47 protein-coding genes (1 of these 47 only partly in view) are annotated in these 50,190 nt (G+C 66.6%); 19 read left to right on the top strand and 28 right to left on the bottom strand.

The genetic code is table 11. The features are described 5' to 3' along the window. From flgL to N5J73_RS04860, 12 genes are all read right to left on the bottom strand, one after another. Window positions 1-1,183 (bottom strand): flagellar hook-associated protein FlgL (flgL, locus tag N5J73_RS04915; RefSeq protein WP_279940682.1); only part of this gene is annotated, 1,183 nt, incomplete at its 3' end. Continuing rightward, the gene (gene flgK / locus N5J73_RS04910) at window positions 1,180-3,060 is read right to left on the bottom strand and encodes a flagellar hook-associated protein FlgK (protein ID WP_049446334.1); all 1,881 of its coding nucleotides are present in this window, start codon (window positions 3,058-3,060) and stop codon (window positions 1,180-1,182) included. The genes flgK and flgL, both read right to left, overlap by 4 nt. 8 nt (window positions 3,061-3,068) lie before the next feature. Further along, entirely contained in the window at window positions 3,069-4,268 is a 1,200-nt protein-coding gene (flgJ, locus tag N5J73_RS04905) for a flagellar assembly peptidoglycan hydrolase FlgJ (RefSeq protein WP_049446336.1), read from the bottom strand. Window position 4,269: 1 nt separating this feature from the next. Next, a complete protein-coding gene (locus tag N5J73_RS04900; protein WP_049446340.1) occupies window positions 4,270-5,406 on the bottom strand; it encodes a flagellar basal body P-ring protein FlgI in 1,137 nt (378 codons plus the stop codon). 2 nt (window positions 5,407-5,408) lie between these two features. Next, complete coding sequence (gene flgH, locus N5J73_RS04895; RefSeq protein ID WP_049446342.1) at window positions 5,409-6,101, bottom strand: flagellar basal body L-ring protein FlgH; 693 nt, start codon at window positions 6,099-6,101, stop codon at window positions 5,409-5,411. 22 nt (window positions 6,102-6,123) lie between these two features. Further along, a complete protein-coding gene (gene flgG, locus N5J73_RS04890; protein ID WP_005409571.1) occupies window positions 6,124-6,909 on the bottom strand; it encodes a flagellar basal-body rod protein FlgG in 786 nt (261 codons plus the stop codon). Between the two features lie 102 nt (window positions 6,910-7,011). Next, a complete protein-coding gene (locus N5J73_RS04885) occupies window positions 7,012-7,761 on the bottom strand; it encodes a flagellar basal body rod protein FlgF (protein WP_049446343.1) in 750 nt (249 codons plus the stop codon). A gap of 32 nt (window positions 7,762-7,793) precedes the next feature. Beyond that, complete coding sequence (gene flgE / locus N5J73_RS04880) at window positions 7,794-9,017, bottom strand: flagellar hook protein FlgE (RefSeq protein WP_049446345.1); 1,224 nt, start codon at window positions 9,015-9,017, stop codon at window positions 7,794-7,796. Between the two features lie 32 nt (window positions 9,018-9,049). After that, a complete protein-coding gene (locus N5J73_RS04875) occupies window positions 9,050-9,733 on the bottom strand; it encodes a flagellar hook capping FlgD N-terminal domain-containing protein (RefSeq protein ID WP_049446347.1) in 684 nt (227 codons plus the stop codon). Between the two features lie 23 nt (window positions 9,734-9,756). Next, a complete protein-coding gene (gene flgC, locus N5J73_RS04870; RefSeq protein WP_005409575.1) occupies window positions 9,757-10,164 on the bottom strand; it encodes a flagellar basal body rod protein FlgC in 408 nt (135 codons plus the stop codon). Window positions 10,165-10,167: 3 nt separating this feature from the next. Then, window positions 10,168-10,563, bottom strand: a complete 396-nt coding sequence (gene flgB / locus N5J73_RS04865; protein WP_006366156.1) for a flagellar basal body rod protein FlgB — start codon at window positions 10,561-10,563, stop codon at window positions 10,168-10,170. Between the two features lie 147 nt (window positions 10,564-10,710). After that, window positions 10,711-11,655 (bottom strand): chemotaxis protein, encoded by a 945-nt coding sequence (locus N5J73_RS04860; RefSeq protein WP_010485887.1) that lies wholly within the window; start codon window positions 11,653-11,655, stop codon window positions 10,711-10,713. Between the two features lie 219 nt (window positions 11,656-11,874). Between N5J73_RS04860 and flgA the strand changes: the two genes are divergently transcribed. The 4 genes from flgA (at window position 11,875) to N5J73_RS04840 (ending at window position 14,558) form a co-directional block, all read left to right on the top strand. Next, the gene (flgA, locus tag N5J73_RS04855; protein ID WP_049446349.1) at window positions 11,875-12,531 is read left to right on the top strand and encodes a flagellar basal body P-ring formation chaperone FlgA; all 657 of its coding nucleotides are present in this window, start codon (window positions 11,875-11,877) and stop codon (window positions 12,529-12,531) included. A 75-nt stretch (window positions 12,532-12,606) separates the two neighbouring features. After that, window positions 12,607-12,912, top strand: coding sequence for a flagellar biosynthesis anti-sigma factor FlgM (gene flgM / locus N5J73_RS04850; RefSeq protein WP_049446352.1), 306 nt, complete (start codon window positions 12,607-12,609; stop codon window positions 12,910-12,912). Then, window positions 12,909-13,247, top strand: coding sequence for a flagella protein (locus tag N5J73_RS04845; RefSeq protein WP_010485882.1), 339 nt, complete (start codon window positions 12,909-12,911; stop codon window positions 13,245-13,247). Before flgM ends, N5J73_RS04845 begins: the two co-directional genes overlap by 4 nt. 90 nt (window positions 13,248-13,337) lie before the next feature. After that, complete coding sequence (locus N5J73_RS04840; protein WP_049446354.1) at window positions 13,338-14,558, top strand: ATP-binding protein; 1,221 nt, start codon at window positions 13,338-13,340, stop codon at window positions 14,556-14,558. 93 nt (window positions 14,559-14,651) lie between these two features. Here N5J73_RS04840 and N5J73_RS04835 read toward each other — a convergent pair whose 3' ends face one another. Beyond that, window positions 14,652-16,424, bottom strand: a complete 1,773-nt coding sequence (locus N5J73_RS04835) for an EAL domain-containing protein (protein WP_049446355.1) — start codon at window positions 16,422-16,424, stop codon at window positions 14,652-14,654. Window positions 16,425-16,428: 4 nt separating this feature from the next. Further along, a complete protein-coding gene (locus N5J73_RS04830) occupies window positions 16,429-18,531 on the bottom strand; it encodes a PAS domain-containing sensor histidine kinase (protein ID WP_164078439.1) in 2,103 nt (700 codons plus the stop codon). A gap of 131 nt (window positions 18,532-18,662) precedes the next feature. Here N5J73_RS04830 and N5J73_RS04825 point away from each other — a divergent pair, with 131 nt between their 5' ends. After that, window positions 18,663-21,422: an EAL domain-containing protein gene (locus tag N5J73_RS04825; protein ID WP_049446358.1), complete on the top strand. Its 2,760-nt coding sequence runs from the start codon at window positions 18,663-18,665 to the stop codon at window positions 21,420-21,422. Window positions 21,423-21,563: 141 nt separating this feature from the next. Here the strand turns inward: N5J73_RS04825 and N5J73_RS04820 are convergent, their stop codons facing one another. The 7 genes from N5J73_RS04820 to N5J73_RS04790 form a co-directional block, all read right to left on the bottom strand. Further along, window positions 21,564-22,070, bottom strand: coding sequence for a hypothetical protein (locus N5J73_RS04820; RefSeq protein ID WP_049446360.1), 507 nt, complete (start codon window positions 22,068-22,070; stop codon window positions 21,564-21,566). Between the two features lie 67 nt (window positions 22,071-22,137). Next, window positions 22,138-22,353 carry a hypothetical protein gene (locus N5J73_RS04815; protein ID WP_049446361.1) on the bottom strand — a complete coding sequence of 72 codons (216 nt, stop codon included), beginning with the start codon at window positions 22,351-22,353 and terminating at the stop codon, window positions 22,138-22,140. Window positions 22,354-22,451: 98 nt separating this feature from the next. Then, window positions 22,452-23,642, bottom strand: a complete 1,191-nt coding sequence (locus N5J73_RS04810) for a methyl-accepting chemotaxis protein (protein ID WP_049446363.1) — start codon at window positions 23,640-23,642, stop codon at window positions 22,452-22,454. 164 nt (window positions 23,643-23,806) lie between these two features. Continuing rightward, a complete protein-coding gene (gene hflD, locus N5J73_RS04805) occupies window positions 23,807-24,421 on the bottom strand; it encodes a high frequency lysogenization protein HflD (RefSeq protein ID WP_049446364.1) in 615 nt (204 codons plus the stop codon). Beyond that, window positions 24,418-25,560: a tRNA 2-thiouridine(34) synthase MnmA gene (gene mnmA, locus N5J73_RS04800; RefSeq protein ID WP_049446365.1), complete on the bottom strand. Its 1,143-nt coding sequence runs from the start codon at window positions 25,558-25,560 to the stop codon at window positions 24,418-24,420. Before mnmA ends, hflD begins: the two co-directional genes overlap by 4 nt. Beyond that, the gene (locus tag N5J73_RS04795; RefSeq protein ID WP_049446367.1) at window positions 25,557-26,018 is read right to left on the bottom strand and encodes an NUDIX hydrolase; all 462 of its coding nucleotides are present in this window, start codon (window positions 26,016-26,018) and stop codon (window positions 25,557-25,559) included. The genes mnmA and N5J73_RS04795 overlap by 4 nt, the downstream gene beginning before the upstream one ends. Window position 26,019: 1 nt before the next feature. Next, window positions 26,020-26,490: a hypothetical protein gene (locus N5J73_RS04790; protein WP_049446369.1), complete on the bottom strand. Its 471-nt coding sequence runs from the start codon at window positions 26,488-26,490 to the stop codon at window positions 26,020-26,022. Between the two features lie 112 nt (window positions 26,491-26,602). On the opposite strand from N5J73_RS04790, the gene clpS reads away from it, so the two are divergent. Continuing rightward, window positions 26,603-26,929 (top strand): ATP-dependent Clp protease adapter ClpS, encoded by a 327-nt coding sequence (clpS, locus tag N5J73_RS04785; RefSeq protein ID WP_006444529.1) that lies wholly within the window; start codon window positions 26,603-26,605, stop codon window positions 26,927-26,929. Between the two features lie 161 nt (window positions 26,930-27,090). Here clpS and N5J73_RS04780 read toward each other — a convergent pair whose 3' ends face one another. Further along, window positions 27,091-27,903 carry an APH(6) family putative aminoglycoside O-phosphotransferase gene (locus tag N5J73_RS04780; RefSeq protein WP_049446763.1) on the bottom strand — a complete coding sequence of 271 codons (813 nt, stop codon included), beginning with the start codon at window positions 27,901-27,903 and terminating at the stop codon, window positions 27,091-27,093. Window positions 27,904-28,041: 138 nt separating this feature from the next. Here N5J73_RS04780 and clpA point away from each other — a divergent pair, with 138 nt between their 5' ends. Next, a complete protein-coding gene (gene clpA, locus N5J73_RS04775; protein ID WP_010485852.1) occupies window positions 28,042-30,327 on the top strand; it encodes an ATP-dependent Clp protease ATP-binding subunit ClpA in 2,286 nt (761 codons plus the stop codon). Between the two features lie 75 nt (window positions 30,328-30,402). Here clpA and N5J73_RS04770 read toward each other — a convergent pair whose 3' ends face one another. The 3 genes from N5J73_RS04770 to aat all read right to left on the bottom strand — a co-directional run bounded on the left by N5J73_RS04770 (window position 30,403) and on the right by aat (window position 32,220). Then, window positions 30,403-30,795: a hypothetical protein gene (locus N5J73_RS04770; protein WP_049446765.1), complete on the bottom strand. Its 393-nt coding sequence runs from the start codon at window positions 30,793-30,795 to the stop codon at window positions 30,403-30,405. Between the two features lie 334 nt (window positions 30,796-31,129). After that, window positions 31,130-31,348 carry a translation initiation factor IF-1 gene (infA, locus tag N5J73_RS04765; protein ID WP_005409596.1) on the bottom strand — a complete coding sequence of 73 codons (219 nt, stop codon included), beginning with the start codon at window positions 31,346-31,348 and terminating at the stop codon, window positions 31,130-31,132. Between the two features lie 86 nt (window positions 31,349-31,434). Further along, window positions 31,435-32,220, bottom strand: a complete 786-nt coding sequence (gene aat, locus N5J73_RS04760; RefSeq protein WP_340623591.1) for a leucyl/phenylalanyl-tRNA--protein transferase — start codon at window positions 32,218-32,220, stop codon at window positions 31,435-31,437. Between the two features lie 28 nt (window positions 32,221-32,248). Here aat and N5J73_RS04755 point away from each other — a divergent pair, with 28 nt between their 5' ends. Further along, window positions 32,249-33,517, top strand: a complete 1,269-nt coding sequence (locus tag N5J73_RS04755) for a hypothetical protein (protein ID WP_049446766.1) — start codon at window positions 32,249-32,251, stop codon at window positions 33,515-33,517. Between the two features lie 123 nt (window positions 33,518-33,640). Here N5J73_RS04755 and N5J73_RS04750 read toward each other — a convergent pair whose 3' ends face one another. Both N5J73_RS04750 and trxB read right to left on the bottom strand, forming a co-directional pair. Then, window positions 33,641-34,765 (bottom strand): GNAT family N-acetyltransferase, encoded by a 1,125-nt coding sequence (locus tag N5J73_RS04750; RefSeq protein WP_049446768.1) that lies wholly within the window; start codon window positions 34,763-34,765, stop codon window positions 33,641-33,643. A 102-nt stretch (window positions 34,766-34,867) separates the two neighbouring features. Then, a complete protein-coding gene (trxB, locus tag N5J73_RS04745; protein WP_057501125.1) occupies window positions 34,868-35,839 on the bottom strand; it encodes a thioredoxin-disulfide reductase in 972 nt (323 codons plus the stop codon). Between the two features lie 233 nt (window positions 35,840-36,072). Here trxB and N5J73_RS04740 point away from each other — a divergent pair, with 233 nt between their 5' ends. The 5 genes from N5J73_RS04740 to N5J73_RS04720 all read left to right on the top strand — a co-directional run bounded on the left by N5J73_RS04740 (window position 36,073) and on the right by N5J73_RS04720 (window position 43,271). Beyond that, entirely contained in the window at window positions 36,073-38,433 is a 2,361-nt protein-coding gene (locus tag N5J73_RS04740; RefSeq protein WP_049449527.1) for a DNA translocase FtsK, read from the top strand. A gap of 39 nt (window positions 38,434-38,472) precedes the next feature. Beyond that, complete coding sequence (locus tag N5J73_RS04735; protein ID WP_049449525.1) at window positions 38,473-40,416, top strand: DUF3857 domain-containing protein; 1,944 nt, start codon at window positions 38,473-38,475, stop codon at window positions 40,414-40,416. 111 nt (window positions 40,417-40,527) lie between these two features. Next, on the top strand, window positions 40,528-41,166 hold the full coding sequence (gene lolA / locus N5J73_RS04730) for an outer membrane lipoprotein chaperone LolA (protein WP_164078440.1): 639 nt from the start codon (window positions 40,528-40,530) through the stop codon (window positions 41,164-41,166). Between the two features lie 293 nt (window positions 41,167-41,459). Then, window positions 41,460-42,737: a replication-associated recombination protein A gene (locus N5J73_RS04725; RefSeq protein ID WP_014037159.1), complete on the top strand. Its 1,278-nt coding sequence runs from the start codon at window positions 41,460-41,462 to the stop codon at window positions 42,735-42,737. Between the two features lie 144 nt (window positions 42,738-42,881). Further along, on the top strand, window positions 42,882-43,271 hold the full coding sequence (locus N5J73_RS04720) for a DUF805 domain-containing protein (protein ID WP_010485830.1): 390 nt from the start codon (window positions 42,882-42,884) through the stop codon (window positions 43,269-43,271). 73 nt (window positions 43,272-43,344) lie between these two features. Here the strand turns inward: N5J73_RS04720 and N5J73_RS04715 are convergent, their stop codons facing one another. Further along, the gene (locus N5J73_RS04715; RefSeq protein WP_049449521.1) at window positions 43,345-43,719 is read right to left on the bottom strand and encodes a hypothetical protein; all 375 of its coding nucleotides are present in this window, start codon (window positions 43,717-43,719) and stop codon (window positions 43,345-43,347) included. A gap of 280 nt (window positions 43,720-43,999) precedes the next feature. Here N5J73_RS04715 and N5J73_RS04710 point away from each other — a divergent pair, with 280 nt between their 5' ends. The 6 genes from N5J73_RS04710 to N5J73_RS04685 form a co-directional block, all read left to right on the top strand. Then, entirely contained in the window at window positions 44,000-45,028 is a 1,029-nt protein-coding gene (locus N5J73_RS04710; RefSeq protein ID WP_049449519.1) for an alpha/beta hydrolase-fold protein, read from the top strand. Window positions 45,029-45,149: 121 nt separating this feature from the next. Continuing rightward, a complete protein-coding gene (locus N5J73_RS04705) occupies window positions 45,150-46,526 on the top strand; it encodes a YncE family protein (RefSeq protein ID WP_049449516.1) in 1,377 nt (458 codons plus the stop codon). A gap of 51 nt (window positions 46,527-46,577) precedes the next feature. After that, window positions 46,578-47,624 carry an ABC transporter substrate-binding protein gene (locus N5J73_RS04700; protein WP_049449514.1) on the top strand — a complete coding sequence of 349 codons (1,047 nt, stop codon included), beginning with the start codon at window positions 46,578-46,580 and terminating at the stop codon, window positions 47,622-47,624. Further along, the gene (locus N5J73_RS04695; RefSeq protein WP_049449512.1) at window positions 47,621-48,664 is read left to right on the top strand and encodes an iron ABC transporter permease; all 1,044 of its coding nucleotides are present in this window, start codon (window positions 47,621-47,623) and stop codon (window positions 48,662-48,664) included. Before N5J73_RS04700 ends, N5J73_RS04695 begins: the two co-directional genes overlap by 4 nt. Further along, window positions 48,661-49,422 (top strand): heme ABC transporter ATP-binding protein, encoded by a 762-nt coding sequence (locus N5J73_RS04690; RefSeq protein WP_049449510.1) that lies wholly within the window; start codon window positions 48,661-48,663, stop codon window positions 49,420-49,422. The genes N5J73_RS04695 and N5J73_RS04690 overlap by 4 nt, the downstream gene beginning before the upstream one ends. 64 nt (window positions 49,423-49,486) lie before the next feature. Then, window positions 49,487-50,190: the 5' portion of a hypothetical protein gene (locus N5J73_RS04685; RefSeq protein ID WP_049449508.1), read on the top strand. The gene runs 46 nt beyond the window's last position; 704 of the gene's 750 nt are visible here — the first part of the coding sequence; its start codon is at window positions 49,487-49,489; the stop codon falls past the right edge of the window.

Raw genomic sequence — 50,190 nt, 5'->3', positions numbered from 1 at the left:
ACGACATCGACTGCATCTGCGAGAAGATCGTCTGCGCCGCCTGCAGCGCAGTGCTCTGCAGCTGGTACTGGCTCAGTGCATCGGCGTAGTCCAGGTCGCGCATCTGCGACAGCGTGGTCTTCAGGGTCACGCTGTTGGCTTCACGCATGTCGGCGGCATTGTCCAGTGCCTTCAGCTGCGCACCGCCGGCCGCACGCGAATCGATCATCCGCTCCGATGCACGGGCCACATCGCGCAGGGCGCTCTGCAGTTCGTTCTGCTGCGCGCTCATCTTGGCGGTGGTGCCGGTGTCGGCATCAAGCGCGGCAATCAGCTTGTCCATGGTGTCGAAGATGTCGCGGCTGGTTGTCGGCTTCACACTGAAGCTGTCACCGGCAGCGGGTGCGCCGGTGATCTGCAGGCGTACACCGTTGACTTCGACGTTGTCACCGGCCTTGAACGTGCCGGTGCCGGTCACGTTGCCAGCACCGTCCAGTACCTGGTACTGGTCGGCGGCGGTGAAGCGGATGCTGAAGGACTGGCCGTTCCAGCTGTCGCTGCCATCGCGGGTGATGTTGGTCAGCACGCCGTTGCCGGTATTGCCGGCCGCGGCAACACCATCGACGAAGCCGTCGCCGGTAGGAATGCGCATGAAGATTTCGCTGCCGGGCAGGGCATCCCGTACATAGGTATCGGGGCCGACTTCAATCTGGCGCTGGGTCTGGTCGCCACGGTAGACCACCTTGCCATTGATCTTGGCGAACGGCGGATCACCATCGTTGGTGCCGCCGAACACGTAGCGGCCGGTGCCGTCCTCGGCGTTGGCCAGCGACAGCAGGCCCTCGCGGATCTGGTTCAGCTCGGTGATCAGCGTTTTCTTGTCGGCGGCGCCCAGTGCCGGATTGCTGGCCTGGATGGTCAGGTCGTTGACGCGCGCCATCAGATCGTTGACCTGGGCCAGGGTGTTTTCCTGTACGCCCAGTCGGTTCTGCACGTTGCCGGCATTGAGCTTCATCCGGTCCAGGGCTGCCAGGCTGCGATCAAGGCCCACGGCAGCACCGGCGCCGACCGGATCGTCCTTCGCGCTGACGATCTTGCTGCCGGTGGCGATCTGCTGCTCCAGGTGGCTGAGCTTGGCCTGCTTGGCCATCATCAGCGACACCGACTGGTTGTACATCATGCTGGTGGAGATGCGGCTGCTCATCGGCGGACGGCTCCCAGGATGGTCTGGAACATGCTGTCGGCGGTGGAGATCAGCTGCGAGGCCGCCTGGTAGGCCTGCTGCAGGCGCAGCATGTCGGCGGCTTCCTCGTCCAGGTTGACGCCGGACACTTCATCGCGCGCTTCCTGCGCCTTGTCATTGATCACCAGCTGGGCGTCCAGCGAGTACTCGGCCGAACGTGCTGCGGCGCCGACCTGGGTGGTGAGGCCGCCCAGCGCGCCGTTCAGCGTCACGGTGCCAGCGTTGAACGCCTTGGCGCTCTCGACCTTGGCCAGCTTGGCGGCATTGCTGTTGTCCGAGGAGCCGGCCGGGGTTGGGGTGATGTTGAAGGTGTCGCCGACCTTCGGAGCGCCGTCCAGCACGAAGCTCCAACCGTTGGCACTGATGGTCTGGCCGGGGGTGTAGGTCTGCGGCGGGCCGCCATCGATGGTATAGGTGGTGGCCGAGGTGAACACGATCGCGGCCGGATTGCGCAGGTTGGCGTTGGTCGAATCGCTGACGGTGACCCCGCTGAGCTTGCCGGTGCCGGTGTTGGAGGTCGCGGCCGCGCCCTTCACTGCAGCGGCAGCGGCGATGCGCGAGGGATCGGTGATCGCCACTTCCATGCTGCCGGCCACACCTGCGGTGGGCTGGAGCAGGAACCGATCGTTGGCGGCCGGAGTGCCGCCGACCACCATTTTGACGCCGTTGATCACCAGGGGGTCGGCAGCGGTGCCAGTGCCGGTCAGTGGAACACTGGCGCCGGTGTCGGCGCGGCTGGCCTTCCAGTTGGTGCCGTCGAACTGCAGCACCACGTTCTGTGCATCCAGCTTGCCGAGGTCGCCATAGGTGGCGCTCAGGCTCGCGGTGCCGGTGTTGGCGTTGTTGGCGGTGACGCGCGGGTTGCCGATGTTGAAGAAGTCGCCACCCAGCTGGCCATACATGTCCACGCCCTGGTGATGGGCCTGGTTGAACGTTTCGGCCAGGCCCACGGCGAGCTTGCCCAGTTCCGCCTGGGCCGGGGTCAGCACGGTGTCGCGGAACTCCAGCAGGCCACCGATCTGGCCACCGACCGCCTTTGCATCAAGCCGGATGGTGTTGCCCTGGGTCTCCAGCGCCAGCTGCAGGCGCTCGGGCTGGTACGGGTCGGCCACGGTGGTGACCTTGGTCGCCGTGGTACCCACCACCAGCGCGTTGCCGCCGGCGGTGTAGACATTCATGATGCCGCCGTCCTGGATCACCGCCGTGCCACCGGTGTAGCCGATCAGCTGGGTGATCAGCTGGTCGCGACGATCAAGCAGGTCAGGCGCTGCCGTGGCGAGGTTGGTGCCGATGGCGCCGTTGATCTGCGCGATCTCCTGCGCCAGGCGGTTGACCTCGGTGGCACCGGCCATCAGGCCGTTGTTGACCTCGCTGTTGAGGTTGTTCAGGTGCGTGTTGAGCTGCACGAAGCGATTGGCCAGCGCCTTGCCGCCGTCGAGCATGTTCTGGCGGTCGGCGGTGCCGGACGCATTGGAGGACAGGCCACTGACCGAGTCGAAGAAGTTCGACCACACACCGGCCACGTTGGTGGCGGCGTCGGAGAACAGCGCGTTGACCCGGTCGGCCATGCCGGAGAGCTGCTTCAGGCGCGCCAGCTCACCGCTGCTGTCGAGCAGGCGCGAGATGGCCAGCTGATCGGCGGTGCGGCGGATGTCGGTGATGCGGGTACCGTTGCCGACCGTGCCGTAGCCGTAGTTCTGCGGATCAGCGGTGGCGAAGTTGACCTTCTGCCGGCTGTAGCCCGGGGTATTGAGGTTGGCCACGTTGTGGCTGGTGGTCGCCAACGCACGCTGGAAGGCGAGCAGGGCACCGGTACCGGTGGAAAGTACGCTGGACATGGAGTTCCTCAACGACGAGTGATACCCAGCGCCGCGGTTGCGGTGCTGGCGAAGGTCTGGCCAAGGCGCGTGCCGGCCTCGGCGACGGCGCTGACCGCGCGCTCGATGGTCGGTCCACCGGCGATCGCGGCGATCTTGGCCGCGTAGCGCGGATCGGTGGCATAGCCGGCGCGCTGCAGGCCGCGGGCAAAGCCCTGCACGTCGGTGCCGGCCTGCAGGGCCTGCTGGTAACGCGGGCTGGTCTTCAGCAGGCGCACGTAGTCGGCGAAGCTCTCGGCCGGCGAACTGTAGGCGCGGAAGCTGGCAGTCTCGTTGCGGCGTACGCCGTCGACATATTCATGGGTGCCGGCCACGGCGCGCTGGCCGTTCCAGCCGTTGGCCTTGATGCCGAACAGGTTGTGCGAAGTGCTGCCATCGGCGTGCTTGATGTGGCGCTTGCCCCAGCCGGTTTCCAGCGCCGCCTGTGCCACCAGGGCGCGCGCATCCACGCCCAGTTCCTTGGCTGCACTCTGCGCGTGCTGCCAGATACTGGCGACGAAGCCTTCCGGGGTGTGCTCGCCCAGTTGGGCAACGGCGGTGCGGGTGGCCATCGCATCGGTTGGGCTGATCGCGGTGCCGCGATTGCTGGCGGTGGCCGACCACTGGTCGCTGCGGGCGGCCCAGTCTTCACCCTGCAGGCTGCCGATGTACGGATCTTCGGTGCCCAGCGAGCGGTGCATGCTGCTGCTCTCACGGCCGGCGATCAGGTCCAGGGCCTGCTCCATCGGCGCGACTGCCGCCTGTGCCCCCTGCTGCGCACCGGCGGCCATCTGCTGCAGCAGACGCACGGCCTGGCTGCCATCTTCCAGTGGCAGCGACGGTGCCGGCCTGGCCGGCGCATTGAGCTGGTAGGCACGGCTGGCCTTGGCAGGGTCCACGCGGGTATCCAGCGCCGGACCCTCGGCGGCCTGGCCGGACAGCTGCCGGCTGATCATGCCCGACAGGCCCAGCCCCTTGCCGCGGGTCATCGCCTCGGCAATCTTCTGGTCGTACATCTCGCGGAACATCTTGTTTTCGCCGGGGAACAGCGAGTCGCCGAAGCTGGCGTCACGCATGCTCTTGACCAGCATCTGCGCGAACTGGCCTTCCAGCTGGCGCGCGACCTTGTCGATCCTGGCCGGATCGTTCTGTTGCGCCGGGTGCAGATCGAATGCGGGATTGATACGCATGTCAGATCACCTCGAGCTCGGCACTCAATGCGCCGGCCTGCTTCAGGGCTTCCAGGATCGCGATGAGATCGCCCGGTGCCGCGCCTACCGCGTTCACCGCGTGCACGATCTCGTCCAGGGTGGTGCCGCCGCTGAACTTGAACATGCGGCTGCCGTCGTTGGTGGCGGTGATGGTCGACTGCGGGCTGGCCACGGTACGCCCGCCGGACAGCGCGTTGGGCTGGCTGACATTGGTGTTTTCCTGGATGGTCACGGTCAGTGAACCGTGCGAGATCGCGGCCGGTCCCACGCGTACCTGCTGGCCGATGACCACGGTGCCGGTGCGCGAATTGACCACTACCTTGGCCGGGGCGCTGCCCGGGGTCAGTTCCAGGTTTTCGATGCGCGCCAGCAGGCCGATGCGTGCACCCGGGTCGGTCGGCGCGGTCACGGCCACAGTCACGCCGTCGACCGCACGCGCTGCGCCTTCGCCGAATGCGTTGTTGAGCGCAGCGACCATGCGCGAGACCGTGGTGAAGTCGTTGTTGTGCAGGTTCAGGGTGATGTCGCCGCCGTTGGCCAGCGGGTCGGGCAGGGCACGTTCAACGGTGGCACCGTTGGGAATACGACCGACGCTGGGCACGTTCACCGAGACGCGGGAACCATCCTTGCCCTGCGCACCGAAGCCACCGACGATCAGGTTGCCCTGGGCGATGGCGTAGATCTGGCCGTCGGCACCGCGCAGCGGTGCCATCAGCAACGAACCGCCACGCAGCGAGACCGCGTTGCCGATCGAGGACACAGTGATGTCGATCGGCTGGCCCGGCTTGGCGAACGGCGGCAGCTCGGCGTGGATCGCTACGGCCGCTACGTTCTTCAGCTGCGGGTTGACGTTCGGCGGCACGTTGACGCCCAGCTCGCCGAGCAGGTTTTTCAGGCTCTGCACAGTGAAGGGTGCCTGGCTGGTGCGGTCGCCGCTGCCATCCAGGCCGACCACCAGGCCATAACCCACCAGCGCATTGCCGCGCACGCCGCCGACCTGGGCCAGGTCCTTGATGCGCTCGGCGCTGGCCGGGGCTGCCACGACCAGCAGCATCAGCGCCACGAACGACGCCACGCGGCGCTGCCAGGAAGAAGAGAGGAAGCGTTTCATGGCCATACTCAGAACGGCGTCAGGCCGGAGTTGAAGAAGCGGCTCAGCCAGCCCATCGCGTTGGATTGCGCGACCGGGCCGCGACCGCCGTAGACGATGCGGGCCTCGGCCACGCGGCTGGATGGAATGGTGTTGTCCTGGCTGATGTCGCCGGGGCGGACGATGCCCTGCACCTGCACCAGTTCATCGCCCTGGTTCAGCCGCAGGTTCTTCTGCCCCTGCACCACCAGGTTGCCGTTGGGCAGGCGCTGCACCACGGTGACCGTGACGCTGCCCTGCAGGCGGTTGCTCTGCGCGCTGTTGCCCTTGCCGGTGAAGTCACGCTTGCCTGCTGCCGATGCGCTGAGAATGTCCTTGCCGCCAAGGGTGACCGGCGCGCCGAGAATGGACGGTGTGCCCAGGCTCAGGTTCGATTCCTTGTTGGTGGCGGTGTTGGCGCTTGTCTGCGCGGTGGTGTTTTCCAGCAGGGTGATGGTCAGCAGGTCGCCAACATCGCGTGCGCGGCGGTCCGAATACAGCTGCAGGGTCGGGCCGGCGGCGTAGATGGCACCGGCGGTCGGCTGGGCCTGCGGCGGCATGATCGGCTGGATCGGCGCCATCGTCGGGTAGGGACGCACGTCGCCCGCGATCACGCAGCCACCGAGCAGGGCGGCCACGGCGCAGGCGAGGGCAGTGCGGGTGAAGTTGGAAATGGGCGACATGGCGGTTTCCCGGTTTGGCCGGTCAGAGCTTGTTGTTGAGGTAGCCGAGCATCGAATCGGTGGTGGAGATCGCCTTGGCGTTCATCTCGTAGGCGCGCTGGGTTTCGATCATCGACACCAGCTCTTCCACCACGTTGACGTTGCTGCCTTCGAGCGCGCCCTGCACCACAGTGCCGAGGCCGTTGAGCCCGGGGTTGCCGTTCTGTGCCGGACCAGAAGCGGTGGTCTCCAGGAACAGGTTCTCGCCGCGGGCCTGCAGGCCGGCCGGATTGACGAAGTCGGTCAGGGTCAGCGCACCCACTTCCACCGACGCCGCACCGTCGGCCATCTTCACGCTGATGGTGCCGTCGGTACCGATGGTCACCGACTGCGCGCCTTCGGGAATCTGGATGCCCGGCTGCACCGGGTAGCCGCTGTTGGTGACCAGCTCGCTGTCCTGGTTGATCTTGAACGAGCCGTCACGGGTGTAGGCCGAGCTGCCATCAGGCATCTGAACCTCGAAGAAGCCGCGACCGTTGACCATCACGTCCAGGGCGCGGCCGGTCTGCTGCTGGCCGCCCTGTTCAAAATTCTTGGCGGTGGCAACCACACGCACACCGGTACCCAGCTGCAGGCCGGTGGGCAGCTGCGTCTGCGCCGAGGAGGAGCCGCCGGGCTGGCGCACCTGCTGGTACAGCAGGTCTTCAAAACTGGCACGGTCCTGCTTGAAGCCGGTGGTGTTGGTGTTGGCGAGGTTGTTGGAAACCACCGACATGCGCATCTGCTGCGCATCCAGTCCGGTTTTCGCGATCCACAATGCCTGGTTCATCTTCGGTGTCCTGTCTGGTGAAGCCGGCCGCGTGGTGCGGCCCTTGAATGCGGTTGTGCAAGCGGTGTGCCAGCGCCGGCATCAGCCGGCGCCGGAATTCCGTCAGCTACCCAGGCGCAGCATGCTGTTGGCGCTGCGCGCGTTTTCGTCGCCGTGCTTGATCACCTGTACCTGCATTTCGTACTGGCGCTGCAGCTGGATCATCTGCACCAGCGCGCCAGCGGCGTCCACGTTGCTGCCTTCCAGCTGGCCGCTGTGCACGGCCGTGCCCTGTGCAGGTGCGAACGGCTGGCGTGGGTCGGTGTTGCGGAACAGACCATCCAGGCCACGCTCCAGGCGCTCATCTGGGGCCTGCACCACTTTGATGCGACCGATCTGCGCCATGGTCTGCGGGCCTTCACCCTGCGGGATGATCGAGATAGTGCCGTCGGCACCGATCTCCATGGCCTGGTAGGGCGGAATGGCGATCGGGTTGTTGTTGTCATCCAGCACCGTGCGGCCGCTGGAGGTCACCAGCTGGCCGTTCGGCGTGACCGACAGCGCCGCGCCGCGTGTGTACGCCTCGCTGCCGTCACTGGACTGCACGGCCAGCCAGGTGCCGGTCTGCAGGGACAGATCCAGCGGCTTGCCGGTGATGTGCTGCGAGCCGGGCGTGCGGTTGAACCCGGCATCGACATGCAGCGCATCCACCCGCGAGGCAAAGCCCGGGCCACGGATCGGGAAGGCTTCGGTGTTGGCCAGCGCTTCCTTGAAGCCGGGAGTATCGGAGTTGGCGAGGTTGTGGCTGAGCGTACCCTGCGCCTGCAGGGAGGCGCGGGCACCGGTCATCGCCACGTAAAGGGCTTTATCCATGCGGGGAGTTCCGTGACAGGGTCAGCGCGTCATCAACGGATGTTGATGACGGTCTGGGTGATCTGGTCCTGGGTGGTGATCATCTGCGCGTTGGCCTGGAAGTTGCGCTGCGCGGTAATCATGTTGACCAGCTGCTCGGTGAGGTCGACGGTGGACGCTTCCAGCGAGCCGGCCTGGATCTTGCCGAGGTTGGAGGTGTCCGGCATGCCGGTGCGCGGCGTGCCCGAGCTGAAGGTGTCCACCCACAGATTGTTGCCCTTCGACTCCAGTCCCTGCGGATTGTTGAAGGTGGTCAGCGCGACCTGGCCCAGCGGCTTGTCGGCCCCGTTGGAGTAACGGGCGTAGACCACGCCGGTTTCCGACACGGTGATTTCGTTGAGCTTGCCGGCGGCGTAGCCGTCCTGCTGGGTGTTGCGCAGCGCGAACTTCTCGCCGTACTGGGTCGAGCCGTTGATGTCCAGCGTCATGTTCAGCACGCCAGCACCGGTGGTCGGGGTGAAGGTGCCGAGGCTGACCTTGCCGTCCGCGGGTGCAGTCAGCTTGCCGCTGTTATCGAAGGTGACCGGGGTCGGGTTGCCCGCCGGCTGGCCATCCACGTAGTTGCGCACGGTCCACTCGTTCGGGTTGGCACCCTTCACGAAGTACGAGACCTGGATGTGGCTGACGCCCAGCGAGTCGTACACGGTGATGCCGCCGCTGGAGTGGTTGTAGCTGTTCGAATCGGTCGGATCGAAGGTGGTGACCGTCGGCTGCTTGGCGTTGGCCGGCAGGGTGAAGCCGACCTTCACTTCGCTGGTCTGCTTTGGCGGGCTGTCGGTGGTCAGCAGCTGCAGGTCGACCATGCGCCCGGCATCGAAGTTGGTGCCATCGGCATTCGGCGCGAACACCTGCAGGCGCGCGCCCTGTGGGTTGACCACATAGCCGGATGCATCGGTCTGGAAGTTGCCGGCACGCGAATACACGCGGCTGCCGTTCATGTTCATGGTGAAGAAGCCTTCACCGGAAATGGCCATATCCAGGCTGCGACCGGTCTGTTCGTTGTGGCCCTGCTTGAACTGCTGGGCGACATTGGAGACGCGCACACCGGAACCCACCGCATTCTTGGAGAGGCCGTAGCCGGTAGCCGAGAACAGATCGGCGAACTCGGCGCGCGATTCCTTGAAGCCGGTGGTGTTGACGTTGGCGACGTTGTTGGCAGTGACGCTCAGGTCGGAGTTGGCGGCATTGATGCCGGACAGCGAGACATTGAAGCCCATGGGATGCTCCTGGTAAGTGCGGGGTGTGCGGCTCAGCTGACGCGGAGCACGTAGTCGATCGGGGCCGTGCCCAGGCCCTTGAGGTTCAGGTACAGGCCGTCGGAACCGACGGTCACGCTTTCCACCGGTGCCTGCACGTAGGTGGAAAGCTTGGTGCTCTTGCCGGCGGTGTCGACATGGTTGGCGACGATGGAATACTTGCCGGGCTCCATGCGCTTGCCGTTCGCATCCTTGCCGTCCCACTGGAAGGCGGTTTCGCCGGCCGCCTTGGCTTCAACGCTGAGGGAGGTGACCTTGGCGCCGTTGGCATCGGTGATGTCGACAGTGATGATGCCGGCCGACGGTGCGGCCACCGTGCCTTCGACGCTGCCTTCCTTTTCCAGTACCAGCTTTTCCGATGGCACCAGCACCTGGTGGCCGACCAGCGCAGCACCACGCAGCACCTGGTCGCTGGCCATCGACTCCTGGAAGCCCTTCACCGTCTTGTTCAGATCGGTGATGCCCTGCACGGTGGACATCTGCGCCATCTGCGCGACCATCTGCGTGTTGTCCATCGGCTTCAGCGGATCCTGGTGCTGCAGCTGCTCGGTCATCAGGCGCAGGAAATCGGCCTGGTCCAGCGTGTTCTTCTTCTTGGTGGCGTTGCTGTTCGGAGCGTTCAGGCCCAGCGCGGAATAGACGTCCTGGCTGGTCTGGTTGTTGACGGAAGTGGTCATGGCGGTATCCGGTGCGGCGGGGCTCAGCGGCCCATGGTCAGGGTGGCCAGGGCCAGTTCCTTGGCGGTGGTCAGCATCTCCACACCGGCCTGGTAATTGCGCGAGGTCGAGATCAGGTTGACCATCTGCGCCACCGGATCGACGTCGGGCTGGTAGATGTAGCCATCGCCGTCGGCCAGCGGATGGCCCGGCTCGTAGCGCTTGATCGGTGCCGCATCGCTCTGGGTGATTTCCTTGACCTTCACCGAGGTGATGTTCGGATCGTTCTTGCTGGTTACAGCCTGGAAGATCGGCTCCAGCGGCTTGTACACGGCGTCGGCGGAACCAGCGACGGTGTCGGCGTTGGAAAGGTTGGAGGCGATGGTGCTCATGCGCACCGACTGCGCCTGCAGTGCGGAGCCGGCGATATCGAAGATCGGCAGGTTGCTCATGGCTTATTGCCCCGTGATCGCGGTCAGCATGGAACGCACCTTGCTCTCGACGAAGCTGAGCGAAGCGCGGTATTCGAGTGCGGCGCGGCCATAGGCGGCACGCTCGGCATCGGGATCGACGGTGTTGCCGTCCAGGCTGGGCTGCACGCCTTCGCGCGCGATCTGGAACGGGTTCAGGCCACTACTGATTTCGTAGTGCTGCTCGTTGGTAGTGGTCATCAGGCCGTTGGCATCCTGCCCCTGGGCGTGGCGCAGGGCGGCATCGAAGTCCAGGTCCTGGGCCTTGTAGCCGGGAGTGTCGGCATTGCCGAGGTTGCTGGCGATCAGCTTCATCCGCTGTTCGCGCAACGGCATGGCCTGGGCGTGGACGCCCAGGTAGTCGGTAATCAGGTTGCGCACGGTGCACTCCCACGGGAACGTTGCCCGGGAAGCTGCAAGGGGTGTGCCAAAGTGCGCGCGATCCTGTAGAGCCGAGCCATGCTCGGCTGCCTTTCGTTCAGGCGCCGCACAAGCCGAGCATGGGCTCGGCTCTACAGGAGAGGGCCGTCAGGCCGCCATCGCGACCTTGCGCAGGCGGTCCAGCACGAAGTCGGCCAGCTCGTGCGGCGAGTACTTGGCTACGAAAGCGTTGGCGCCGACGCGCTCGACCATCGCATTGTTGAATACGCCCGACAGCGAGGTATGCAGCAGCACGTACAAGCCGGCCAGGCCCGGGTGCCGCCGGATTTCCGTCGTCAGCGTGTAGCCGTCCATGGCCGGCATCTCGATGTCCGAGATGACCATGGCGTAGCGCTCGGCCGGGTTCTCGCCCGAGGCGTGGATCTGCAGCAGGTGGTCCAACGCCTGCTTGCCATCGGAAAGCAGGGTGGCGCCCACTCCCAGCTGGTCCAGCACGCTGCGGATCTGCTGACGGGCGACGCGTGAATCGTCCACCACCAGCACCTGCAGCTGCGGGCCGTCGGCCGGCATTGCCATGGTCGGGTCCAGCACCGCCTCGCCGCGCACCTGGGCGATATCGGCCAGCACGCTTTCAACGTCGATCACCTGGATCAGCTCGCCCTGGAAGCGGGTGACTGCGGTCAGATAGCTCGATTCGGCGCCCAGTTCCGGCGGCGGGTGGATGTCTTCCACCGCGATGTTGACGATGCGCTCGACGCCGCTGACCAGGAAGCCCTGGATCGAACGGTTGAATTCGGTGACGACCAGATAGCCGGGCGAGGTGTCCGCATCGGGCTCACGCTCGGGGTGGCCGATGGCCAGACCCAGGTCCAGCACCGGCACCGAGCGGCCACGCACGTCGGCCACGCCGGAGAACTGGCTGGGCAGCCCGGGCACCTGGAACAGCTCCGGGCGCCGCAGGACTTCCTGCACCTTGAAGACATTGACGCCAAAAAGCTGACGTCCGCCGAGACGGAACAGCAGCAGCGCCAGGCGATTGTGGCCGGCCAGACGGGTCCGCTGGTCGATCCGGTTGAGCAGGTCATGGGACATGGCTGCTGTATCGGCGGGGTAGGCGCCGAACTTGAGGGCGCTCAGCCGCCCGCGCGCTCCACACCGCCTTTATGGCGCCACGCCATGCAGACCCTGCCTCTGTTGAGTCGAGCTTGCTCGACTGGCCATGAAAGCAGTCGAGCAAGCTCGACTCTACACAAGCCCCTCTGGCACACCTCTTGCACGCACCTGGGCCAGATCCCTTCGACAGGAGGCGCCATGCGCCGGGTCACATCCATATTCGCCATCGCGTTGTCGCTGGCCTCGCCATGGGCGACCGCCTCCGACTGGCAGCCGGTGGCCAGCATCCGTACTGCGGCGCTGTCGACGCTGCCGGCCGGCAGCGAGGGCGAGGCCCAGGTGGCCGATGCGCTGCGCCTGCCGAAGTGTGGGGGCGCACTGCAGGTGCAGCCCACTGCCAACACCACGGTTGAGGTCAGCTGCCCCGATGCCGGTGGTTGGCGCCTGTTCGTGCCCGTAAAGGTGCGACGCAACCAGACCGTGCTGGTGCTCAACCGTGGAATCGGCACTGGAGAAACCCTCACCGCCGCCGATATCACCACTGCCCAACGTGATGCCGCCCGGATTGCCGGTGCGGTGCTGGCCGACCCCAATGCAGCGATCGGCCGCATCGCCCGCCGTCCGTTGCAGGCCGGAGCTCTGCTGTCGAACAACGATCTGGTGGTGCAGCGTCTCATCAAGCGAGGAGACAATGTGGCCCTGGTCTCGCGTCGCGGCTCGGTCGAGGTCCGTATTGCCGGCCGCGCGATGGGTGATGCCGGTGAGAACGAGCGGGTCTCGGTGGAGAATCTGTCCTCGCGGCGGATCGTGCAGGGCACGGTCGATGCCGCAGGTGACGTAATCGTGGCGCGTTGAATTACCGCAAAATATCCCTAAAGATCACGGCCCTGCGGCCGTTATCCCTTGTGAACGGCAACTCCAGGACACCCCATGAGCCAGAAAATCGACGGCAACCTGCAGGTCCCCCAGGCACTGCGCAGCGTGACGACCCCGGCCAACAAGCCCGGCGTCAGCACCGATGCGCCGACCCGCCCGGTCGAGGCGGCTGACAGCCTGCGCCTGACCGGCGAGGCCACCAATCTGCAGGCCATCGAGCGTGAGCTGACCACCGCCCCGGCGATCGACGCCCAGCGCGTGGCCGCCGTGCGCGAATCGCTGCAGAACGGCACCTACAAGATCAATCCGGACGCGATCGCATCGCGCATGCTCGAGCTGGACCAGCAGCTTCACGGATGACCGCGGCGATGAGCGAGCCGCTGCAGCGCCTTGCCCAGGCCCTGGACGTTGAACGCCAGGCCCTGGTCGAGCACGACGTGCACGCCCTGATCCGGGCCACCGGGGCCAAGCTGGAAGCGCTGCGTGCGCTGGAAGGCGCGCCGCCGGTGGGCGAGGGCGAACAGCTGCAGGAACTGGCCGAGCGCAACCGCGCCAACGGCGTGCTGCTGTCGCGCCGCCGCCGCGAGGTCAACTGGGCGCTGCGCCAGCTCGGCCGCACTGAAGATGCCTCGGCCTACGATGCCAAGGGCCAGGCGCACACTGTCACTGCGCGCCGTCCACTCGCCGTCGCCTGACGCGACGGCGGTCGCACAACCCCATCACACGGGCTGAAGCCCGCTGCGTGACCGCGTATATTGGGCGCCTGTTCGAATGCCCGAGTCGCCGTGTCCGCTGCCAACGCCCTGGTTACCGCCCCCCTTCCGCCGCAGCCGGTGCTGCAGGCGCTGCTTGAGCGCCTGCGCGAAGGCCTGCTGCTGTTCACCGAAGACGGGCAGGTGGCCCTGGCCAATCCGGCCGCGCAGAACCTGCTGGCCAGTGGTGAGGGCGGTGGTCTGCCTCCGCCGCAGCGTCTTCGCGAGCTGTTGCCGCCCGATGCGTTGGAACAGGCGCGCCAGCACGGCCACTGGAATGGCAGCCTGCCGCTGGGCGAGGGCGTGGTCATCGCGCACCTCTACCACCACGGCCCGGTCGGCCAGGGGCACTTCCTGGCCCTGTTCCGCCACATCGAAGGGCAGGAAGACTACGAACGCGAACTGCAGCAGCGCCATGCCGAGCTGCGCCAGGCCTACCTGCGCCTGAACGGTACCCAGGAAAAGCTGCTGCAGTCGGAGAAGATGGCCTCGATCGGACAGCTTGCTGCCGGCGTCGCGCACGAGATCAACAACCCGATCGGCTACGTGCACTCCAACCTGGGCAGCCTGCAGGAGTACCTGCGCAGCCTGTTCACCGTCATCGAGGCTTACGAACGTGCGCTGCGCGCGCCGGATCCGAAGGCGCTGATCCCGGAAATCGACGACATTCGTGATCGCCTGGACATCGATTTCATCAGCCGCGACCTGCCGCAGCTGATGGCCGAGTCGCGCGAAGGCATCGAGCGTGTCACCCGCATCGTGCGCGACCTGAAGGACTTCTCGTATTCCGGCCGCGACGAGTCATGGAAGCTGGTGGACCTGCATTCCGGCCTGGAATCGACCATCAACATCATCTGGAATGAACTCAAGTACAAAGTGCACCTGGTGCGCGAGTTCGGCCAGTTGCCGTTGGTGGAATGCCTGCCGTCGGAGTTGAACCAGGTCTACATGAACCTGCTGCTCAACGCGGGTCATGCCATTGCCGAGCGCGGCACCATCACGGTGCGCACCGGCGTTGATGGCGATCACGTGTGGGTCGAGTTCGAAGACACCGGCGGCGGCATCTCGCCGGAACTGCGCCAGCGCATCTTCGATCCGTTCTTCACCACCAAGCCGGTGGGTAGTGGCACCGGCCTGGGCCTGTCGATCTCCTACAGCATCATCAACAAGCACCATGGCCGCATCGACCTGGACAGCACCCCGGGCGTAGGCTCGCGCTTCCGCGTGGTGCTGCCGGTGAAGCAGCCGCGCTGACTGCTTCTGGTAGTGCCGGCCGCTGGCCGGCAACCTCATTGAACCTGACATCCAGAGCAGCCGGCCAGCGGCCGGCTCTACCAGAGGGGACCGTTACCGCAACGGGCGATCCTCACCGCCGTCTCCGCTCTCCACCGGTGCGGGACCGGCGTTGCTGCGGCGCTGTTCCTCGTAGGTGCGGAACGCCTGGTGGATGTGCTTGCGCAGTTCGTCATCGTTCCACGGCTTGGTCAGGAAGCGGTAGATCGCGCCGCGGTTGATCGCATCGGTCACCGTGTTCAGATCGGTGTAGCCGGACAGCACCAGGCGGATCGTATCCGGGTACAGCATCTTCACCCGGCCCAGGAACTCGGTGCCGCTCATGTCGCTCATGCGCTGGTCGGACAGGATCACCTGCACGTCGTTGATGGCCAGCAGGTCGAACGCATCGCGCACGTTGCCGGCCGCCAGGATGCGGTAGCCGTCACGGCGGAACAGGCGCACCAGCGAACGCAGCACGTTCTCTTCGTCGTCCAGCAACAGCAGCGTGCGATCCGGGCGGGTCTCGGCGAAGGCCTCCGGGCGCAGGTAGCGGCGGCGCAGGGTCATGCCGGCGGCATCGGCGGACATCGGTTCGCCGAACAGGTAGCCCTGGAATACATCACAATCGTTGCGACGCAGGAAGCCCAACTGCGCCTGCGACTCCACGCCGTTGGCGATCACCGTCATGCCCAGCTGGTGGCCCATGGCGATGATCGCGCGGGCGATGGCCGCCTCACGGTTGCCGGCCGGTGCGCTCTTGATGAAGCTGCGATCGATCTTCAGCTTGTCCACCGGATAGCGCACCAGCGCACTCAGGCTTGAGTCGCCGGTACCGAAATTGTCCAGGCTCAGGCTGATGCCTTCGTTGCGCAGGTTGGCCAGCGTCTCGTGCACGAAGTTGACGTTGTTGGTCAGCGCGCTTTCGTTGATCTCCAGTGTCAGCATCTGCGCCGGCACGCCGGCGGCCTGGATCAGGCCCATGACCTCAGCGAAGAAGTTGGGCCGCAGCAACTGCAGGGTGGAGACATTCACGGCGATGGTGAAGTCGTCGAAGCCTTGGTCGCGCCACAGGCGGGCCTGCTTCAGTGCGCCTTCCAGCACCCAGGTGCCGATCTGCACGATGATGCCCAGCCGCTCGGCGGTGCGCATGAAGCGCTCCGGTACCAGCATGCCCAGCGTCGGCGACTGCCAGCGCAACAGCGCTTCCATGCCGACCACGTGGCCATCACGAGCGCTGACCAGCGGCTGGTAGCGCAGTTTCAATTCGCCATTGGGAATGGCGTCGACGATCTGCCGCGCGATGATGCTCTCGCTGTGCGCGCTTGGCGGAGTATCCACCGCGTGGATGCGCACCGCGTTGCCGCCTTCGCGCGCGGCCTGGTACAGCGCGTCTTCGGCGTGGTCGAGCAGGCGTGACGTGCCGCTGGCATGCTCCGGGCACAGGCTCACGCCCAGTTTGCCGGTCATGAACAACGTGTACGGCAGCACCGACAGCGGCAGTTCCATCTGCTGGCGGATCTCTTCGGCGAAGTCTTCCGGCAGCGGCACGTCGGCAGTGCGGGGCACCGCGATCAGGAATTCGTCACTACCATGGCGCCACAGCTTGCCGCGCCCGCGCAGATAGGACTGCAGCCGCTGCGCCACCAGGACCAGCGCCTGGTCTCCCACCTCGGCACTCATGTTCTCGTTGACCGAGGCGAAGTGGTCGATGTCCACATGCATCAGCATCAGTGCGGTGCCGCCCGAGGCCGCTTCGGCGACCATCGCCTGCAGCTCGGGGTTGCCGGCGCCGAGGCGGTCGGGCGCATCATCGATGCTGACCGGGGGCAGGTTGGGATTCCACATAGGCTCAGTATTCCGGTGACTCGACGGCAGCCATGCTGGCCGCCTGGTAAGGGAGATGAACGTCGATCAGGGTGCCTTCGCCGTGCGCGGATTCGATCCGCACGTGGCCGCCGACGCTCTGCGCACGTTCGCGCATCACGATCAGGCCCAGGCCTCGTGGCCCGTCCGGGTCGAAGCCCTCGCCATCATCACGGATCTGCAGGTGCAGTCCGCGCTGGCCGACATCGCGCAGCTGCAGCAGGACCTGGCTGGCGCGGGCGTGGCGCAGGGCATTGGTCAGGCTCTCCTGCGCGATACGGAAGCAGGCCTGCTCGATGCTGTTGTCAGGACGGTGCGGCAGGGGCTCGATCTCGGCCAGCAGTTCCACCGGCGAGGAACGGAACAGCACCCGTGCCTGCCAGCTCAGGGCTGCTTCCAGGCCCAGCGCGTCCAGCTGCGGCGGGCGCAGCAGGGTGGAGATGTCGCGCAGTTTGGCCACGGTGGTGTCGGCCAGGCTGACGATCTGTGCCAGATCCTCGGCGCGGCGCTGCGGATCATGCTCGTCCTGCGCAGCATGGGCGGACAGCTTGATCGCCGTGATGGCCTGGCCGATGTCGTCGTGCAGGTCGCGCGATATCGCGCGGCGTTCGTCCTCCTGCAGCGAGAACAGGCGGCCGGCCATCGCCTGCAGTTCACGGTTGCTGGTTTCCAGTGCGCTGCGGGTGCGCTCGGCATCGCTCAGGTCGCGCACGATCAGCAGCTTGCAGTCGCGTCCGCCATAACGCACTTCACCCACTGCCAGGCCGGCATGGAAGCTGCGGCCGTCAGCGCGCTGCATTGCCACCACGCTGCTGTGACCGGGCCCCAGGTGGGGCTGGCCTGCCCGCAGCTGGCTGCGCACGCGGGCCAGATCGGCGTTGTCCACCAGTGCCGACAGGGGCTCGCCGAGCAGGGTGTGGCTGCCATAGCCGAACAGGCTGGCGGCCCAGGCGTTGGCGTACAGCACGTGTTCGTCGGAGAGGATCACCACGCCGTCGGGCAGTACCCGAACCAGTTCGCGGAACTGTTCCTCGCGTTCGCGCAGCAGGCGCCGCGACTGCTCGCGCTCTGTCACGTCCTGCAGCGTGCCCAGCACGCGCTTGCGGCCGGCCTCGTCGATGCCGCTGGCAGCACGCAGATGCACCATCAATGCGCGGCCATCCATCGACAGCAGTGGCAGCAGCACGTCCACCTGGACCGGCTCGCCGGAGCAGAGCTCGGCCAACAGCTGTTCGGTCTGGGTCGCGGTGGCAGGGTCGGCCGGCACCAGCAGTTCGTCGAAGCGATGCCAGCGCCGGGCCTCGGGCGGGCGGCGGCCGAGCAGGCGGTAGACCTGGTTCGAGTAGCGGCCGAACCCGGTGGAGGGGTCCAGCTCCCAGGCGCCGATGCGGGCCAGCTCGTGGGCTTCCTCCACCCGGGCCAGCGCCTGGTCGCGGCGCAGCTGGGCCAGATCCTCGGCGGTGCGGTCGATGGCAATCAACAAGCGGGCGTTGTGGCCGTCATAGCTGATGGCATTGGAGCGCAGTTCCATCTGCCGCAGCGAGCCATCACGCAGCTGCAGCGGGGTACGCAGGATGCACAGTTCTTCCGGTGCCTCGCGGATCGCCTCCAACTTGGTCTGCAGCGCATGGTCCTGGCCTGGCGGCCACAGCGCGTCGATGGTCTGTTCCAGCAGTTCGTCACGGTCCCAGCCGAAGGCGGTACAGGCCGCCGGGTTCGCGTCGAGGATCGCGAGCGTGTCCAGGTCGTAGACCAGGATCGGGCCAGGATTGCCCTCGAACATCTGCCGCAGGCGCAGTTCTGAGGTTTGCTGACGAGCATGGGTATGCAGCACATGCTCGGCCAGGGGGCGCAGCAGCAGGTAGAGCAGGCCGGCGCTGGCCACAGCGAAGAACGAACCCTTCAGGCTCTGCCACAACGCGGCCTGCTGCGGGTCGGGCACCAGCGCCCGTATGGCGCCGTCGGTTGCGATCATCCAGGCCAGTGCCATCGCCAGGTAGCTCAGCACCACCCGGCGCCGGTCGCGGCTCAGCGCCTGCGCCATCCGCGGGTCGGGAACTGGGGCGTTGCCGGTCGGTTCTGCGGGCATGGACAGGGCGGAAGAAAGGGGCGCCGGCCATCTTACCGCGCGGGTGTGCCCTGACCACTCAATTATCCGCCGCAGGCGCCGTTAACCACTGCGTGCCCCGCTGACGGGCGTGTCATCCGGAGCAAGATCGCGTGGACCAAGGGATCATCGCCAGCCTGCTGCAGCACCCGCTTGCGTCTGCGCTGGTCATCGTCGACCGCACGGGCCGCCCGCTGGCGGCCAATCCGGCTGCGCGCGAGCATGGCCTGCCGGCTACCGTGGCCGCGTACGCGCCGATGCTGGAAGATCTACGCCTGATGGCCGCCGACGGCGGCATCGTGGCCTGCACGCTGCCGGGCGGCCCGCACGGGCACTACGATGGTCACCTGCGTGCCGTGCACGATGGCGCGGGCAATCTGCTGGCCTTTACGCTGAGCATTCCCGAACCGGTGCCGCTCGGCGGCGGCGGGCGCTGGGAGCTGGCGCTGGACAGTGCCGGCCACAGCCTCTGGGACTGGGACATTCCCAGCGACCGTGTGCTGCGCACCCCGGCACTGGGTGATGAAACCGCCCCCGGGATTCTGGCCCGCGTGCACAGCGAGGATATCGCCCAGGCGCGGCTTGCACTGGACGAGCATCTGCGTGGCCTGAGCGAGCAGTACAGCGCACAGTTCCGCTTCCGCCAGGCCGATGGCCAATGGCGTTGGGTACTGGACCGCGGTCGCGTCGTCGCCCGCACCGCCGATGGCCAGCCGCTGCGCATGGTCGGTACGCATACCGATATCGAACAGCAGAAGCAGCTGGAAGGGCTGCTTCAGGAACAGCAGCTGCACCTGAGCGAGGCCCAGCGCATCGCCAGCATGGGCAGCTGGTCGTTCGACCCCAACAGCGGTCAATTCTGGTGGTCGCCGGAGCTGCGCTCGATGCTGGCGCTGGAGCAGGGCAGTGCACCCGGCCAGCGACGCTGGTTGAAGCAGCTGCACCCGCGATCGCGGGGAGCGTTGCGCGCAGCATGGCGGCGCCTGTGGCGCGATGGCCGGGCCGCCAACATCGAACTGGAACTGACCCGGGGCAATGAACCGTCGCAGCATCTGCGCCTGTGGATGCAGCCGCTGCTGGACATGGATGGCCAGCCCAAGCGCCTGCTCGGCCAGGTGCAGAACATCACCGAGCAGCACCAGACCGATGCACTGATCCGCTGGCGCACCGAACTGCTGAACCGGGTTTCCGCGCTGGGCCGCATCGGCGGCTGCGAAATCGAAGTGCTGACCCGCAGCATGCAGTGGACCGAGGAGTGCTACCGCATCCACGGCCTGCGCAAGGAACCGATCACCCTCGACCAGGCGCTGGCGTTGTACACCGAGGACTCACGCAACGCCTTCGAAGCGGCGCTCGCCCGTATCGCCAACGGCGGCCTGCCGGAGCAGCTGGACCTGTGCTTCTACCGCCAGTCCGGCCTGCGCGTCTGGGTGCAGGTGCTGATCGAGCTGGACCGCCGCGACGGCCTGCCACCGCGCTTCGTGGTGCTGTTCCGTGACATCACCCGCGAGCGCGAGGCCAATGAGCGCATCGAGCTGCTGGCGCACTACGATCTGCTCACCGGCCTGCCCAATCGCGTGCTGCTCGGCGAGCAGACCGCCGAGGCAATCGAGGAAGCGCGCGACCGTGGCACATCGCTGGCGATGCTGTTCATCGACCTGGATGGCTTCAAGACCATCAACGACAGCTTCGGTCATGCCACCGGTGATGCGCTGCTGAAGGCCGCGGCCACGCGCCTGCACCAGAACCTGCGCAACAACGACCTGTTTGGCCGCTTCAGTGGCGACGAATTCATCGTGGTGCTGCGCGACCTGGCCGAGCCGGAAGACGCCGGCCACGTCGCGCGCAAGTTGATTGCTTCGCTGGCCGAGCCGCTGCGCCGGGGTGAGACCACGCTGAAGGTCGGTGCCAGCGTGGGCATCGCCATGCTCGGTGAGGCTCAGACCGATTTTGATTCGCTGCTGCGCGCGGCCGATGCCGCGATGTATGCGGCCAAGGAAGCGGGGCGCAACACCTACCAGTACTACAGCCAGGACGCGTTGGCCCGCATCCAGCGCCGGCTCGAGCTCGAACATGCGCTGCACGGGGCCATCGAGCGCGACGAGTTCAGTCTGGCCTACCAGCCGCTGCTGGACGCCCATCACGGCGAGCCGCCGGCGATCGAGGCACTGCTGCGCTGGCACCGCCCCGGCATTGGCTACTGCAGCCCGGCCGAGTTCATTCCGATTGCCGAAAAGTGCGGTGAGATCGTTCGGATCGGTGACTGGGTGTTGAACGAAGCCTGCCGTCAGGCGATGGCCTGGGACCGGGCTGGGCTGCGTTTCGACCGCATCGCGGTCAATGTATCCGCGGTGCAGTTGCGTGACCGCGGCTTTGCCGAACGTGTGATCGAGATCTGCCATGCCCACGGCTGGCCGCCGCAACGGCTGGAGTTGGAGCTGACTGAGTCCGCGCTGATCCGTGACACCGACATCCTGCGCCATTGCTTCGATGTGCTGGAACGGCACGGCGTACCGCTGGCGGTGGATGACTTCGGTACCGGCTTCTCCAACCTCAATTATCTCAACCGCTTCCCGGTCGGTCGCCTGAAGATCGACCGCAGTTTCGTGCAGGGCATGCTGCATGATTCGGGCACGGCCGAAGTAACCCAGGCCATCGTGCACCTGGGCCACGCGCTGGGCATGAAGGTGGTGGCCGAGGGCGTGGAAACGCACCAGGAAGAAGACATGCTGCGCCGCCAGGGCTGCGACGAGATCCAGGGCTACCTGTACTCGCGCCCGCTCAGCCCGCGTGACCTGGCGCAGTGGCTGCGCCAGCAGCACCCGGCCCCGATGCGCACCGACGCCAGCGGCGAAGCAGTGCTGGTGCGCTGATCAGCTGCACTGGTTGGAATTGACCTTGGCTGCTGTGTCTATCCTCGCATGGCGTAGGTCTACCGCAATCCGCTTTGGTGGGTGCCGACCGTTGGTCGGCACTGATGCCTGGACGCGCGATCATCCACGCATGGCGTGGATCTACCTTGGAAACTCCGACTTCAACTGCATGCGCAAGGCCTCGACAATGGCCGCATAGCGCCGCCTCTGCACCAGATAGCTGGCCAGGAACAGCGGCAGCACCACCAGCAGCGGCGCCACCATCGGGCGCATCGCCACCAGCGGCAACAGCACCAGCGACAGGATTGCCACGAACCAGCTGCACAGGCCGATCACCCGCACCTCATGCCGTCGCGCGTTGAGCACGACGCGTCCTCGCATCACCGGGAAATAGCGCAGGCCGAAGCTCGGCGCGAAGCTCTCGCGGAACGCCATGCTGCCGTCGGGTAGCGCATGGAAGGCCAGGTCCAGCCATTTGTCCTGCGGCAGGTCACGTTCCAGGCTGCCCAGCGAGAGCCGGGCCTGCATGGCGGGCGACGCTGCGATGCGTTCGTTGAACAGGGTGATGCCCCAGCTGAAATAGCTGGCCGCCCAGGCCATCATAAGGACGGTCTCGATCAGCAGAAGTGCGATCAGGACGATGGCCATCGGTCTTCCATGAAGGGGACCGGTGGATCATGCCATGCGCGACGGCCTATCCACGCATGGCGTGGATCTACTTCAGCGCCTCGCCGTCCAACCCCAGGTCCCACGCCAGTCCCAGCAGCTCCTCGTCCGCGCGAGACGGGGCGGGCCGCGCATCCGCCAGCTGCTGCAGCTCGCGGATCTCCTCGCGGGCGACCTCTTCCAGCTGTTGCAGCTGCTCACGCACGCTCGCGTTGCGCGGGCGCTCGGTGTCGGTGAGGGAGGGCAGGGCGCGGATCAGGGTCATGGTGCGTGTACAGGATGCATCCAACGGCGGGTTACAGGCAAAGGCCCCGGACGAACCGGGGCCTTGCGGGCTGCCGGCGACGGCAGCGGACATCAGGGTCAGAACAGCTCGACGGTGCCGGCGCCCATGCTCTGCTGGGCAACAGGCTTGTGCGGCGGGCGTTCCCATTCGCTGCGCAGCTCGCGCAGTCGGCTGCCGGTGCGCTGCAGGGCGGTGGCGATCTCTTCGTCGAACACGCCGCCGTTGCGATGCAGCAGTTCCTGCAGGGCCACCGCTTCGCGGTTGATCGCGGTCAGGCGGTCCAGGTGGGTGTGCACGCCGCCCAGCGCCTGGGTGGCAATGTCCTCGAACTGCAGGGCGCGCACCGCTTCGGCCACGCTGCCATCGATCGAGCGGGCGCACTCGGACACTTCGCGCATGCCGTCGCCCAGCGAGGCGTTGATCTGCGCGACGTTGTCGAGCATCGCCGCCGCTTCCTGGCGGGCTTCGCGGGAGCGGTCCATGTCGCGCGAGGCCATGTGCGAAACCGTCTCGCGCACCTTGGCAATGGCGTCCTTGGAGCTGTGCGCCAGCTTGCGGATCTGCTCGTTGAAGGTGGTCGAGCGCTCGGACAGGTTGCGCACTTCGTCGGCGACCACCGCGAAGCCACGACCGGCTTCACCGGCACGCGCCGCTTCGATTGCAGCGTTCAGGGCCAGCAGGTTGGTCTGGTCGGCGATCGACTTGACGTCTTCCAGCAGCGCGAAGATGCCATCCAGGTGCTGTGCCATCTGATCGATGTGCTGCACGGTGGTGCTGCTCTGGCCGCTCACCTGTTCCAGTGCTTCCACCAGCTGTTCCATGCGGTGGCTGGCATGCTGGGCAAAGCGGGCAACGTCGAGGCCAGCGCTGCCTTCATCGCCGGCGCGGTCGACGATGCGCGACAAGGCCTGGCTCTGCTGGCGCGACTTGCGGTTCATTGCATCGAAGCTGCCGCCGAGGCTGGAGACGGCCTGGCGGATCAGGTCACGGGCGCGTTCCACTTCGCCACGCGAACCGTCGATCTCGTTGCCGACGAAGTTGCGCAGTTCGGTCAGCAACTGGTCCTGCTCACGCAGGACACGGGCGTGTTCGGGGGAGCGGTGCGCCTGGGCGCGGGTGGTCCACCACGCAAAGCCAAGCCAGCTCAGCGTCATCGTGGTCAGGATCGCCCAACGCAGGGCGGCCGGCCATTCGAAACCGATGGCGAAGGGGAGCAGCAGGGTCAGAGCCAGGGGGGCGGCCAGACGGATGAAAATGCGTGAGTACATGGACGTTCTCGGGAGGTGCACGGAGGATGTATCGGCCGTACCCCCTTTCTCTTTAACGTCGAAATGCCTCGAAGTGCATTCTGAATGCGCCGGTTTTCCGACGCCTTGGCGGCCTCGGGGTCAGAGCCCTTTCCGTGCCGGAAAGGGATCCGACCTCATGCGGCTCAGGCCAGCTGCCGGTCCACGGCTTCGATCATCGCCTTGCGGCTGAACAGGAAGTCCCAGTAGCTGCCGCCCAGCTGGCGCCACAGCACCGCCGAGCGCACCGCCGCCAGCAGCAGGGCGCGGATCTCGGCCACCACGCCGGCCTGGCCCAGGTAGTGCGGGTTGCCCTGCACCATGACCCGCGGTTTCAGGTGGCTGATGGTGTCGGCGTACAGGCCGCCCAGGTTGGCCAGCACGTCCGGGTGGCCGCTGTCGCCCAGTTCGGTGGCCTGGCGCTGGGCGCGCTCGATGCCCGAGGCGACCTTGTTCACGGTGGCGCCATCCTGAACGAAGCGGCGCTCCAGCTGCAGCACCGACAGGGCCAGCTTGGGCAGGATCGGGTCCTGGCCCTGGCTGCGGAAGTAGTTGTGCAGCAGGCGCAGGCCGGACTTCAGTGCATGGCGGTCACCGAACACCTCCTGCGGCGAGGACGCATCGACGCGGAACACGCTGTCCACGGCGGTGCGCACGGCGGCGGCGTCGGAATGGCCGGTATCGGCGATACGGCGTACCTGCTGCAGGGCCTGGGCAATGCCGGCCAAAGCCAGGACGCGGTCGTCGACAGTGAAACTCATGCAGCGATTACCTCAAAAGGGGAAGGGGTGGTGCGCAGGCGCTGTTCCAGCGGCGCATCGGTGGCGGCGATCACCGCGCCACCCAGGCACACATCACCGTCATACAGCACCAGCGATTGACCAGGGGTAACGGCGCGCTGCGGGCGCGCGAAGGTGACCAGCACGCTGCCATCGTCCAGCACATCGACCGTACACGGCTCGTCGGGTTGGCGGTAGCGGGTCTGGGCGGTGCATTCGAAGCGCCGTGCCGGCGGCGAACCGGCGATCCAGTGCGCGGTTTCCGAGCGCAGGCGCTCGGACAGCATCCACTTGCTGTCACGGTCCTGGTCCACGTACAGCACGTTGCTGGCCACGTCCTTGCCAACCACGTACCACGGCGCGGCCGGGCGGCCACGCACGCCGCCGATGTTCAGGCCCTCGCGCTGGCCCAGGGTGAAATAGAACACACCCGGATGCTCGGCGATCACGCTGCCGTCGGCCGGGTCGAGGATCTGGCCGGGCTTGGCCGGCAGGTAGCGGCCGAGGAATTCACGGAAGTCGCGCTCACCAATGAAGCAGATCCCGGTGGAGTCCTTCTTGGCGTGGGTCGGCAGGCTGACGTCACGCGCGATCCGGCGCAGGTCGGTCTTTTCCAGGTCGCCGATCGGGAACAGGGTCGCCGACAGCTGTTCCTGGCCCAGCTGGTGCAGGAAGTAGCTCTGGTCCTTGGAGCGGTCGGCACCACGCAGCAGCAGCCACTGATGGCCGCGCTGGGTCACCCGCGCGTAGTGGCCGGTGGCGATGCGTTCGGCGCCCAGCTCGCGGGCGGCGTCCAGGAAGTGCTTGAACTTCACTTCGCGGTTGCACAGCACGTCCGGGTTCGGCGTGCGCCCGGCCGCGTACTCGGTCAGGAAGTGCTCGAACACGCCCTGCCAGTATTCGCTGGAGAAATCGCGGAAGTGGAAGGGGATGCCGAGCAGGCCGCAGACGGCCACCGCGTCGCGGCGGTCGTCCTCCGCGCGGCAATCGCCACTGCCGTCGTCGGCCCAGTTCTGCATGAACAGGCCGGCCACGGCTTCGCCCTGCTGTACCAGGCGCCAGGCGGCGACCGAGGAGTCGACGCCACCGGAAACGCCCACCATCACGCGCGGAGTGCTCATGCGACCTCCCGGACCAGGGAAAGTGGGTGGCGCTGGCCACCCAGGTAATCGGCCACCACCTGCCAGACGAGCGGGCTGCGCAGGCGTTCACCGGCGGCCTGCAGTTCGGCCGGGGTCAGCCACAGCGCGCGGTCGATGCCGGTGTCCAGCGGCTGCGCCGGGTCGTGCGAGACCGGGCGGGCTGCGTAGCAGAAGCGCAGAAAGGCTGTTCCGTCGCCGGCAGTCCACTGGTAGCAGCCGATGAAGTGGGTCAGCTGCACGGTCCAGCCGGTTTCCTCGCGGGTCTCGCGCAGGGCTGCCTCGGCCAGGCTTTCGCCCGGCTCGAGGTGGCCGGCCGGCTGGTTCAGCACCTGGCGGCCGTCGATGGTCTCTTCAACCAGCAACACGCGGCCGCCGTCGACCACCACGGTGGCGACAGTGGCGTGCGGTGCCCAGCGCGGGTCCGGCGTGGCGTTCAACTCAGAATTCGTCCTTCTTGGTCAGTTCCAGCTCCATGGCGTCGGCGGTGCGGATGGCCGCGTCGATGGCGTCGCTGAGCTGGTCGGCGGTGGCATCGGCGTCGATCTTGACCACGAACATCGCGGTGGTGTCCTGCTTCACCCAGCCGCCCATCTTGGCGTCCTGCGAATCTTCCAGCAGGCGGTTGGCCACGGCCACCGGGAACTGCTTGGTCTTGGCGCTGTAGGCCGGCGACCAGATCTCGCGGATGTTGTGGCTGCCGAAATCTTCCACCGACGAGCGCACATAGACCATCTGGGTGCGGTCACCCTCGACGTCGAACACCATGCGGTAGTCGCCATCCTCGTCCACTTCGTAGGTGTAACCCAGCTTGTCCAGGTGGCGGGCCACGGCCTTGTCGGCGTCTGCGGCGGCAGCGGAGCCGGCGGCAGCCAGGGCGATCAGCAGGGCGGGGAGAAGGGTCCTTTTCATGAAGATCCTGTGAAACAGTGTTGAGAGAGGGTGCAATTGTGACGGTGGGCGTGCGTGGCGTCCAATCTGCGGCAGCCCGATGCAGGCTTGCCCGTGCCTCTATAATGGGCAGATGCCCCATGAGTCTTCCCCCGATTCCCATCACGAGCACGGCGTTGCCGTGGAGCCCGCGCGCCCGGAAGTGGCGCCGCCGCCGTTCTACCAGGTGATGCTGCTCAACGACGACTACACCCCGATGGATTTCGTGGTGGACGTGCTCCAGCAGTTCTTCAGCATGGACCTGGACAAGGCCACGCAGGTGATGCTGCACGTCCATACCCGCGGCCGTGGCGTGTGCGGGGTGTTCACCCGCGAAGTGGCCGAGACCAAGGTGGCCCAGGTCAACGAGTATTCGCGGATGAACCAGCACCCGCTGCTGTGCACGATGGAAAAGGCCTGACCGGCAGCCGATCCTCGTCCGGGTACATCGACTCCGGACACGGCGTGCCCACCAAGGTGGGCACCTGCCAAGGCAGAAACCTGTTGAGCCGAGCCCATGCTCGGCTGCTTTTCGTCCCGGCGCAATGATCCCGGATGGAGTGCGCCCACCAGGCGCGGAGGTCACGCCTCCGCCAACGCCTCCAGCGCCATGCGTGCCACTGCCTCGTCGACCTCGGCGGGGTCGCCGTCGTCCCGGAACCACACCGCTGACAGCCCCGCGCTGGCTGCAATCCAGCGCAGCAGGCGCGTGCGCTCCACGCCTGCCAGCACACTGACCTGTTCCAGCCGGGCGGCAAACCGTTCGGGCCGCGTGGCAACGTGGATGCCGGGACCGCAGAGATCCGGGTTGCTGAACATCGTCGTGTAATCAAAGGCACGATCACCCAGCAGCCGCTTCGGGTCGATCGCCAGCCAGCCGCGCGCGCCGAAATCGAGCACGTTGTCGTGGTGCAGGTCGCCATGCAGCGGCCGGATCTCGCGCTCTTCCTGCAGCAACGCCTCCGCGAGTGATCTGCACTGTTCCAGCAGTGGCGGCAGCACGGCCCTTGGCTGCAGCAGGTCGGCGAACCATCTACGGAGGCAGACCAGTTCCGCTGGCGGCGCGCTCCGTGGCCGGTGCAGCCGCTGCAGGACCTGGCACAGGATCGTGGTGCAGGCGTCATCGTCGCCCCCTATCGAACGTTGCCGCAGCGAGTCGCCGCCGGCACGTTCGATCAGGATCGCCGGCCCCTCGTGGGCCAGCAGGCGGGCGGCGCCATCGCCTTCCCACCAGCGCAGCAGGCGATGGCTGTTCTGCTCTTCGGTTTCGCTGCTGATCTTCAGCATGGCCGGCTCTCCGGCGGCGGTCAGCACCGGCCAGAGCTGGGCATGGGGCGTTTCGATGGCCGCGCCATCACGCCGCAATCGCCAGCGGCTCAGGTAGGGTTCGCTCATGCTGGGTGGGCTGTCCTGGGGTGAATGAAGATCAAGCGATTCGCACTGCTAACGCCATCTGAACGCAGCAATCCGCTAGGGTGATGGAAATCGCGTAGTCAGGCCGCATATTGTCCCTATCTGCCGCCGGAGTAATCCATGTTCAGCAAAGACCTCGAACACACCATCGGCCAGTGCTACAAGCGCGCCCGTGAGGCCCGGCATGAGTTCATGACGGTCGAACACCTGCTGTTGGCACTGCTCGACAACCCGTCCGCCCAGGCCGTACTGAAAGCCTGTGGTGCAGACGCCGAACGCCTGCGCCAGGAGCTTGAGCAGGCCATCGAGGCCTCCGTGTCCCGCCTGGCCGAAGATGACGGCCGCGATACCCAGCCGACCCTGGGCTTCCAGCGCGTGCTGCAGCGGGCCGTGTACCACGTGCAGTCCTCGGGCAAGAAGGAAGTCACCGGCGCCAATGTGCTGGTCGCCATCTTCGGCGAAAAGGACTCCCACGCCGTCTATTACCTCAACCAGCAGGACGTCACCCGGCTGGACGTGGTCAATTACCTTTCCCATGGCATTGCCAAGCTGGGCGAAGAAGGCGAGCAGCCGTCCTCGTCCTCCGAGGGCGAAGGCCGCATCGAAGGCGGGGAGGGAGAGCCGAAGGGAGATGCCCTGACCGAGTTCGCCAGCAACCTCAATGAACAGGCCCGGGCCGGTCGCATCGACCCGCTGGTCGGTCGTGCCGACGAGATCGAGCGCACCATCCAGGTCCTGTGCCGCCGCCGCAAGAACAATCCGCTTTACGTGGGCGAGGCCGGCGTGGGCAAGACCGCCATCGCCGAGGGCCTGGCCCGCCGCATCGTCGAGGGCTCGGTGCCTGAGGTACTGGCCGACGCGGTGATCTACTCGCTCGACCTGGGCGCGCTGGTGGCCGGCACCAAGTACCGCGGCGACTTCGAAAAGCGCCTGAAGAGCGTGCTGACCGCGCTGAAGAAGGTGCCCAACGCGGTGCTGTTCATCGACGAGATCCACACCATCATCGGTGCCGGCTCGGCGTCGGGCGGCACCATGGATGCGTCCAACCTGATCAAGCCGGCGCTGGCGTCCGGCGAGCTGCGCTGCATCGGCTCGACCACCTTCCAGGAATACCGTGGCATCTTCGAGAAAGACCGGGCGCTGGCCCGTCGCTTCCAGAAGATCGACATCGTTGAGCCGACCGTCGGCGAGACCTACGAGATCCTGCAGGGCCTGAAGTCCAAGTACGAGCTGCACCACGGCGTGACCTATTCAGACGAGGCACTGCAGGCTGCGGTGGACCTGTCGGTCAAGCACATCGGCGACCGCCTGCTGCCGGACAAGGCCATCGACGTGATCGACGAGGCCGGCGCCCGCCAGCGCCTGCTGCCGGAAGGCCAGCGCAAGGAGCTGATCGACGTCGAGGAAGTGGAGGCGATCGTCGCCAAGATGGCGCGCATTCCGACCAAGCAGGTCAGCGCCACCGACAAGGATGTGCTGCAGCACCTGGAGCGCAACCTGAAGATGGTGATCTTTGGCCAGGACCCGGCCATCGAGACGCTGTCCTCGGCGATCAAGCTGGCCCGTTCGGGCCTGGGCAATCCGGAAAAGCCGATCGGTAACTTCCTGTTTGCCGGTCCGACCGGTGTCGGCAAGACCGAGGTGACCAAGCAGCTGGCACTACAGCTGGGCATTGAGCTGGTCCGCTTCGACATGTCCGAGTACATGGAACCGCATTCGATCAGTCGCCTGATCGGTGCCCCTCCGGGTTACGTCGGCTTCGACCAGGGCGGCCTGCTGACCGAGAAGATCGTCAAGACGCCGCATTGCGTGCTGCTGCTGGACGAGATCGAGAAGGCGCACCCGGACATCTTCAACATCCTGTTGCAGGTGATGGACCGCGGCGTGCTGACCGATACCAACGGTCGTGAAGCCAACTTCAAGAACGTGGTGCTGGTGATGACCACCAATGCCGGCGCGGCGCAGGCTTCGCGGCGTTCGATCGGTTTCACCAAGCAGGATCATGCCACCGACGCGATGGAGACCATCCGTCGCAGCTTCACCCCGGAATTCCGCAACCGCCTCGACGCGGTGGTGCAGTTCCAGGCGCTGGGCTTCGAGCACATCCTGCGCGTGGTCGACAAGTTCCTGATCGAGCTTGAGATGCTGCTGCAGGACAAGCACGTCAGCCTGTCGGCCACGCCGACCGCGCGTGATTGGCTGGCCCACCATGGTTTCGACCCGCTGATGGGTGCCCGCCCGATGGCCCGCGTGATCCAGGACAAGATCAAGCGTCCGCTGGCCGACGAGTTGCTGTTCGGCAAGCTGGTCAACGGTGGCAAGGTCAGCATCGACGTCCGCGACGACGAGCTGGTGGTCGAGACCCAGGCCGAACCAGAGCGCCTGCTGCCGGTGACGGTGGAGTAAGGCGGCGCCGGATCCATTCCGGGTGCGGTTGGAAAACAAGGGCGGCTCCGGCCGCCCTTGTTGCGTATCCGCCCTTCAACGTCCCTGCTGGGCCAGGCGCTTGAAGGTTGCCGCATCGACCGGCTCGATCCAGGTCACGGTGCAGTGGTTGCTGTCGGTCTGCAGCGTGCTGCGAGCATCGCCACAGATCTGCTCGGTCGTGTTGGGTGTGAAGAAGACGTAGCTGGCCGATGCCGCGGCGCCCAGGCAGCGCTTCTGCAGGTGGACCCGATAGTGGTTGTTGCCGTCGCGCAGCAGCACTTCGCGTTCCGTACTGGAGGGGCGGATGTCGCGGCTGGTGCCGAGGGCGATGCACTCGGCCGGGGTGGAGGGTTTGGCGGGTTTGGCGGGTTCGGCGGCGCGCGCCGACAGGGGGAGGCTGGCCAGCAGAACTGCCGGCAGCAGGACGTGCGGGAGCAGGGCGTTCATGATCGGGCGGGGGTGGCGATCCGGACTGGATCGGATCCCACGATGCCGCTGTCGCTGCAAATGCGAATCTGCCGCAAGCAGGGCTGACCGACGCCATGGTGAGATCGGTCACGATGACCTTTGGCGCATCAGGCCGCGATTGAACGAAATCCCTGCTGGCGCCGCCATCCCCGATGACGAATGCGACCGCCTCGTGCGGAATGTGCAATCGCGATGCTGGATGTTGGACAGGGACGAAAATGCGCTGCGGGCGAAGTCTGGAACTTTCTTTCGCGCACGACAAAAGGCCAGCAGCGAGGCCGGCCCTGTCGGAGTGGCGCAGTGCGCCGACCGCTTACTTCATGCGGTAGGTGATACGACCCTTGGTCAGGTCGTACGGGGTCATTTCAACCTTGACCCGGTCACCGGTGAGGATGCGGATGTAGTTCTTGCGCATGCGGCCGGAGATGTGGGCGATGATTTCGTGCCCATTTTCCAGACGAACGCGGAAAGTGGTGTTCGGCAGCGTCTCGCTGACGGTGCCCTCGAACTCGATGGAATCGTCTTTCGACATGTAGTCCTGTGCGGTTCAGAAAACGGCCACGCTGGGCCTAAGGCGCGGTATTTTACGCGTGATGGGCCTGGCTTGCAAAGTTTGTGTTAACCCCCGGCCAAACGCCGTGCTGGCAAGCGTCCTACCGCCTGGATCCAGGGGCCTTCACGGCCGTCACGGTGCACGGCCTGACGGACGTGCTCCAGAAAGTCCGCGCGCGGCAGGTGTTCGGCGCCCATCCGCAGCAGGTGCGGATTCTCCACCTGGGCATCGATCAGTTCCCAGCCCCAACCACGCAGGGTGGATGCCAGGGCGGCCAGGGCGATCTTGGAGCCGCCGCTGGCGCCACTGAACATGCTCTCGCCGAAGAACATGGCGCCGATCGCGACGCCGTAGATGCCGCCGACCAGCGTCTGCCGATCCCAGACTTCGAAGGAATGGGCGAAGCCGAGATCGTGCAGCTGGCTGTAAGCCTCGACCATCGCCGGGCTGATCCACGTACCGTCCTGGCCGGGCCGCGGCGCTGCAGCGCAGGCACGCATCACACGGCTGAAGGCGGTGTCGGCGGTGATCTCCCACGTGCTGCTGCGCAACTGGCGGCGGAAGCGGCTGGACAGATGCACGCCCTCGGTGCGGAACACCATGCGCGGGTCCGGCGACCACCACAGGATTGGCTCGCCCTCGCTGAACCACGGAAAGATGCCGCCGGCATAGGCATTGAGCAGTCGCACCGGATGCAGGTCGCCGCCCACCGCGAGCAGGCCGTCGGGCTGGCGCAGGGCGGTCTCGGCCGGAGGGAAGGGGGCGTCCGGCGCATCGGCCAGGCGCCAGGGCAGCTGGCGGGTCATGCCGCCATTGTATTCGTCGTGGTGATCGCTGATGTCTGGCACCATCAGCGTCCAATGGCAAGGAGCCCCACGCTTGAGTGACACGATCACCGCCATCCTCGATGTGCACGACACCCCGCGCACGCGCAACGACAGTCAGAGCATGCTGCTGGCGCTGGCGACTGAGCAGCCGGGCCAGCTCGGTGCGCTGATGCTGCTGGCCCTGGCCCGGTGCTCACCCGGCTCGGCCTTTCTCGACATGGCGCTGGATCTGCTGCCCGACGAAGTGGTTGCGCCGGTCTGTGCCGAGGCCTGGCGTCGCTATCGTGATGGCGAGCGCGGCGAGCTGCTGGCCAGCGTGATCGAATTCACCAGCTACCAGGCGCCGCAGGTGCTGCAGGACGACTGGGAGGCCTTGCTGGCGCTGGCCACCGAAGACGAGCTGCAGCTGGCTTCGCAGGTATGGCGGAGCCTGCCCTCTGCCATCGCCGCACAGTGGGCACAGATTCTGGCTGAGGCCGATGACGATCGCGAAATGGCGCGGGCCAGGGCGCTGCTGCTCGCGGCGCGGCCCGAGAGCTATGCCGTTGCTCGCGGCTACCTCGCTGACTGGGGCGCGCTGGATGCTGAGGTCTGGGCGCACTGGGCCGGCGTCGCCGACGGACCGCAGCCGCGGCGCCTGCATGGGGAGCGGCCGTTGCACATCCGCTTCGGCCGCGAGCAGCATCGCGCGCAGGTGGCCGAAGAGCCGAGCTGGCGCAAGCGCATCTGGCGCCTGCACCCGACCTGGAATGGTGGGCAGGTGCACCACGCCGGGCAGATGGGAGGGCCGCTGGAAGCGCTGTGTGGCAGCTGCCATGCGCCGCTGCAGCGCCTGCTGCGAACCGATGCTGCCGCGCTGCAGCCGGGCGCGGCGGGTGAGATCACGCTGGGCCTGTGCCTGGACTGCTGCGGTTGGGAAGATCCGCCTGTGCGTTTCTATCGCCATGATGCCGCCGGCCTGCCCAGCTGCCACCCCAGTCAGCGTTTGGAGGTGCCGGCCACGCCGACCGACAGCGGTGATCTGATGCAGGCCGAGGTGGGTCTGGCCGCCATGGACAGTGCGCGCTGGCAGCAGCAGGACTGGGGACAGTCCAATCATCGGCAGAACCTGTCGCGCGTGGGCGGTGCGCCGAGCTGGGTGCAGAGTGCCTGGTATCCGGCGTGCATCGATTGCGGTGAGGAGATGCCCTTCGTGATGCAGCTCGATTCGACGCTGCCGACCACCGGTGGCGGCGCGCTGCTCTGGGGCAGTGGCGGCATGCTCTACACGTTCTGGTGTGCGAAGTGCCGGGTGAGTGGGCACTTCTGGCAGTGCACCTGAGCACAGCGTCCTCGCCAGCGCTCTGATAAACGCCAACCTTGGTTGGCAGACCTCATTGCTCTGGTAGGTGCCAACCTTGGTTGGCACGCTTCTCGGTACCGCGCCAGTCGAGCAAGCTCGACTCTACGACTCTACGCGGAACGGCCCATGCCCCTGCAGCTCCTGCTGGTACCGCCGCACATCGCGCCGCTCCTGCCGGCACCAGTCCTGCAGTGCTTCTGCGAAATCCGCATCAGCCACCCAGTGCCGGCTGCGCACCCGCGTCGGCAGGAACCCGCGCGCCAGCTTGTGCTCGCCCTGTGCACCCGGCTCGAAACGGGTCAGCCCTTCGCGCAGGCAGTATTCGATGCCCTGGTAGTAGCAGGCTTCGAAGTGCAGGCCGGGCAGGGTGGCGCCGCCCCAGTAGCGGCCGTACAGCGTGTCGCCACCGCGCAGGCACAGCGCCCCGGCAATCGGCTCGCCGTCCAGTTCGGCCAGGAACAGCACCAGCCCGCGACCCAATGAAATGGCCAGATGGCGCAGGAACGCCTCGGTCAGCGCCGGAGCGTTGCCGTACTCGAGGAAGGTCTGCAGGTAGAAGCGATACATCGCCTGCAGGTCCGCGCGGCTGGCCTCGTCGCCGTGCACCACGCGGAAGCTGATGCCCTGGCGGGTGACCTTGGCCCGTTCCTGGCGGATGTTCTTGCGATGCTTGTGATTCATCGCACCGAGGAACTGGTCGAATGTCGCCCAGTCACCGGGGTTCTGCCACTGGAACTGCACATCCTCGCGCAGCAGCCAGTCATCGCCGAACAGGACCTCGTCGCCGGCGGCATGGAAGTTGATATGGGCCGAGGACACATCCAGCGTCGGCAGCGCCTCGCGCAATGCCGACAGCAAGGTGGCGCGCTCTGAATCGTGACGGGCCAGCAGCCGCGGGCCGGTGACCGGCGAGTACGGCACCGCGCCCAGCCACTTCGGATAGTAGTCGCGGCCATGACGGGCATACGCGTTGGCCCAGGCATGGTCGAACACGAACTCGCCGTGCGAATTGGTCTTCAGGTAGCCCGGAATGGCGCCGACCAGCGTGTCGCCCTCCCACAGCGTGAAGTGCCGGGGCTGCCAGCCCCAGTCCTCACGCAGGCAGCCATGCTGTTCCAGGCCCGACAGGAAGGCGTGGCTGACGAAAGGATTGCGGCCGTCGTGCAGTGCATCCCAGTCGGCTGCGGCAATGGACTGCAGGGAGTCGAGGAAGCGAGGGGAGGACATGAGGGAAGGATAGGGCAGATGAAACAGAAAGGCCGACGCACTGGCGTCGGCCTTCTATCCGGAGTCGAGCGTGGCTCGACCCTACAGAAGCGGGTCAGCCTCTCAGCTGGCCTTGCCCTGCGCGTCCAGGTAGCGCTCGGCATCCAGCGCCGCCATGCAGCCGAAGCCGGCCGAAGTGATCGCCTGGCGGTAGTGCTGGTCGGCCACGTCGCCGGCGGCGAACACGCCTTCCACCGAGGTCTGGGTGGCATTGCCGCCCAGGCCCGAACGGATTTCCAGGTAGCCGTTGTTCATTGCCAGCTGGCCGTCGAACAGGGTGGTGTTCGGGTGGTGGCCGATGGCCACGAAGAAGCCGTGGGCGTCGATGTCGCGGGTGCTGCCGTCCAGCGTGGACTTCACGCGCACACCGGTCACGCCGGCGTCGTTGCCCAGCACTTCCTCCACCTGGTGGTGCCAGACGGTCTCGATCTTGCCTTCGGCCACCTTCTTGAACAGCTTGTCCTGCATGATCTTCTCCGCCTTCAGGGTGTCGCGGCGGTGGACCAGGTAGACCTTGCGGGCGATGTTGGACAGGTACAGGGCCTCTTCCACGGCGGTGTTGCCGCCACCCACCACGACCACGTCCTGGTCGCGGTAGAAGAAGCCGTCACAGGTGGCGCAGGCGGACACGCCGCGGCCCTTGAACTCGTCTTCGGTCGGGATGCCCAGGTACTTGGCGGTGGCGCCGGTGGAAATGATCAGCGCATCGCAGGTGTACTCGTGGCTGTCGCCGATCAGCTTGAACGGGCGCTGCGACAGGTCGGCGGTGTGGATGTGGTCGAAGATGACCTCGGTCTCGAAGCGCTCGGCATGAGCCTGCATGCGCGCCATCAGGTCCGGGCCCATCAGGCCGTGGGCGTCACCCGGCCAGTTGTCCACCTCGGTGGTGGTCATCAGCTGGCCGCCCTGCTGCAGGCCGGTGATCACGACCGGCTTCAGGTTGGCGCGGGCGGCGTAGACGGCGGCGGTCCAACCGGCCGGGCCGGAACCGAGGATGACGAGGCGCTGGTGGCGGGAGGGCAGGCTGGTGCTCATGTAAACTCGCGAAAAGGTAGATGGGACAAGGCGCTGGCGATATTTGCGCAGCATCCGTGGCAGGTCATAGAGTGGCGGCTGGGGCAGGGCGATTCAAGCCGATGAACAGAACGCCGTCATCCAGCGGTGGTTCCTGCCCTCCGCAGACCCTGTCAGATGTCGCATAACTGAAAACTGACGCCGTCTCATTTATTATCAATCACTAACAGCGCATTCCAAAGGTATGGTCTAAGGTGGCGAAGCAGGTCCCCGAACGCTCCAAGTCCGACGACAGCAAGGCGTCACGTCGCACGGCCGCGGCGGCGACGACCGACAATCCACGCCGCCAGCGCCTCTGGCGCGATCTAGGTCTGATCGCCATCGCGCCGGCCCTGCTGTACCTGGCGGCCAGTCTTTTCACCTATTCAGCGACGGACCCGGGCTGGTCGCACACCGGCAGCGTAGTCGCGCCGGTGCACAACCTCGGCGGCCGCGCCGGGGCCTGGATCGCCGATGTGCTGCTACAGCTGTTCGGCTACATCGCCTTCCTGCTGCCCGTGGTGCTGGGCGCGCTGGCGTGGATCGCCATGTTCGGGCTCAAGCGCGAAAGCAAGGGCGAGAACGACCTGGACCCGGCGCTGCGCCTGGTCGGTCTGGTCGGCTTCCTCATCGCCGGTACCGGCTTCCTGCACGTGCGCCTGTTCAGTGGTGATATTTCCAGTGCCGGCGGCATCCTCGGCAAGCTGGTCGGCAATTCGCTCACGGTGGGCTTCGGCGCGCTGGGCGCGAACCTGTTCGTGCTGGTGCTGCTGCTGGCCTCGATCACCCTGGCCACCGGGCTGTCGTGGTTCACGGTGATGGAAAAGATCGGCCGCGGCGTGATGTCGCTGGCGCCGTTGCTGGCGCGCAAGAAGGAAGAAGTCACCGAGTGGCAGCAGACCCGGGTGATGCGCGAGGAGCGCCAGGAAGTGCGCAAGGCCGATGCCGAGGTGCGCGCCAAGCGCGAGCCGGTGAAGATCGAGCCGCGTCCGGAACCGGTGATCGAGAAGAGTGATCGGGCCAAGCGCGACACGCAGATCCCGATGTTCCGTGGCGTAAACGGCGACGGCTCGGACCTGCCGCCGCTGGCTCTGCTGGACGACCCCAAGCCGCAGCCGGTGGGCTACGACAAGGAAACGCTGGACGCGCTGTCGCGGCAGATCGAGTTCAAGCTGAAGGACTTCCGCATCGACGCCCAGGTGGTCGGCGCCAACCCTGGCCCGGTCATCACCCGCTTCGAGATCGAGCCCGCGCCGGGCATCAAGGTCAGCCAGATCAGTTCGCTGGACAAGGACATCGCGCGCGGCCTGTCGGTGAAGTCGGTGCGCGTGGTCGACGTGATTCCGGGCAAGTCGGTGATCGGCCTGGAAATTCCCAACGTCACCCGCGAGATGATCTACCTGTCCGAGCTGCTGCGTTCGAAGGAGTACGACAAGTCGGCCAGCGTGCTGACCCTGGCGCTGGGCAAGGACATCGCTGGCCGCTCGACCGTGGCCGACCTGGCGCGCATGCCGCACCTGCTGGTGGCCGGTACCACCGGTTCGGGCAAGTCGGTGGCGGTCAACGCGATGGTGCTGAGCCTGCTGTTCAAGGCCTCGCCGAAAGATCTGCGGATGCTGATGATCGACCCGAAGATGCTCGAACTGAGCGTCTACCAGGGCATCCCGCACCTGCTGGCGCCGGTGGTCACCGACATGAAGGAGGCCGCCAACGGCCTGCGCTGGTGCGTGGCCGAGATGGAGCGCCGCTACAAGCTGATGAGCGCGGTGGGCGTGCGCAACCTGGCCGGCTTCAACAAGAAGGTGAAGGAAGCCCAGGATGCCGGGCAGCCACTGATGGACCCGCTGTTCAAGCCGAACCCGGAACTGGGCGAGGCGCCGCGCCCGCTGGAGACGCTGCCGTTCATCGTCATCTTCATCGACGAATTCGCCGACATGATGATGATCGTCGGCAAGAAGGTGGAAGAGCTGATCGCGCGCCTGGCACAGAAGGCACGTGCGGCCGGCATCCACCTGATCCTGGCCACGCAGCGCCCGTCGGTGGACGTGATCACCGGCCTGATCAAGGCCAACATCCCGACCCGCATCGCCTTCCAGGTCAGCTCCAAGATCGACTCGCGCACCATCCTCGACCAGTCCGGCGCGGAAACCCTGCTGGGCCACGGTGACATGCTGTACCTGCCGCCGGGCACCGCCATGCCCGAGCGCGTGCACGGTGCCTTCGTCTCCGACGAGGAAGTGCATCGCGTGGTCGAGCACCTCAAGGCGATGGGCCCGGCCGACTATGTCGACGGCGTGCTGGACGAAGTGCAGACGATGGGTGACGGCGTGGTCGTCGGCGCCACCGGCCTGCCAGAGAACAGCTCTGCCGGCGACGAGTCCGACCCGTTGTACGACGAAGCGCTGCGGGTGGTCACCGAGACCCGCCGTGCCTCGATTTCCGGCGTGCAGCGCCGGCTGAAGATCGGCTACAACCGTGCAGCGCGACTGATCGAGGCCATGGAAGCGGCCGGCGTGGTCAGCTCGCCCGAGCACAACGGCGACCGCACGGTGTTGGCACCGCCGCCGCCGAAGTAAGACCCGACGTATCCCCCACGACGTCCAAGGAACCGACGCATGCTTCACCCCGTACCAAGCGCGCTGGCACTGGCGCTGGCAGCCTTCCTGGCTGCCGGCCCGGCACTGGCAGAAACCGCCACCTCCGCGCCCGCCACGGCGCCGCCTTCCACCAGCGGCGATACCGAAGCCAGCAATAATTTCAGCATTGTCCGTTACCGCGCCGACTACCAGGTGCGGCCCGATGCGGGCAATGTACAGACCGAAACCTACGAAGTCCTGCTCAAGACCAAGGCCTCGGTCGAGCAGTTCAGCCAGGTGCGGCTGAGTTACAGCGAGAAGATGGAGACGCTGGAAGTGCTCGGCGCCTACACCATCACCGCCGATGGCCAGCGCCGCGACGTACCCGCCGACCGCATCTATACCCAAGAGAGCTACTCCAGCGCCTCGGCGGCGATGTATGCCGACCGCAAGGTGCGGGTGATCGTGTTCCCGAACCTGGCCCCGGGCACGCGCCTGTACTACCAGGTGCGCCGCACCCAGGCCACGCCGTACTTCCCGGGCTATTTCGGCCTGTGGGAGACCTTCAATGTGTTCACCGAGTACGAGGACGCCGAGGTCACCCTGAGTGCGCCGGCCAACCTGCCGATGTTCGTCGACAGCCGCGGCGTGCAGGGCAGCGATCGCCCCACGGTGAAGAACGGCCAGGCGCAGTGGCGCTGGCGCTACCAGCGGCGCGAAGCCATGCCGGCACAGAACTGGTCGGCGGCGGGCTGGGAGTTCGGCCCGAACATCATGGCCAGCACCTATCGTGACTGGTCGCAGATGGGGCGCGCCTACCAGCTCAAGGCCGGCCCGGCCGCGCAGGTCACGCCGGAACTGCAGGCGCTGGCAGACGAAATCACGACTGGCATCGGCGACCGTCGCGAGCAGGCTGACGCGCTGTACCGCTGGGTGGCGCAGAACATCCGCTATGTGGCGGTGTACCTGGGCAATGGCGGCCTGGAGCCGAACAGCGCGCAGAGCATCCTCGACAACCATTATGGTGACTGCAAGGATCACGTGACGATCCTCGAGGCGCTGCTGGCGGCCAAGGGCATCGCCAGTTCGCCGGTGCTGATCGGTGCGGGCGGTGGCCCGACGTTGCCCAAGATTCCGGTGCTGGGCCGCTTCAACCACGCCATCACCTATATTCCCGAGTTCGATCTGTACCTGGATTCGACCACGGCGTGGGCGCGCTTCGGGCAGTTGCCGGAAGGTGACCTGGGCGCCCCGGTGATGCGTACCCGCGATGCCACGCTGGCACGCACCCCGGCCAACACGCCGGAGCGCAATGCCACCTCGATGGAAGTACGTTTCACCTTCGACGCCAACGGCAACCTGCGCGGCGAGACGATCCCGAAGCTGGGCGAGAACGCCGAGATCGGCATGCGCGCCCAGTTCTCCCAGCTCAATGCGCAGAACCGTGCGCGCGCTGAAGAGCAGATCATGGCCGCGTCCGGTTTCGACGGGCGAGGGCAGCTGCAGATCCAGGGCGTTCCGGTCGACCTGACCCGGCCGTTCGGCTACCGCATGGCGTTCCAGGCCGAGGACTACGCCGACTTCAGCGTGGCCGGCGGCATGGCCGTGCCGGACCCGCCGGGCGGCGAATCGGTGCGCGGCCTGTACGCGACCGCCTCGGCGCCGGCCAACGAGACGCCGTTCTACTGCAATGCCAGCCTGCGTGAGGAGACCTACCGCCTGCAGTTCCCGGCCAACGCGCCGATCATCGCTATCCCGGCCAGCCAGCGTTTCGCCAATGCCGCCGGCGAGTACCGGGTGGACTGGAGTCGCGAGGGCCAGGACGTGATCGTGCATCACCGGTTGCAGCAGAACGCGGTGCGTGGCCCAGAGGCGCTGTGCCAGCCGCAGGACTATCCGGCGTTCCGCGCGCTGTATCGCGAAGTGCGGCGTGGTTTCCGCGGCCAGGTGCTGTACGGCAAGCTGCCGGGCTCCGGCGGCTGAATCGCCGATGGACGTTCAGGGCGGCATAATGTCGCCCTGATCGCCCATTCATCTTTCCCCGGGCACACTGGCAACCACCTTTCCTGGCGCCCGCGCCCACAGGATTCCCGCATGAACTTCCGCTTCCGCCGTTTCCTTGCCACCACCACCCTGGCCGTGGCCTGCGCCGCCGCTGGCAGCGCCTGGGCTGGCGCCCGCGATGACCTGAAGTCCTTCACCAGTGGCTTGAAGGGCCTGGATGGCCAGTTCAGCCAGCAGGTGTTCGACAGCCGTGGCAAGGTGAAGGAATCGACCAGTGGCCGTGTGGCGCTGTCGGCGCCGCGCCTGTTCCGCTGGGAGTACGTGCGCCCGCACGAACAGCTGATCGTGGCTGATGGCAAGAAGGTCTGGATGTACGAGCCGGACCTGGAGCAGGCCACCGTGCGCGAGCAGGGCAAGGAAGAGCAGAACAGCCCGCTGACCGCACTGATCAACCCGGTGCTGCTGGAGCAGCAGTACGACGTCAGTGAAGAGGCCGCACAGCGCGATGGCCTGCAGTGGCTGTCGCTTTCGCCGAAGCGCGAGACCGAAGCCAGCTTCCAGTACGCCGCGTTGGGCTTCAACGCCCAGGGCCTGGCCAAGATGGAAATCACCGATGCTGTTGGCCAGCGTACCGTGATCAGCTTCAGTGGCTGGAAGCGCAACCCGGGTTTCGCTGCCGGCACCTTCAGCTTTACGCCGCCGAAGGGTACCGACGTCATCGGTAATTGATGGCGGTCGCCGGGCATGGCTTGGCGTCAACTGCTCTGGTGGGTGTCAACCGGCACCGCCTTGGCGGGTGTCAACCTTCTGCTCCGGCGGGTGTCAACCTTGGTTGACACGCTTTTGATCTGCCGGCCGGCGGCCGGCACTACCCGATCATGGCCCGGCGCTGGTGGGTGCCAACCTTGGTTGGCACGCGCTCGCGGTACAATGGGCGGGTGGCAAGACATCGTTCAACCTCCTTCCCCGGCCCCGATCTGCTGAGCGTCGATCGGGAACATCTGCGCCCGCTGGCCGAGCGCATGCGCCCGCGAACCCTCGACGAAATGGTCGGGCAGAAGCGCCTGCTGGCGCCGGACAGTGCGCTGCGCCGCGCGGTCGAATCCGGTCGCGTGCATTCGATGATCCTGTGGGGGCCGCCGGGCTGTGGCAAGACCACGCTGGCGCTGCTGCTGGCCGAATATTCCGACGCCGAGTTCCGTGCCATCTCCGCCGTGCTGTCCGGGCTGCCAGAAGTGCGCCAGGTGCTGGCCGAGGCCGCGCAACGCTTCGCCGAAGGCCGCCGCACCGTGCTGTTCGTGGATGAGGTACACCGCTTCAACAAGGCGCAGCAGGATGCATTCCTGCCGCACATCGAGCGCGGCACCATCCTGTTCGTCGGCGCCACCACCGAAAACCCGTCCTTCGAGCTGAACTCAGCGCTGCTGTCACGTTGCCGCGTGCATGTGCTGGAAGGCGTTTCGCCGACCGACATCGTCGAGGCGCTGGAGCGTGCGCTGGGTGATCGCGAGCGCGGCCTGGGCGAAGAGGGCATCGAGGTCGCTCCCGAACTGCTGCTGGAAATCGCCACCGCCGCCGATGGTGACGTGCGTCGTGCGCTGACCCTGTTGGAAATCGCCGCCGAGCTGGCGGGCGGGGAGGGCGGTCGCATCACCCCGCAGACCCTGACCCAGGTGCTGGCCGACCGTACCCGTCGCTTCGACAAGGGCGGCGAGCAGTTCTACGACCAGATCTCGGCGCTGCACAAGTCGGTACGCAGTTCCAACCCGGATGCCGCGCTGTACTGGCTGACCCGCATGCTCGATGGTGGCTGCGATCCGTCTTACCTGGCGCGCCGACTGACCCGCATGGCGATTGAGGATATCGGCCTGGCCGATCCGCGCGCGCAGAGCATGGCGCTGGAAGCCTGGGACATCTACGAGCGGCTGGGCAGCCCGGAAGGCGAGCTGGCGTTCGCCCAGCTGGTGCTCTACCTGGCCAGCACCGCCAAGTCGAATGCCGGCTATGCGGCCTTCAACCAGGCCAAGGCCGACGTGCGCGAGAGTGGTACCGAAGAAGTGCCGCTGCACCTGCGCAATGCGCCGACCAAGCTGATGAAAGAGCTGGGCTACGGCGCCGAGTACCAGTACGACCATGATGCCGAAGGCGGTATCGCACTGGACCAGACCGGTTTCCCCGATGCGATGGGTGAGCGCGTGTACTACAACCCGGTGCCGCGCGGGCTGGAGATCAAGTTGAAGGAAAAACTGGATCGGCTGCGCGCGGAGCGTGAGGCCGCGCGAGCCGCGAAGGGCCGCTGACCCGGCTTCTGTAGAGTCGAGCCATGCTCGACTGCTTTTCGCAGCGCCTCACGGCTCCCGACAGCCGAGCATGGCTCGGCGCTACATTGTCCCCGGCGCCGGTCTTTGGCACACTGCGCGGCTACTTTTTCAAGGATTGATGCCGTGCAGGAAATGATTCTGCCGTTGAAGCGCTACGCCCAGTTCGAGGGTCGCGCCAACCGCCGCGAGTACTGGATGTACCAGCTGTTCCTGTTCCTGGTCGCAACGGCAGTGATGCTGCTGGCCGGCGTGCTGGCGATCCTTCTGCGCAACAGTGCCGATGCGCTGGCCGGCATCCTGATCGGCATGGTGGTACTGCTGTGTGTGATGTGGCTGGTCACGATCGTGCCGCTGATCGCGGTGACCGTACGCCGCCTGCATGACTGCAACCAGTCGGGCTGGCTGTTCCTGTTGGCGCTGGTGCCAGGCGGCGGGATCGTGATCATGATCTTCTCGTTGCTGCCGGGCACGCCGCAGGAGAACGTTTATGGTCCGGTGCCTTCGGGGCCGTGACGTTGCGTGAGTCGAGCATGGCTCGACGCTACAGAGGCAAAGAAAAGAAGCCGGCATCTTGCCGGCTTCATCTTTACTTGATGGTGCAATCGCCGAAGGACAGGTAATCGGTGCCCGAGCTGAACTGCAGCGTGCAGCTGGCGGTGAAGGTTGCGCCTTCTTCCAGTGCGCCCAGCTTGGCGGCCTGCTGTTCATCGTCCGTGGTCAGTCGGGCCATGACATTGCCCTGGTCATCGCCGGCCTCGATCAGCGGCTCGCCCGCCAGGTTGCTGGAAACGCTCAGTGCTACGGCACTGAAGGTCACCGTCTGGTTGAGTTGGTCCATGCCCAGTGACGAATTACCGGCCTCTTCAAAGGCCTGGTAGAGCGTTGGCAGGTCCTGCGCGGCGTGGGCGGCCAGCGGGGCGAGCAGGCCGAGGGCAAGGGCGATCAGTGCGTTGTGCTTCAAGGGTTCTCACAATCATGGGATCCAATCCCATGGCGGTTGTGTACAGATGAACGCGACCCGGATGGCGGCAAGTACCCGCCATCCATGGCTGCGCTGGAAGCGGGGCGATCCAATGCCCCGATGGGCGGCAAAATAGGGGAAGTGCCGCCCCTTGCGCAACCCGGGCATGCGCGCGCGTGATACACAGCGTGACGTTTGATCGATGTGATAATCATTCGCGTTTAAGGTAGACTGCGGTCCCTTGTGAACCGGCGGCCCTGGGCCGCTTCTGCCGCCGCTGATGAAGCATTTCGTCCTTCCTTCGCGCCGTGGTCCGCTGGCCCGCGGCCTGGCCGCCTTGATGATGGGTCTGCTCCTGGCCACCCCGTACGCCCATGCACAGCAGCGCAATCCGCTGCAGAAGATCGGCCACACCGTGCTCGACGAGCCAGCGGCCAGCTATCGCTTCGAGCATTTCGTGGTGGACAGCCCCGACCAGCAACGCCGCTGGCGGGTGAATGTGGCCATTCCCGCAAAGGCCGGCAAGGCGCCGCTGCCGGTGCTGTACGCGTTGGACGGCAACGCCGTCGCCATGGTGCTGGACCAGCCGTTGCTGGCCGAACTGGCCGCGCGCAAGGCGCCACCGGTGCTGGTGCTGATCGGCTACGACAATGACCTGCGCATTGATTCCAAGGCGCGCACCCGCGACTACACCGCATGGATCGATCGCGCCGACGATGAAAGCGGAATAACCCAGGCGGTCGGCGGTGGTGCTGCAACCTTCCTGGACGTGATCGAGCGCCGCATCAAGCCGGAAGTCGAGCGTCGCGCACGCATCGATACGCAGCAGCAAGCGCTGTGGGGTCACTCGCTGGGCGGGTTGTTCGTACTCAACGCGCTGTACACCCGCCCCGCCGCCTTCCAGTTCTATCTGGCGGCCAGCCCGTCGCTGTGGTGGAGCCAGGGCGCGGCACTGGGCGATCCGGAACAGCAGTTCGTGCAGAACGTGCATGGCCAGCCGGCAAAGCTCTGGCTGATGCTGGGCGGTGCCGAGCGCGTCGGCGATCGTGGCAAACGCGACATGAACAATCCGCGCGTGGTCGCACACCTGCGTCGCATCGGCGGTGCCACCCCGGATGCGGCGATGCAATTGTCCGAGCGGCTGGGCAAGGTGCCGGGCCTGAGCGTGCAGTACCGCGAGTTCGACGGCCTCGGTCACGGCCCGATGCTGCCGGCTTCCTTCCACGCTGCGCTGCATGAGCTGTACGGCGTGACTGACCGCAGCGCCGGTGACGGCGCGTCCAATGGCGGTGACAACGCCGCCGAATGAATCCCTCGCACGCGATGCCGTGCGACCCCACTACCCAGGCGAGACTGCCGACGTGCAGCGGCCCAGGCAACCGATGAATCCCGCGCCACGTGGCGCGGCCTACGTGTGCAAGGAGCCTGCCATGTTGTTCCGTCCGTCTTTCCGTCTTACCTCTCTTGCCGCCGGTCTGTTGCTGGCGGTGACCGCCACCGCGCAGCCGGTGTTCGATCAGCCGGCCAACGCCACCTTCAAAGGTGAGGTCGTCTCACGCGGTGAGAACGTGGTTCCTGGCAGCACGGCCGACGTGGTCGGTCGCGGTTTCGTGCCGGGTCAGAAGGTCAGCCTGCTGCGTGGCGACAGCGTGCTCAACACGCAGCCGCTGGTGGTCGATGCCGATGGCAACTTCAAGACCCAGCTGAGCATTCCGACCGACGCGGTGCCGGGCACCCATCCGGTGGTGGTGCGCGCCAGCCAACCGGCTGCGGCCACGGTGCTGAAGCTGCGCGTGTCGCCGCAGCTGCCGCTGTCTGGTCAGGCGCAGTTCGCCACCCAGTCCAGCAAGCTGGTGCCGGGCCTGTACCAGTCTGCCTACAGCGCCGCCAGCAACGCGGTGTTCGTGACCTCGGCCGTGGGCCGCCCGCCGGTAACCCAGTCGCAGCTGCTGAAGCTGGACCCGACGTCGCTGAAGGTGACCAGGGCGATCACCCCGGCGCAGGTGCCGGGCAGCACCAACGGTGCGGTGTACGCGGTCTACGGTGTGGGCGTGGATGACACCAACGGCAACGTCTGGGTGACCAACACCCGCCAGAACTCCATCGCCGTCTATCGCCAGAAGGACCTGTCGCTGGTCCACCAGTTCCCGGTCGACACCGTGCCGCACGCGCGCGACGTGGTGGTTGATGGCACCCACGGCAAGGTGTTCGCCTCGGCCACGGGTGAAGACCACCTGTCAGTGTTCGATGCCAAGACCCTCAAGGAGCTGCCGGCGGTGACGCTGGAATCCGGCGTGTATGACGGCAAGTTCACCCCGATGAGCCTGGTGCTGGACGAAAAGGCCGGCAAGCTGTTCACCGTCAGCATCGGCACCCCGGAAGCGGCGGTGATCGATGTGGCCAGCGGCAAGGTCGAGAAGGTCATCGACCTGGGCAACGCGATCAGTGCGTCGGGCGTGGCCTTCGACGCAGCGCACAACCGCCTGTACGTGGCCTCGCAGGGCACCGACAACCTGCTGATCGTCGATGTGTCCGCCGGCAAGGTGCTGCACGATGTGCCGGTGGGCGCCGGTGCACTGAACGTCGCCTTCGATGATGCCTCCGGCCTGGCCTACGTCAGCAACCGTGGCGCTGGCACGGTCACGGTTGTGAATGGTAACGGCAAGGTGGTCGCCAATCTTGATGGCGGCACGCTGCCGAACCACGTCCGCGCGGATGGCAAGGGCAACGTGTTCGCGGTGAACAAGTCGCGCGGCGCCGAAGATCCGAAGGGTGACCGCATCACCCGTATCACCCCGAAGCAGTAAGTCACAGGGCAGGGCGGCGTGCGCGTCGCCCCGCCAGCAAGGAGAACAAGCATGAACATCGCGTCTAGTCTGCGCCTGTGTGCGCTTCCGTTGGCTGTTTCACTGGCGCTGTCTGCCTGTAGCGGTTCGTCGACGCCGCCTGATGGCCAGAAGGCCGCCGAGCCGCGCGCCGCAACGACCACCGCGGAAACCGCATTGCCGGCAGGCTGGCAGCGCGTGGCCGGCGCCGAAATGCCGGCCGTCCATGACCAGAAGGCGGTGCTGCCGGCCAAGGTGCATTCCGACGATGGTGCTGACATTGAAGTGACCGACACCCGTCGGATCATCGCCGGTGGCGACGACGTCATAGCGGTGATCGAGGCGTTGGGGCTGGGCAAGCAGGTGTTCGCGGCGCCGACCAATACCACCACCCAGGCCGGCCTGGCCGCGCCGCACCAGTTCCTGTTCAACCGAACCACTGGCGTGGAGGGCGTGTTGAGCCTGCAGGGCTCGCTGTTCCTCGGCAACAGCCTGCGCCGCCACACCGAGCTGGCCAAAAAGCTGCGCGAAGTGGGTGAGCCGGCGGTGGTCATCGATGACCTGCAGCCGGCGCCGGACAAGGTGCGCAAGGTTGCCGCCGCACTAGGGCTGGCCGAAGCAGGGCAGACGATTGCCACGCAGGTGCAGCGTCAGCTCGACGAGGCTGCAGCGATTGGCAAGGGCCTGGGCCATGCGCCACGACTGATCCACGTGTCGGCCACCGGCGCCGGTGGCTCACCGACTGTTGCCGGTGCCGACAGCGCCTCGGCGCAGCTGATCGCGCTGGCTGGCGGCGTCAACATCGGCACCGAGGCGGGGGTGAAGAACTACTCGCAGCTGAGCAATGAAGGCGTGGTTGCTGCGGCGCCGGAGGTGATCCTGGTGACCGAGCATGACCTGAAGCTGTTCGGCGGTGCCGAGGGTCTGTGGAAGGCGTACCCGACGCTGAAGCAGACCCCGGCCGGGCAAGCCAACCGGGTCTGGGTGATGCCGGATGTGCAGCTGAAGTACACCAGTGTCGGTTCCGGTGCTGGCGCGCTGGCGCTGGCCAAGGCCTTGGCGGGGTTGCCGAAGGCATGAGTCCGGCGGATCGGCGCCGCCGTCGCGGGCGGGCGATGTTGATGGTGGCGTTGCTGGCACTGCTGGGGGCAGTGCTGGCCTCGTTCGCCGTGGGCCCGCTGCGGCTGCCGCCGCTGGAGGTGATGCAGGCATTGGCGGTGAAGCTGGGCCTGCTTGATCCGCAGGCGGTCAGCAGCCGTGATCTGGCGGTGGTCTGGCAGCTGCGCATTCCGCGCGCCCTGCTGGGTGCGATGGTCGGTGCGTCGCTGGCGATGGCCGGTGCCAGTCTGCAGGGCCTGTTCGGTAACCCGCTGGCCGATCCCGGTATCGTCGGTGTCAGCCAGGGTGCTGCGCTGGGTGCGGTGGCTGCCATTGTTCTCGGCGCTGCGGGCGCAGCCGGTTGGCTGGTGCCGGTGGCCGCCTTCGCCGGCGGCGCGCTGGCGATCGGCCTGACCTACGCGCTGGCGCGGCCCGGCAAAGGCAGTGGCAACGCCACGCTGCTGCTGGTCGGCATCGCGATGGCGGCGTTCTGCTCGGCGCTGATCGGTTTCCTTACTTACATCGCCAGCGAAAGCGAACTGCAGTCGCTGGTGTTCTGGCAGATGGGCTCGCTGGCGCGCGCCAACTGGGCCGACGTGGCCGCGGTGGTGCCACTGTTTGCGATCGGCGTGTTCGCGTTGCAGCGGTTGGCCACGCCGCTGGACATGCTGGCGCTCGGCGAACGCCAGGCACAGCACCTCGGGCTGGATGTCACCCGCACGCGTCGCCGTCTGGTGGCGTTCAGTGCGCTGCTGGTGGGCGCGGCGGTGGCCTTTGCCGGATCGATCAGCTTCGTTGGCCTGGTGGTGCCGCACGTGGCGCGCCTGCTGGTCGGCCCCGGGCATCGCTGGTTGCTGCCGTTGTCCGGCCTGCTTGGTGCGCTGCTGATCGTGGTGGCCGACACCGCGGCTCGCACGCTGGATCCGCCCGCAGAGATTCCGCTGGGCCTGTTCTCGGCCGCGCTGGGCGCGCCGTTCTTCCTCTGGCTGGTGCTGCAGCAGCGCCGCAAGGCGGCGCCATGAGCGTGCTGCTGAAGCTGCACGAGGTGGTGGTGCGCCGGCAGCAGCGCGAGATCCTGCATGGCATCTCGCTGGCGTTCGAGCCGGGCACGGTGACCGCCTTGGTTGGCCCGAATGGCGCGGGCAAATCCACGCTGTTGGCGGTGGCTGCCGGTGACCTGCGTGCGGACGAGGGTGAGGTGAGCCTGCTGGGCAAGCCCTTGGCCTGCTACAAAGCGGGGCCGCTGGCACGCGAGCGCGCGGTGATGCCGCAGGAGCACGGCGTGCGCTTCGCCTTCAGCGTGGAGGAAGTGGTGGCGATGGGGCGGTTGCCGCATCCGCCGGATCCGGTGGTGGACGACGCCCAGGTGGAGGCGGCAATCGATGCCGCCGAACTGCAGGCCCTGCGCCTGCGCGAGGTGCAGCAGCTGTCCGGTGGCGAGTCCGCCCGCACCACGTTCGCGCGCGTGCTGGCGCAGGACACGCCGCTGCTGTTGCTCGATGAACCGACCGCCGCGCTGGATCTGCGCCACCAGGAGCGCACGCTGCGCAGTGTGCGCGCCTGTGCCGAGGCCGGCGCGTGCGTGATCGTAGTGCTGCACGACCTCAATCTGGCCGCGGGCTATGCCGATCGCATCGTGCTGCTGGAGCAGGGCAGGGTGGCGGCTGATGGCACGCCGCTGCAGGTGCTGACCGAAGACAACCTGCAGCGGGTCTACCAGCAGGATGTGGTGGTCCTGGAGCACCCGCGGCGTGGGGTGCCGTTGGTGGTGGTGACCTGAGAGCCCAGCCGTTCTGCGCGGCGACGTATCATGTTCAGTTCGTTTTCTTCAATGGACTGACACAATGATCCGTACCCTCACGCGCTGCGCGCTTCTGTCTGCACTGGTCGCCTCCGTGTGCGCCGCAAACACGGCGTCGGCCGCCTCGGTCTCCCTGATCAAGGCCGCCGACCGGGCTTCGCTGATCGAGAGCCGGCATTCGGCCGGCGAGGGTGCGCCGGCGGTTCCGGTAACGACCCGCTACTTCGCCAATGACGAAATGCTCATCAGCTGGGATGACCAGCAGGTATTGATGCTGTGCAAAGAGGCGGTGTACCTGAAGATTCCTGCGGGCAAGGCCGGTGCCGGCGCGTTGGCGCCCGAGACGCGGCAGATGATTGCCTATCAGGCACTGATGTCAGGAATGGGGTCGCTGGCAGCCGTGGCCGAAGCGGCGGGCGATTCCGTGGAGGTAGCCGACGAGGGCAGTGAAACCCGTCGCGTGGGTGAGAGCAGCTGGGCCTACGGTGTGGAGCGCTATGACGTCACCACTCAGCGCATGGCCGATGGCGCGCTGCGGGTTCGGACGGCCAAGACCGAGACCGTGAACAGCGCCAAGCCGGCGTCGCCGGATGACATGTTCAGTACCGAAGATGATCAGGCGGCCCGTCTGTCCGAGTTGGCGCCGGTCGGCAGCTGGACCGAGGTGGTGATCCACGGTGGCCCGCGTCAGGCGCAGGTGGATCCGGCGATGTCGTTGAAGGGATGGATCCCGATGGAGGACGACCA

The sequence above is a fragment of the Stenotrophomonas sp. GD03654 genome (assembly GCF_029845105.1).
Lineage (GTDB): Bacteria > Pseudomonadota > Gammaproteobacteria > Xanthomonadales > Xanthomonadaceae > Stenotrophomonas > Stenotrophomonas africana.
This window is presented reverse-complemented; position numbering and strand designations above follow the sequence as displayed.

Excerpts from the sequence above, each read along its gene's own strand:
- N5J73_RS04750 (WP_049446768.1), bottom strand. The coding sequence starts at position 34,765 with ATGTCCTCCCCTCGCTTCCTCGACTCCCTGCAGTCCATTGCCGCAGCC.
- N5J73_RS04830 (WP_164078439.1), bottom strand. The coding sequence starts at position 18,531 with ATGCCCGCAGAACCGACCGGCAACGCCCCAGTTCCCGACCCGCGGATG.
- N5J73_RS04690 (WP_049449510.1), top strand. The coding sequence starts at position 48,661 with ATGAGCGTGCTGCTGAAGCTGCACGAGGTGGTGGTGCGCCGGCAGCAG.
- flgE (WP_049446345.1), bottom strand. The coding sequence starts at position 9,017 with ATGGGCTTCAATGTCTCGCTGTCCGGCATCAATGCCGCCAACTCCGAC.
- N5J73_RS04815 (WP_049446361.1), bottom strand. The coding sequence starts at position 22,353 with ATGACCCTGATCCGCGCCCTGCCCTCCCTCACCGACACCGAGCGCCCG.
- flgC (WP_005409575.1), bottom strand. The coding sequence starts at position 10,164 with ATGAGCAACCTGCCGATCTTCGATATCGCCGGCTCCGCACTGCAGGCG.
- N5J73_RS04695 (WP_049449512.1), top strand. The coding sequence starts at position 47,621 with ATGAGTCCGGCGGATCGGCGCCGCCGTCGCGGGCGGGCGATGTTGATG.
- N5J73_RS04735 (WP_049449525.1), top strand. The coding sequence starts at position 38,473 with ATGCTTCACCCCGTACCAAGCGCGCTGGCACTGGCGCTGGCAGCCTTC.
- N5J73_RS04835 (WP_049446355.1), bottom strand. The coding sequence starts at position 16,424 with ATGTGGAATCCCAACCTGCCCCCGGTCAGCATCGATGATGCGCCCGAC.
- flgM (WP_049446352.1), top strand. The coding sequence starts at position 12,607 with ATGAGCCAGAAAATCGACGGCAACCTGCAGGTCCCCCAGGCACTGCGC.
- clpS (WP_006444529.1), top strand. The coding sequence starts at position 26,603 with ATGCCCCATGAGTCTTCCCCCGATTCCCATCACGAGCACGGCGTTGCC.
- flgJ (WP_049446336.1), bottom strand. The coding sequence starts at position 4,268 with ATGCGTATCAATCCCGCATTCGATCTGCACCCGGCGCAACAGAACGAT.
- N5J73_RS04875 (WP_049446347.1), bottom strand. The coding sequence starts at position 9,733 with ATGACCACTTCCGTCAACAACCAGACCAGCCAGGACGTCTATTCCGCG.
- lolA (WP_164078440.1), top strand. The coding sequence starts at position 40,528 with ATGAACTTCCGCTTCCGCCGTTTCCTTGCCACCACCACCCTGGCCGTG.
- N5J73_RS04710 (WP_049449519.1), top strand. The coding sequence starts at position 44,000 with ATGAAGCATTTCGTCCTTCCTTCGCGCCGTGGTCCGCTGGCCCGCGGC.
- N5J73_RS04810 (WP_049446363.1), bottom strand. The coding sequence starts at position 23,642 with ATGTACTCACGCATTTTCATCCGTCTGGCCGCCCCCCTGGCTCTGACC.
- N5J73_RS04900 (WP_049446340.1), bottom strand. The coding sequence starts at position 5,406 with ATGGCCATGAAACGCTTCCTCTCTTCTTCCTGGCAGCGCCGCGTGGCG.
- N5J73_RS04700 (WP_049449514.1), top strand. The coding sequence starts at position 46,578 with ATGAACATCGCGTCTAGTCTGCGCCTGTGTGCGCTTCCGTTGGCTGTT.
- N5J73_RS04705 (WP_049449516.1), top strand. The coding sequence starts at position 45,150 with ATGTTGTTCCGTCCGTCTTTCCGTCTTACCTCTCTTGCCGCCGGTCTG.
- N5J73_RS04860 (WP_010485887.1), bottom strand. The coding sequence starts at position 11,655 with ATGTCCCATGACCTGCTCAACCGGATCGACCAGCGGACCCGTCTGGCC.
- N5J73_RS04790 (WP_049446369.1), bottom strand. The coding sequence starts at position 26,490 with ATGAAAAGGACCCTTCTCCCCGCCCTGCTGATCGCCCTGGCTGCCGCC.
- hflD (WP_049446364.1), bottom strand. The coding sequence starts at position 24,421 with ATGAGTTTCACTGTCGACGACCGCGTCCTGGCTTTGGCCGGCATTGCC.
- aat (WP_340623591.1), bottom strand. The coding sequence starts at position 32,220 with ATGGTGCCAGACATCAGCGATCACCACGACGAATACAATGGCGGCATG.
- N5J73_RS04770 (WP_049446765.1), bottom strand. The coding sequence starts at position 30,795 with ATGAACGCCCTGCTCCCGCACGTCCTGCTGCCGGCAGTTCTGCTGGCC.
- N5J73_RS04820 (WP_049446360.1), bottom strand. The coding sequence starts at position 22,070 with ATGGCCATCGTCCTGATCGCACTTCTGCTGATCGAGACCGTCCTTATG.
- N5J73_RS04780 (WP_049446763.1), bottom strand. The coding sequence starts at position 27,903 with ATGAGCGAACCCTACCTGAGCCGCTGGCGATTGCGGCGTGATGGCGCG.
- flgG (WP_005409571.1), bottom strand. The coding sequence starts at position 6,909 with ATGAACCAGGCATTGTGGATCGCGAAAACCGGACTGGATGCGCAGCAG.
- N5J73_RS04885 (WP_049446343.1), bottom strand. The coding sequence starts at position 7,761 with ATGGATAAAGCCCTTTACGTGGCGATGACCGGTGCCCGCGCCTCCCTG.
- mnmA (WP_049446365.1), bottom strand. The coding sequence starts at position 25,560 with ATGAGCACTCCGCGCGTGATGGTGGGCGTTTCCGGTGGCGTCGACTCC.
- flgK (WP_049446334.1), bottom strand. The coding sequence starts at position 3,060 with ATGTCCAGCGTACTTTCCACCGGTACCGGTGCCCTGCTCGCCTTCCAG.
- N5J73_RS04725 (WP_014037159.1), top strand. The coding sequence starts at position 41,460 with ATGCGCCCGCGAACCCTCGACGAAATGGTCGGGCAGAAGCGCCTGCTG.
- trxB (WP_057501125.1), bottom strand. The coding sequence starts at position 35,839 with ATGAGCACCAGCCTGCCCTCCCGCCACCAGCGCCTCGTCATCCTCGGT.
- clpA (WP_010485852.1), top strand. The coding sequence starts at position 28,042 with ATGTTCAGCAAAGACCTCGAACACACCATCGGCCAGTGCTACAAGCGC.
- flgH (WP_049446342.1), bottom strand. The coding sequence starts at position 6,101 with ATGTCGCCCATTTCCAACTTCACCCGCACTGCCCTCGCCTGCGCCGTG.
- N5J73_RS04845 (WP_010485882.1), top strand. The coding sequence starts at position 12,909 with ATGACCGCGGCGATGAGCGAGCCGCTGCAGCGCCTTGCCCAGGCCCTG.
- flgA (WP_049446349.1), top strand. The coding sequence starts at position 11,875 with ATGCGCCGGGTCACATCCATATTCGCCATCGCGTTGTCGCTGGCCTCG.
- infA (WP_005409596.1), bottom strand. The coding sequence starts at position 31,348 with ATGTCGAAAGACGATTCCATCGAGTTCGAGGGCACCGTCAGCGAGACG.